At 51.7% G+C, this 56532-nt stretch carries 60 protein-coding genes and 1 riboswitch (2 of these 61 running past the window's edge); of the genes, 29 read left to right on the top strand and 31 right to left on the bottom strand.

The annotated features are described in order from the left end of the window. Positions 1-66, top strand: the end of a protein-coding gene (locus GUC46_RS10450) for a TonB-dependent siderophore receptor (protein WP_130714593.1). 1905 nt of this gene lie to the left of the window's left edge; the window shows 66 of its 1971 coding nt (coding positions 1906-1971); the start codon falls outside the window, past its left edge; its stop codon occupies positions 64-66. Positions 67-107: 41 nt separating this feature from the next. Here GUC46_RS10450 and GUC46_RS10445 read toward each other — a convergent pair whose 3' ends face one another. Continuing rightward, on the bottom strand, positions 108-362 hold the full coding sequence (locus GUC46_RS10445) for a GlsB/YeaQ/YmgE family stress response membrane protein (RefSeq protein WP_003020908.1): 255 nt from the start codon (positions 360-362) through the stop codon (positions 108-110). A 201-nt stretch (positions 363-563) separates the two neighbouring features. Here GUC46_RS10445 and GUC46_RS10440 point away from each other — a divergent pair, with 201 nt between their 5' ends. Further along, positions 564-1298: a flagellar brake protein gene (locus GUC46_RS10440; protein ID WP_003020911.1), complete on the top strand. Its 735-nt coding sequence runs from the start codon at positions 564-566 to the stop codon at positions 1296-1298. An 11-nt stretch (positions 1299-1309) separates the two neighbouring features. Here GUC46_RS10440 and emtA read toward each other — a convergent pair whose 3' ends face one another. Then, positions 1310-1921, bottom strand: a complete 612-nt coding sequence (gene emtA / locus GUC46_RS10435) for a membrane-bound lytic murein transglycosylase EmtA (protein WP_003020914.1) — start codon at positions 1919-1921, stop codon at positions 1310-1312. A gap of 98 nt (positions 1922-2019) precedes the next feature. Between emtA and ldcA the strand changes: the two genes are divergently transcribed. Beyond that, positions 2020-2934 carry a muramoyltetrapeptide carboxypeptidase gene (gene ldcA / locus GUC46_RS10430; RefSeq protein WP_032949456.1) on the top strand — a complete coding sequence of 305 codons (915 nt, stop codon included), beginning with the start codon at positions 2020-2022 and terminating at the stop codon, positions 2932-2934. A gap of 97 nt (positions 2935-3031) precedes the next feature. Then, the gene (locus tag GUC46_RS10425) at positions 3032-4765 is read left to right on the top strand and encodes a potassium/proton antiporter (RefSeq protein WP_049016299.1); all 1734 of its coding nucleotides are present in this window, start codon (positions 3032-3034) and stop codon (positions 4763-4765) included. 51 nt (positions 4766-4816) lie between these two features. On the opposite strand, the gene dadX is transcribed toward GUC46_RS10425, so the two are convergent. Continuing rightward, positions 4817-5887: a catabolic alanine racemase DadX gene (gene dadX / locus GUC46_RS10420; protein WP_003020922.1), complete on the bottom strand. Its 1071-nt coding sequence runs from the start codon at positions 5885-5887 to the stop codon at positions 4817-4819. A gap of 12 nt (positions 5888-5899) precedes the next feature. Next, a complete protein-coding gene (locus GUC46_RS10415; protein ID WP_003841565.1) occupies positions 5900-7198 on the bottom strand; it encodes a D-amino acid dehydrogenase in 1299 nt (432 codons plus the stop codon). A gap of 322 nt (positions 7199-7520) precedes the next feature. Here GUC46_RS10415 and GUC46_RS10410 point away from each other — a divergent pair, with 322 nt between their 5' ends. Further along, a complete protein-coding gene (locus tag GUC46_RS10410) occupies positions 7521-9053 on the top strand; it encodes a SpoVR family protein (protein ID WP_003844058.1) in 1533 nt (510 codons plus the stop codon). A gap of 102 nt (positions 9054-9155) precedes the next feature. Here GUC46_RS10410 and fadR read toward each other — a convergent pair whose 3' ends face one another. Continuing rightward, positions 9156-9875, bottom strand: a complete 720-nt coding sequence (gene fadR / locus GUC46_RS10405; protein WP_003020931.1) for a fatty acid metabolism transcriptional regulator FadR — start codon at positions 9873-9875, stop codon at positions 9156-9158. A 236-nt stretch (positions 9876-10111) separates the two neighbouring features. On the opposite strand from fadR, the gene nhaB reads away from it, so the two are divergent. From nhaB to GUC46_RS10390, 3 genes are all read left to right on the top strand, one after another. Beyond that, the gene (gene nhaB / locus GUC46_RS10400) at positions 10112-11656 is read left to right on the top strand and encodes a Na(+)/H(+) antiporter NhaB (protein ID WP_003020934.1); all 1545 of its coding nucleotides are present in this window, start codon (positions 10112-10114) and stop codon (positions 11654-11656) included. A gap of 141 nt (positions 11657-11797) precedes the next feature. Continuing rightward, positions 11798-12328, top strand: a complete 531-nt coding sequence (dsbB, locus tag GUC46_RS10395; protein WP_003844060.1) for a disulfide bond formation protein DsbB — start codon at positions 11798-11800, stop codon at positions 12326-12328. A gap of 110 nt (positions 12329-12438) precedes the next feature. After that, positions 12439-12780 carry a DUF1971 domain-containing protein gene (locus tag GUC46_RS10390; protein ID WP_003020940.1) on the top strand — a complete coding sequence of 114 codons (342 nt, stop codon included), beginning with the start codon at positions 12439-12441 and terminating at the stop codon, positions 12778-12780. 29 nt (positions 12781-12809) lie between these two features. Here GUC46_RS10390 and GUC46_RS10385 read toward each other — a convergent pair whose 3' ends face one another. The 3 genes from GUC46_RS10385 to GUC46_RS10375 all read right to left on the bottom strand — a co-directional run bounded on the left by GUC46_RS10385 (position 12810) and on the right by GUC46_RS10375 (position 14371). Further along, positions 12810-13256, bottom strand: coding sequence for a YcgN family cysteine cluster protein (locus GUC46_RS10385; RefSeq protein ID WP_003020944.1), 447 nt, complete (start codon positions 13254-13256; stop codon positions 12810-12812). 92 nt (positions 13257-13348) lie between these two features. Next, on the bottom strand, positions 13349-14008 hold the full coding sequence (locus tag GUC46_RS10380; RefSeq protein ID WP_003020947.1) for a fumarylacetoacetate hydrolase family protein: 660 nt from the start codon (positions 14006-14008) through the stop codon (positions 13349-13351). A gap of 69 nt (positions 14009-14077) precedes the next feature. Beyond that, on the bottom strand, positions 14078-14371 hold the full coding sequence (locus GUC46_RS10375) for a YcgL domain-containing protein (protein WP_003020949.1): 294 nt from the start codon (positions 14369-14371) through the stop codon (positions 14078-14080). 126 nt (positions 14372-14497) lie between these two features. Between GUC46_RS10375 and minC the strand changes: the two genes are divergently transcribed. From minC to minE, 3 genes are read left to right on the top strand one after another with little or no spacing between them, the layout of a single operon-like run. Next, positions 14498-15205, top strand: coding sequence for a septum site-determining protein MinC (gene minC, locus GUC46_RS10370; RefSeq protein ID WP_003844062.1), 708 nt, complete (start codon positions 14498-14500; stop codon positions 15203-15205). Positions 15206-15228: 23 nt separating this feature from the next. Then, positions 15229-16041: a septum site-determining protein MinD gene (gene minD / locus GUC46_RS10365; protein ID WP_003020956.1), complete on the top strand. Its 813-nt coding sequence runs from the start codon at positions 15229-15231 to the stop codon at positions 16039-16041. 3 nt (positions 16042-16044) lie between these two features. After that, complete coding sequence (minE, locus tag GUC46_RS10360; RefSeq protein WP_001185666.1) at positions 16045-16311, top strand: cell division topological specificity factor MinE; 267 nt, start codon at positions 16045-16047, stop codon at positions 16309-16311. Between the two features lie 86 nt (positions 16312-16397). Here the strand turns inward: minE and GUC46_RS10355 are convergent, their stop codons facing one another. Then, entirely contained in the window at positions 16398-17315 is a 918-nt protein-coding gene (locus GUC46_RS10355) for a LysR family transcriptional regulator (protein ID WP_130714590.1), read from the bottom strand. 103 nt (positions 17316-17418) lie between these two features. Here GUC46_RS10355 and GUC46_RS10350 point away from each other — a divergent pair, with 103 nt between their 5' ends. Beyond that, positions 17419-18504, top strand: coding sequence for a tartrate dehydrogenase (locus GUC46_RS10350; protein WP_016150382.1), 1086 nt, complete (start codon positions 17419-17421; stop codon positions 18502-18504). 50 nt (positions 18505-18554) lie between these two features. On the opposite strand, the gene rnd is transcribed toward GUC46_RS10350, so the two are convergent. The 5 genes from rnd to GUC46_RS10325 form a co-directional block, all read right to left on the bottom strand. Next, complete coding sequence (gene rnd, locus GUC46_RS10345; protein ID WP_071685644.1) at positions 18555-19670, bottom strand: ribonuclease D; 1116 nt, start codon at positions 19668-19670, stop codon at positions 18555-18557. Between the two features lie 84 nt (positions 19671-19754). Beyond that, complete coding sequence (gene fadD / locus GUC46_RS10340) at positions 19755-21440, bottom strand: long-chain-fatty-acid--CoA ligase FadD (protein WP_003020970.1); 1686 nt, start codon at positions 21438-21440, stop codon at positions 19755-19757. A 204-nt stretch (positions 21441-21644) separates the two neighbouring features. Then, a complete protein-coding gene (locus tag GUC46_RS10335; RefSeq protein WP_003020975.1) occupies positions 21645-22229 on the bottom strand; it encodes a Slp family lipoprotein in 585 nt (194 codons plus the stop codon). 94 nt (positions 22230-22323) lie between these two features. Continuing rightward, positions 22324-23019, bottom strand: a complete 696-nt coding sequence (gene tsaB, locus GUC46_RS10330; RefSeq protein ID WP_049002324.1) for a tRNA (adenosine(37)-N6)-threonylcarbamoyltransferase complex dimerization subunit type 1 TsaB — start codon at positions 23017-23019, stop codon at positions 22324-22326. Positions 23020-23077: 58 nt separating this feature from the next. Continuing rightward, positions 23078-24988: an ATP-dependent DNA helicase gene (locus tag GUC46_RS10325; protein ID WP_096878356.1), complete on the bottom strand. Its 1911-nt coding sequence runs from the start codon at positions 24986-24988 to the stop codon at positions 23078-23080. A 140-nt stretch (positions 24989-25128) separates the two neighbouring features. Here GUC46_RS10325 and GUC46_RS10320 point away from each other — a divergent pair, with 140 nt between their 5' ends. Then, positions 25129-25473 carry a RidA family protein gene (locus GUC46_RS10320; protein ID WP_160180182.1) on the top strand — a complete coding sequence of 115 codons (345 nt, stop codon included), beginning with the start codon at positions 25129-25131 and terminating at the stop codon, positions 25471-25473. A 6-nt stretch (positions 25474-25479) separates the two neighbouring features. Here GUC46_RS10320 and GUC46_RS10315 read toward each other — a convergent pair whose 3' ends face one another. Next, a complete protein-coding gene (locus GUC46_RS10315) occupies positions 25480-25659 on the bottom strand; it encodes a YoaH family protein (RefSeq protein ID WP_003020986.1) in 180 nt (59 codons plus the stop codon). An 83-nt stretch (positions 25660-25742) separates the two neighbouring features. On the opposite strand from GUC46_RS10315, the gene pabB reads away from it, so the two are divergent. The 4 genes from pabB (at position 25743) to GUC46_RS10295 (ending at position 30966) form a co-directional block, all read left to right on the top strand. Further along, a complete protein-coding gene (gene pabB / locus GUC46_RS10310; RefSeq protein WP_046671126.1) occupies positions 25743-27104 on the top strand; it encodes an aminodeoxychorismate synthase component 1 in 1362 nt (453 codons plus the stop codon). Between the two features lie 3 nt (positions 27105-27107). Beyond that, positions 27108-27686 carry a CoA pyrophosphatase gene (locus tag GUC46_RS10305; protein WP_003020991.1) on the top strand — a complete coding sequence of 193 codons (579 nt, stop codon included), beginning with the start codon at positions 27108-27110 and terminating at the stop codon, positions 27684-27686. 183 nt (positions 27687-27869) lie between these two features. Beyond that, positions 27870-29234, top strand: coding sequence for an L-serine ammonia-lyase (gene sdaA / locus GUC46_RS10300; protein ID WP_003020994.1), 1365 nt, complete (start codon positions 27870-27872; stop codon positions 29232-29234). A gap of 130 nt (positions 29235-29364) precedes the next feature. Further along, the gene (locus GUC46_RS10295; RefSeq protein ID WP_060854770.1) at positions 29365-30966 is read left to right on the top strand and encodes an EAL domain-containing protein; all 1602 of its coding nucleotides are present in this window, start codon (positions 29365-29367) and stop codon (positions 30964-30966) included. 6 nt (positions 30967-30972) lie between these two features. On the opposite strand, the gene yoaE is transcribed toward GUC46_RS10295, so the two are convergent. Beyond that, positions 30973-32532, bottom strand: a complete 1560-nt coding sequence (gene yoaE, locus GUC46_RS10290; RefSeq protein WP_003020999.1) for a CNNM family cation transport protein YoaE — start codon at positions 32530-32532, stop codon at positions 30973-30975. Continuing rightward, positions 32520-32678, bottom strand: coding sequence for a hypothetical protein (locus GUC46_RS24240; protein ID WP_370766360.1), 159 nt, complete (start codon positions 32676-32678; stop codon positions 32520-32522). Before GUC46_RS24240 ends, yoaE begins: the two co-directional genes overlap by 13 nt. Positions 32679-32991: 313 nt before the next feature. Here GUC46_RS24240 and manX point away from each other — a divergent pair, with 313 nt between their 5' ends. The 5 genes from manX (at position 32992) to mntP (ending at position 37195) form a co-directional block, all read left to right on the top strand. Then, a complete protein-coding gene (gene manX / locus GUC46_RS10285; RefSeq protein ID WP_003841624.1) occupies positions 32992-33954 on the top strand; it encodes a PTS mannose transporter subunit IIAB in 963 nt (320 codons plus the stop codon). A 58-nt stretch (positions 33955-34012) separates the two neighbouring features. Beyond that, positions 34013-34813 (top strand): PTS mannose/fructose/sorbose transporter subunit IIC, encoded by an 801-nt coding sequence (locus GUC46_RS10280; protein WP_003021004.1) that lies wholly within the window; start codon positions 34013-34015, stop codon positions 34811-34813. 12 nt (positions 34814-34825) lie between these two features. Further along, a complete protein-coding gene (locus tag GUC46_RS10275) occupies positions 34826-35677 on the top strand; it encodes a PTS mannose transporter subunit IID (protein WP_008322630.1) in 852 nt (283 codons plus the stop codon). Positions 35678-35737: 60 nt separating this feature from the next. Beyond that, complete coding sequence (locus GUC46_RS10270) at positions 35738-36196, top strand: DUF986 family protein (protein WP_003021010.1); 459 nt, start codon at positions 35738-35740, stop codon at positions 36194-36196. A 197-nt stretch (positions 36197-36393) separates the two neighbouring features. Further along, a riboswitch (yybP-ykoY riboswitch) is annotated at positions 36394-36498 on the top strand. Between the two features lie 130 nt (positions 36499-36628). Beyond that, complete coding sequence (gene mntP / locus GUC46_RS10265; RefSeq protein WP_003021013.1) at positions 36629-37195, top strand: manganese efflux pump MntP; 567 nt, start codon at positions 36629-36631, stop codon at positions 37193-37195. Here mntP and rlmA read toward each other — a convergent pair. The 6 genes from rlmA to mgrB all read right to left on the bottom strand — a co-directional run bounded on the left by rlmA (position 37192) and on the right by mgrB (position 41534). Next, on the bottom strand, positions 37192-38001 hold the full coding sequence (gene rlmA / locus GUC46_RS10260; RefSeq protein WP_003841628.1) for a 23S rRNA (guanine(745)-N(1))-methyltransferase: 810 nt from the start codon (positions 37999-38001) through the stop codon (positions 37192-37194). The genes mntP and rlmA overlap by 4 nt on opposite strands. Positions 38002-38064: 63 nt before the next feature. Beyond that, positions 38065-39810: a peptidoglycan glycosyltransferase FtsI gene (ftsI, locus tag GUC46_RS10255; RefSeq protein ID WP_003841630.1), complete on the bottom strand. Its 1746-nt coding sequence runs from the start codon at positions 39808-39810 to the stop codon at positions 38065-38067. A gap of 219 nt (positions 39811-40029) precedes the next feature. After that, a complete protein-coding gene (gene cspE, locus GUC46_RS10250; protein WP_001062678.1) occupies positions 40030-40239 on the bottom strand; it encodes a transcription antiterminator/RNA stability regulator CspE in 210 nt (69 codons plus the stop codon). Positions 40240-40251: 12 nt separating this feature from the next. Then, positions 40252-40395: a DUF2627 domain-containing protein gene (locus GUC46_RS10245; protein ID WP_003034983.1), complete on the bottom strand. Its 144-nt coding sequence runs from the start codon at positions 40393-40395 to the stop codon at positions 40252-40254. 636 nt (positions 40396-41031) lie between these two features. Next, on the bottom strand, positions 41032-41316 hold the full coding sequence (locus tag GUC46_RS10240) for a YebO family protein (RefSeq protein ID WP_016150392.1): 285 nt from the start codon (positions 41314-41316) through the stop codon (positions 41032-41034). Between the two features lie 74 nt (positions 41317-41390). After that, complete coding sequence (gene mgrB / locus GUC46_RS10235; protein ID WP_003034977.1) at positions 41391-41534, bottom strand: PhoP/PhoQ regulator MgrB; 144 nt, start codon at positions 41532-41534, stop codon at positions 41391-41393. Positions 41535-41698: 164 nt separating this feature from the next. On the opposite strand from mgrB, the gene GUC46_RS10230 reads away from it, so the two are divergent. Next, positions 41699-41938, top strand: a complete 240-nt coding sequence (locus tag GUC46_RS10230; RefSeq protein WP_003841988.1) for a YobH family protein — start codon at positions 41699-41701, stop codon at positions 41936-41938. Between the two features lie 114 nt (positions 41939-42052). Here the strand turns inward: GUC46_RS10230 and kdgR are convergent, their stop codons facing one another. Beyond that, positions 42053-42844 carry a DNA-binding transcriptional regulator KdgR gene (gene kdgR / locus GUC46_RS10225; protein WP_003833778.1) on the bottom strand — a complete coding sequence of 264 codons (792 nt, stop codon included), beginning with the start codon at positions 42842-42844 and terminating at the stop codon, positions 42053-42055. Positions 42845-43018: 174 nt separating this feature from the next. Here kdgR and GUC46_RS10220 point away from each other — a divergent pair, with 174 nt between their 5' ends. Beyond that, a complete protein-coding gene (locus GUC46_RS10220) occupies positions 43019-44392 on the top strand; it encodes an MFS transporter (RefSeq protein ID WP_160180180.1) in 1374 nt (457 codons plus the stop codon). Positions 44393-44438: 46 nt separating this feature from the next. Here GUC46_RS10220 and htpX read toward each other — a convergent pair whose 3' ends face one another. The 4 genes from htpX to GUC46_RS10200 form a co-directional block, all read right to left on the bottom strand. Next, a complete protein-coding gene (gene htpX, locus GUC46_RS10215) occupies positions 44439-45320 on the bottom strand; it encodes a protease HtpX (RefSeq protein WP_003034964.1) in 882 nt (293 codons plus the stop codon). A gap of 192 nt (positions 45321-45512) precedes the next feature. After that, entirely contained in the window at positions 45513-47561 is a 2049-nt protein-coding gene (gene prc / locus GUC46_RS10210; RefSeq protein WP_160180178.1) for a carboxy terminal-processing peptidase, read from the bottom strand. Positions 47562-47580: 19 nt separating this feature from the next. Continuing rightward, on the bottom strand, positions 47581-48267 hold the full coding sequence (proQ, locus tag GUC46_RS10205; protein ID WP_003034957.1) for an RNA chaperone ProQ: 687 nt from the start codon (positions 48265-48267) through the stop codon (positions 47581-47583). A gap of 96 nt (positions 48268-48363) precedes the next feature. Continuing rightward, complete coding sequence (locus tag GUC46_RS10200) at positions 48364-48861, bottom strand: GAF domain-containing protein (protein ID WP_003034953.1); 498 nt, start codon at positions 48859-48861, stop codon at positions 48364-48366. A 128-nt stretch (positions 48862-48989) separates the two neighbouring features. Between GUC46_RS10200 and yebS the strand changes: the two genes are divergently transcribed. From yebS to GUC46_RS10175, 5 genes are all read left to right on the top strand, one after another. After that, entirely contained in the window at positions 48990-50273 is a 1284-nt protein-coding gene (gene yebS, locus GUC46_RS10195) for a membrane integrity lipid transport subunit YebS (RefSeq protein ID WP_016150395.1), read from the top strand. Then, positions 50242-52875 carry a PqiB family protein gene (locus GUC46_RS10190; RefSeq protein WP_160180176.1) on the top strand — a complete coding sequence of 878 codons (2634 nt, stop codon included), beginning with the start codon at positions 50242-50244 and terminating at the stop codon, positions 52873-52875. The genes yebS and GUC46_RS10190 overlap by 32 nt, the downstream gene beginning before the upstream one ends. 112 nt (positions 52876-52987) lie before the next feature. Continuing rightward, entirely contained in the window at positions 52988-54376 is a 1389-nt protein-coding gene (gene rsmF / locus GUC46_RS10185; RefSeq protein WP_061548593.1) for a 16S rRNA (cytosine(1407)-C(5))-methyltransferase RsmF, read from the top strand. Positions 54377-54476: 100 nt separating this feature from the next. Beyond that, a complete protein-coding gene (locus GUC46_RS10180) occupies positions 54477-54713 on the top strand; it encodes a YebV family protein (protein ID WP_029139506.1) in 237 nt (78 codons plus the stop codon). A gap of 102 nt (positions 54714-54815) precedes the next feature. Next, positions 54816-55007, top strand: coding sequence for a YebW family protein (locus tag GUC46_RS10175; protein ID WP_003034941.1), 192 nt, complete (start codon positions 54816-54818; stop codon positions 55005-55007). Here GUC46_RS10175 and pphA read toward each other — a convergent pair whose 3' ends face one another. The 3 genes from pphA to copD form a co-directional block, all read right to left on the bottom strand. Next, complete coding sequence (gene pphA / locus GUC46_RS10170) at positions 55008-55649, bottom strand: protein-serine/threonine phosphatase (RefSeq protein ID WP_058842357.1); 642 nt, start codon at positions 55647-55649, stop codon at positions 55008-55010. It lies immediately after the preceding gene. Between the two features lie 412 nt (positions 55650-56061). Then, a complete protein-coding gene (locus GUC46_RS10165; RefSeq protein ID WP_003833793.1) occupies positions 56062-56400 on the bottom strand; it encodes a YebY family protein in 339 nt (112 codons plus the stop codon). 20 nt (positions 56401-56420) lie between these two features. Next, a protein-coding gene (copD, locus tag GUC46_RS10160) for a copper homeostasis membrane protein CopD (RefSeq protein WP_049002332.1) crosses the window boundary here: on the bottom strand, positions 56421-56532 show its end. 761 nt of this gene lie beyond the right edge of the window; the window shows 112 of its 873 coding nt (coding positions 762-873); its start codon lies off the right edge, out of view — the gene reads right to left on this strand; its stop codon occupies positions 56421-56423.

Here is a 56532-nt window from a genome sequence, read left to right as displayed (position 1 = left end):
GTTTATAGTGAAGGATTTATTGAAGAAGGCCGTAATTACTGGGCGGGGATTGAGTATCAGTTCTGACTTAGCAATACAGAGAAACGGCCCCCGCGGGGGCCGTTCGATTAATCTCGCCGCACCAGTCGGAAGACACCCAGCACAACAATCGCGCCGACCACGGCCACCAGGAAGCTGTGGAGATTAAACCCGCTGACATCGCCGCCGATACCAAACATCGTTGCCAGCCATCCACCGACCACAGCACCGACAACACCGAGAATACAGGTCAGGATAAATCCACCGCCATCGCGCCCCGGCATAATCAGTTTGGCGATAACCCCCGCAATCAGACCAAAAATAATCCAGGCAATAATTCCCATTTTCAGGCCCTCTTTCCAGTGAACGCACGCGCAAGACATTCTTGCGCCAGCCTTTAAAGTATAGGCAAACCATCGCTATATGCTGTTTTCACGCAGACTTAATTCATTGGCGTTGGTAAAAAATTTCATCCATTTGTATTAAGTTCCGTTGATTGATGCCGATAATCCAACGACAAACCAGGCATCCGGGAGTCATTAGGTGTGAGTAACTACAATGAGCAGTTCCTGAAGCAAAATCCGTTAGCGGTGTTAGGTGTACTTCGGGACTTAAAATCGCAGCAGGTTCCACTGCGTATCTCCTGGTCGGGCGGCCAGTTCATCAGCAAAGTTCTGGCCGTCAGCCCGGACGAGCTGGTCATGGATTTTGGTAGCCAGGAATATGAAAACCAGGCCGTACAGCGGGCCAGTCAGATCTCGATTATCGCCGAAACGCAGGGAGCCAAAGTAGAATTCACCCTGCCACAGTTAAAAAAAGGTGAGTATCAGCAACTGCCAGCGTTTATTTCATCCTTGCCGCCTTCCCTGTGGTTTGTTCAGCGTCGGGAATATTTCCGCATCGGCGCTCCGCTGCATCCTCCCTATCGCTGCACGGCAAAAATGCCGGACAACAGCACGCTGTGCTTTCGCTTATTCGATTTGTCGCTTGGCGGTATGGGCGGGCTGTTAGAAACGGCAAAACCAGAAGGACTGGTAGAAGGTATACGCTTCGCGCAGGTTGAACTGAACATGGAACAATGGGGAGTGTATCACGTTGACGCCCAGCTTATTTCCATTAGCGAACGCAAAGTTATCGACAGTAAAAACGAAACCATTACCACTCCCCGCCTGAGCTTTCGTTTTCTCAACGTCGGCCCGGCGGTGGAGCGGAACTTACAGCGGATTATTTTTTCCCTTGAGCGCGAGGCCCGGGAAAAGTCGAACAAAGTGCGCGATTAACATCACCTGAATTACATTACATCCAGCGCTTGCTGAAGCTTCCAGATATAGCGCGGAGCTTGCGGCGCCGGATGATTGTCCGCAACATGTTCAATAAATTCATCCGGGCTGAGATCGTTGATCTTATTGATGGCTTTCTTCCTGTCGGAAGAGAACGTTCGCAGCAATGCTCCCGCTCCGTTAGCGTACGATACTACCAGCGCATACTGCATCACCTGTGGATCCTCAATCCCTGCCAGCGGCCCGGTCTCCAGAATGCTCAGGTATGCGGCCCCCATGGAGATATTGCGTTCGGGGTTTTTCAACTCGCTGGTCGACGGCTCTCCGCTCCATCCCATGCGACGATAAACATCGCGGCCTGAAGTCGAGGCTTTTAACTGCATCAGACCAATCGCATTAGACTTACTGACCGCATTCGGATTACCGCCTGATTCAATGGCAATAATAGCGGTAATCAATTGTGGACTGACACCCCAGGCCGCACCGGCTTTTTCACTGATCGGCATCCATTGCATTGCGCGTTTAACCGGAACTTCAGCATTCCACGGCGGGTTTTTGTAATCATGTTTTGAACTACAGCCCGCAAGTAATACAACCAAAAAAGCAAACCATCTCAATTTCACGTCATCTATCCTTATAGCCGGAACCTGTCGCTGAGGTGACAACGACATACCTACGCGGCATGATATACATTTGGTTTTAGTTGTAGCAAGGAAATGCCATGTCCCGGTTTCACTTAATTGCCCCGTCGGGCTACTGTATCAATCAGCAGGCTGCGTTACGTGGGCTTGCACGTCTTACTGAGGCCGGTCATCAGGTCGATAATTCAGCGGTCATTGCGCGCCGCTGCCAGCGTTTTGCGGGTACAGAGGCAGAAAGGCTTGCTGATGTGAACTCGCTCGTTAATCTGAAAACCCCCAATACCATTGTGATGGCGGTACGTGGCGGCTATGGCGCGAGCCGTTTACTGGAAGATATTGACTGGCAAGGGCTGGCAGCCCGCCAGCAACAAGATCCGCTGCTGCTGTGCGGGCACAGCGATTTTACGGCGATCCAGTGTGGTCTACTGGCTCAAGGGAATGTGATTAGCTTCAGCGGCCCGATGCTGGCGGCCAACTTCGGTGCCGAGGAGATGAACACATTCACCGAGCACCATTTCTGGCAAGCATTGCGTAATGCCCAATTTACCCTCGAATGGCAGGGTGACGGTCCGCAGTGCGCGACTGAAGGTACACTGTGGGGCGGAAATCTGGCGATGATCATTTCGCTGATGGGTACACCGTGGATGCCGGCCATCAAAAACGGCATTTTGGTGCTGGAAGACATTAACGAGCATCCATTCCGTGTCGAGCGCATGCTGCTGCAACTGTACCACGCGGGAATACTGGCCCAGCAAAACGCCATTATCCTCGGCAGTTTTAGCGGCAGCGCGCCGAATGATTACGACGCTGGTTACAATCTTGATTCAGTTTGTGATTTTCTGCGCACCAGGCTGTCCGTTCCGTTGATCGGCGGCCTCGATTTTGGCCATGAACAACGCACGGTCACCCTGCCGTTGGGAGCCAGAGCGGTGCTGAAAAACGATAAAAACAGCACTCAGCTCACCTTAAGTGGGCATCCGGTACTAAAATCGTAAAAAAAGCAGCTAATGGGGCTAAGTAAAACGCTGTTTCTGTCGTTATTATGGTAGGGTTTATTAATACGAAACAGCGTAATTCAGGAGTAACCGAACGTTGGATGCCGCAGCAATTATTAGCCTTTTTATTTTGGGTTCCGTTCTCGTCACCTGCAGTATCTTACTCAGTTCATTCTCATCACGTCTCGGTATCCCAATTCTGGTGATATTTCTCGCTATCGGTATGTTAGCGGGTGTGGATGGTATTGGCGGCATACCTTTCGATAACTATCCTTTCGCCTACATGGTGAGTAACCTGGCACTGGCGGTTATCCTACTCGACGGTGGCATGCGCACTCAGGCCAGCTCTTTTCGCGTTGCGTTAGGCCCGGCGCTATCGTTGGCGACGGTCGGTGTGCTGATTACTTCCGGACTCACTGGCATGATGGCCGCGTGGCTGTTTCATCTGGATCTTATCGAAGGGCTGCTGATTGGCGCGATTGTTGGTTCAACTGACGCCGCGGCGGTCTTTTCCCTGCTTGGCGGTAAGGGGCTTAACGAACGCGTTGGCTCTACGCTGGAAATTGAATCCGGTAGTAATGACCCGATGGCCGTGTTTTTGACCATCACACTCATCGCCATGATCCAAAATCACGAGACCGGTTTAAGCTGGATGTTCGCGGTGCACATTATCCAGCAGTTTGGCTTAGGAATCGTTATCGGTCTTGGCGGTGGATATATGCTCCAGCAGATGATTAACCGCATTTCTCTGCCTGCCGGACTGTATCCACTCTTGGCGTTAAGCGGTGGGATCCTGATTTTTGCCCTGACCACTGCGCTGGAAGGCAGCGGTATTCTGGCGGTTTATCTGTGTGGTTTCCTGCTGGGGAATCGCCCCATCCGCAACCGATTTGGTATCCTGCAAAACTTCGACGGTCTGGCCTGGCTGGCACAAATCGCCATGTTCCTGGTGCTTGGACTGCTGGTTACGCCGTCCGACCTGCTGCCTATCGCAATCCCTGCGCTGATTTTGTCTGCGTGGATGATATTCATTGCCCGCCCGCTTTCGGTCTTCGCCGGACTGCTGCCGTTTCGTGGCTTTAATCTGCGCGAGCGTATTTTCATCAGTTGGGTGGGTTTGCGCGGCGCGGTGCCGATCATCCTCGCCGTCTTCCCAATGATGGCGGGCCTGGAGAACGCGCGCCTGTTCTTTAACGTCGCCTTCTTCGTGGTACTGATCTCGTTGCTGTTTCAGGGAACGTCACTTTCATGGGCCGCGAAAAAAGCCAAGGTGGTGGTCCCTCCTGTCGGCTGGCCCGTTTCGCGCATTGGTCTCGATATTCACCCAGATAACCCGTGGGAGCAGTTTGTTTATCAGCTCAGCGCAGATAAGTGGTGTGTGGGTGCCGCGCTGCGCGACCTGCATATGCCGGAAGAAACGCGAATAGCCGCCCTGTTTCGTGACAACGTGCTGTTTCACCCCTCCGGCAGCACGCGTCTGCGCGAAGGCGACGTATTGTGTGTTATTGGTCGCGAGCGCGATCTCCCCGCTCTCGGCAAGCTATTCAGCCAGTCACCACCAGTGTCGTTAGACCAGCGCTTCTTCGGTGATTTTATTCTGGAAGCCAGCGCGAAATATGCCGATGTGGCGCTGATTTATGGCCTGGATGATGGCACAGAGTATCGTGATAAGCAGCAAACGCTGGGTGAAATTGTCCAGCATCTGCTTGGTGCCGCGCCGGTCGTCGGTGACCAGGTGGAATTCGCTGGCATGATCTGGACGGTGGCCGAGAAGGAAGATAATGCAGTGCTGAAGGTCGGTGTTCGCGTTGCTGAAGACGAGGATGAGTAAAGAGGATGTTGTTTGCCGGGTGGCGGCAGCGCCCTACCCGGCAAACAAAAGTTACACCGTCACAACCGGTACGCGCAGCGCCAAAGAACACATCAACTCGTAGCCCACCGTTCCTGCTGAGGTAGCTACATCGTCAATTTTAATCTCTTTGCCCCACAGCTCTACCGGTGTCCCGATCCCTGCCTGCGGGCACGGTGTCAGATCTACCGCCAGCATATCCATTGAGACTGTCCCCACCGTCCCGGTACGTACACCGTCCACCAGCACAGGCGTTCCGCTTGGCGCATGGCGCGGATAACCGTCTGCATAGCCGGTCGCCACTATTCCAATGCGCTGCTCGCCGCTGGCGGTGTAACGGCCACCGTAACCCACCCGATCGCCAGCTTTCAGCGTTTGTATGCCGATTATCTCGCTGCTCAGAGTCATCACTGGCTTCAGGCCGGTGTTGGCGATGTCCCGCCATTGTCCCGAAGGCGACGCGCCATACAAAATAATGCCCGGACGAACCCAGTCATAATGCGCTTCAGGGTGCCACAGCGTGGCGGCCGAATTCGACAGTGACCGTCTGCACTCCAGTCCTTCTGTTGCCAGCGCAATACGCGCCATTGCTTCCTGGATACCTTCCGGGTGCTCTGCATCTGCAAAATGCGACATCAGCGTCATTTCGCCGACGTTGGGCATCGCCCGCAGCTGTTGCCAGACCGTTGGAACTCTTTCCGGTAAAAACCCAAGCCGGTTCATACCGCTGTTCACCTTCAGGTAAACATCGAGCGGTGCTTTGAGGCGGGCATTCTGCAATGCTTTTAGCTGCCAGTTACTGTGTACACAGGTGGTCAGTCGATAATTGTCATATACCGTCAGGTCTTCAGCGTGGAAAAAACCCTCCAGCATAAGTATCGGGCCTTTCCATCCGCGCTCGCGCAGGGTTATCGCCTCTTCAAGATTGAGCATGGCAAAACCATCGGTTGTGCCCAGCGCATTCCAGACGCGTTCAATGCCGTGTCCATATGCATTGGCTTTCACCACCGACCAGACGCGAGCGTCCGGCGCTGCCTGGCGGGTAATGGTCAGATTTTGTTTCAACGCCTGCAGGTCAATGCTGGCCAGTATCGGGCGGGTCATCTCACGTCCTTATCAGTTATGTGCGCCATGTAAATGTCGTGGACGAGAGGGGGTAAACCCCGGACTGTAACGCGCCACGCTCAGATCGTCATAAGGTATGGCTGGCGTACGGCCAGAAAGGATATCGCTCAGCAACTGACCGGAACCGCAGGCCATGGTCCAGCCCAGCGTGCCGTGGCCGGTATTGAGCAGCAGATTCTTAAAGCGGGTGCGCCCCACCACCGGCGTACCGTCCGGCGTCATCGGACGCAGTCCGGTCCAGAAGGTTGCCTGCTCCACATGACCACCGCGCGGGAAGAGATCGCGTACGACCATTTCCAGCGTTTCACGACGAGGTTGTAGCAGCTCTGTATTAAAACCGACAATCTCCGCCATGCCGCCAACCCGAATACGATTGTCAAAGCGGGTAATAGCGATTTTGTAAGTTTCATCAAGGATAGTAGAAACCGGCGCACCGTCGTCTTGCGCTACCGGAATAGTCAACGAATAGCCTTTGAGCGGATAGACCGGGATATCAACGATCCCTTTCAGCATCGCCGTGGAATACGAACCAAACGCCATCACATAGGCATCGGCTTTGATAATCTCTTCGCCGCACTGGACGCCATAAATCTGCTCACCATCGCTCAGCAGCTTATCGACCGGGGTGTTAAAGCGAAACTTAACGCCCGCCTGCTCCGCCATCTGCGCCAGACGCTGGGTAAACAACTGGCAGTCGCCGGTTTCATCATTCGGTAAACGCAGACCGCCGGTCAGTTTGTGCGCTACTTCTGCCAGTGCCGGTTCGACTTCCGCCAGACGATTTGCTTCCAGGAGCTGATATGGCACGCCAGCGTCTTCGAGCACGGCGATGTCGCGAGTGGCGTTCTCATACTGTTGAGCGGTACGGAACAGTTGCAGGGTTCCGCCCTGACGTCCTTCATACTCAATACCGGTAGAGGCGCGCAGCGCTTTCAGACAATCACGGCTGTATTCCGCCAGTCGCACCATGCGTCCTTTATTTTCCATGTAGTGGCTGGTGTCGCAGTTGCGCAGCATCTGCCACATCCATTTCAACTGGAACTGGGTTCCGTCAAGACGAACGGCCAGCGGAGCGTGGCGCTGAAACATCCATTTGATTGCTTTAAGCGGTACGCCTGGTGCCGCCCATGGTGCCGCATAACCTGGAGATATTTGCCCCGCGTTCGCCGCACTGGTTTCCAGTGCCGGACCGGGCTCACGATCAATGACGGTGACATCGTGTCCAGCCTGACTTAAGTACCAGGCGCTGGTCACGCCAACGACACCACTTCCCAGTATGACAACTCGCATAGCCACTCCGTTAACAGTAAAAGAACAATCATCTAATTACATCTTGATAACTCAGTTGAAAATATTATTCAACATATGGCTTTTTTATGGTGACTTATCTCACATATAGCGGTGATGGCGGGGAACTCTCTGCTTTGGCATCTCCTGCTGTGCGTTATTTTTATCCAGCATAAAATTTTGCGACCATGCCGTTTTTCAACGCCTCGCTAACGAGAAATCGCAAAGAAAAAATTTCTGCCGCAGCACGTTTTTTAACACCATGATCTATGCTTGAAATGAGGTACTCCAGACAGAGAGTGCCGCCAACAATGAGGGTGCGCGAATGGCTACGATTGATTCCATGAACAAGGACAGCACACGGTTAAGCGATGGACCCGACTGGACGTTTGATCTGCTGGATGTCTATCTGGCAGAGATAGACCGCGTGGCGAAACTCTACAGACTGGATACCTACCCGCACCAAATCGAGGTGATCACCTCCGAACAGATGATGGACGCTTACTCCAGCGTCGGGATGCCGATCAACTATCCTCACTGGTCGTTTGGTAAAAAGTTTATTGAAACCGAGCGCTTGTATAAACATGGTCAGCAGGGACTGGCCTATGAGATTGTTATCAACTCCAATCCGTGTATCGCGTATCTGATGGAGGAGAACACCATCACCATGCAGGCGCTGGTGATGGCGCATGCCTGCTACGGACACAACTCCTTCTTCAAAAACAACTACCTGTTTCGTAGCTGGACGGATGCCAGTTCCATCGTCGATTACCTAATCTTCGCACGAAACTATATAACCCAGTGTGAAGAACGCTACGGGGTGGATGAAGTCGAAAAGCTCCTCGACTCCTGCCATGCGCTGATGAACTACGGCGTTGACCGTTACAAACGCCCGCAAAAAATCTCACTACAGGAAGAGAAAGCCCGGCAGAAAAGTCGTGAAGAGTATCTGCAAAGTCAGGTCAATATGTTGTGGCGCACGCTGCCGAAGAAAGAGGAAGAGAAAAGCGTGGCGGAAGCCCGGCGTTATCCCTCTGAGCCACAGGAAAACCTGCTGTACTTCATGGAGAAGAACGCCCCGCTGCTGGAGTCCTGGCAACGCGAAGTGCTGCGCATTGTACGCAAGGTCAGTCAGTATTTTTATCCGCAGAAACAGACGCAGGTGATGAACGAGGGCTGGGCCACTTTCTGGCATTACACCATCCTGAACCACCTTTATGATGAAGGTAAAGTCACCGAACGGTTTATGCTGGAGTTTCTGCATAGCCATACCAATGTGGTATTTCAGCCACCCTACAACAGCCCGTGGTATAGCGGGATAAACCCTTATGCCCTGGGGTTTGCCATGTTCCAGGATATCAAACGTATTTGTCAGTCGCCGACCGAGGAGGACAAATACTGGTTCCCGGATATAGCGGGTTCCGACTGGCTGGAAACCCTGCATTTCGCGATGCGCGATTTCAAAGATGAGAGTTTTATCAGCCAGTTCCTGTCACCGAAGGTAATGCGCGATTTCCGCCTGTTCACCGTGCTGGATGACGATCGTCACAACTATCTGGAGATTTCTGCGATTCATAACGAGGAAGGATATCGTGAGATCCGCAACAGGTTGTCGTCGCAATACAACCTGAGCAACCTGGAGCCGAATATTCAAATCTGGAATGTCGATTTGCGTGGCGACCGTTCGCTCACCTTGCGCTATATTCCGCATAACCGCGCACCGTTGGATAAAGGACGCAAAGAAGTGCTCAAGCATGTACACCGGCTTTGGGGTTTTGATGTGATGCTGGAGCAGCAGAATGAAGATGGCAGCGTGGAGCTGTTGGAGCGTTGTCCGCCAAGGATGAACGGTCTGTAAATCTTATTGCCGGAGGCGGTGTAAACACCTTATCCGGCCTACGAAGTGCATGCTTTGTAGGCCGGATAAGACGCTTTGGCGTCGCCATCCGGCTTTGAGCGATTAACGGCCCTGAATCGCCAAATCGCCCGGCAGATTCTTCTGCATACGATGCCAAATCTCGCCACTGTCGTGACCGTAGCGGCGCACCGTTTCATACACCTGCTCATGAGCACCCTGCTCGCAGAGTTCTGACAGCTTGTGGTAGAAGCTCAGCGCCAGCGCGCGCGCTTCCGGGTTGGCAAAATAATGGCGGCCAATGCGGGTATATAATCCTTTCATACCGTTGAGGATCAAACCGTAAATCGGATTGCCGGAGGCAAATGCCAGACCGCGGAAAATGTTATAGTCCAGATCGGCAAATGCGTCAGCGTGGTCAGCCACCTGATTTGCCGTCGCCAGAACCTCCTGTGCTTTATCAGGATGCTGGCGAAACGCAGTACGAACAAAGATCGTCGAAATATTGGTACGCACAGACAGCAGATTATCAATCAGCTGCGGAACACTCTCGTGATCGAGGCGCGCCAGCGTTTCAAGAATATTCAGCCCGGAAGTTTCCCAGAAGTTATTTACCTTCGTCGGTTTGCCGTGTTGAATGGTCAACCAGCCATCTCGCGCCAGACGCTGCAATACTTCGCGTAGCGTGGTACGTGTCACCCCAATAAGTTCGGAGAGTTCACGTTCAGCGGGCAAAATAGTGCCAGGTGGGAAGCGGTTATTCCAGATACTTTCAATGATGTACTCTTCCGCGAACCCAGCCGGGCTTTGCGCCTTAATGACCATAGTAAAAATTCCATTACACAGCAAAACATAGTTACACACATCATACCAGATGGGTATCTTAGCTGATAGCTGACGCAATGAAGAAAAAGTGGATCAAGGCTTCATTTTCCAAATAACGCTACAGTACAGCCAACCTTGCCAGTCTTGTGAATAGCTTGCCTGTACTCCCTCCTCCCGCTAAGCTTTGCGGTCAAACATAAAAATATGATTTCATTTTTAAAGGTAGGGAAATCACCATGGAGCTATCATGGGGCCGCGCGATGTGGCGCAATTTTTTAGGTCAATCACCAGACTGGTACAAACTTGCACTGCTTGTCTTCTTAGTCGTTAACCCGATTATTTTTTTCATCAACCCCTTTATCGCCGGCTGGTTGCTGGTGGCCGAGTTCATTTTCACGCTGGCGATGGCGTTAAAATGCTACCCACTGCTGCCTGGCGGGCTGTTGGCTATCGAAGCTGTCATTATTGGTATGACCAGCGCAACGCATGTTCGTGAAGAGGTTGCCGCAAACCTTGAGGTGTTATTGCTGCTGATGTTTATGGTGGCAGGCATCTACTTTATGAAGCAGCTGCTACTGTTTATTTTCACGCGTCTGCTACTCACTATTCGCTCCAAAACACTGCTGTCGCTGGCATTTTGTGTTGCGGCCGCTTTCCTCTCGGCGTTCCTTGATGCGCTGACCGTCGTGGCCGTGGTAATCAGCGTTGCGGTCGGTTTTTATGGCATCTACCATCGCGTTGCCTCTTCCCGCGCGGAAGACAACAACATGCTCGATGACAGCCATATCGATCAGCACAATAAGGTCGTTCTTGAGCAGTTCCGTGGTTTTCTGCGTAGCCTGATGATGCACGCGGGTGTCGGTACGGCGTTAGGCGGCGTGATGACCATGGTGGGCGAGCCACAAAACCTGATTATCGCCAAAGCGGCTGGCTGGCATTTTGGCGACTTCTTCCTACGCATGTCGCCGGTTACCGTCCCGGTACTGATTTGCGGCCTGTTAACCTGTGTACTGGTCGAGAAATTGCGCTGGTTTGGCTATGGCGAAACGCTGCCGGAGACCGTCCGTGATGTCCTGCAACAGTTTGACGATCAGAGCCGCCAGCAACGTACCCGCCAGGACAAAATCAAACTGATTGTCCAGGCTATTATTGGCGTCTGGCTGGTAGTTGCGTTGGCCCTGCATCTGGCAGAAGTCGGATTGATCGGTTTGTCGGTCATCATTCTGGCAACCTCCTTGACGGGAGTCACCGACGAACATGCGATAGGTAAAGCCTTTACCGAGTCGCTGCCCTTCACCGCCCTGCTGACCGTGTTCTTCTCTGTTGTTGCGGTGATTATCGATCAACAGCTCTTTTCGCCGATCATTCAGTTTGTATTGCAATCCTCCGAACATGCCCAACTGACGCTGTTCTACCTCTTCAATGGCCTGCTGTCTTCTATTTCTGATAACGTATTTGTCGGCACCATTTACATTAACGAGGCCAAAGCCGCGCTGGAACAGGGGACCATCAGCCTCAATCAGTATGAGCTGTTAGCGGTGGCGATCAATACCGGGACCAACCTGCCTTCGGTGGCAACTCCGAACGGACAGGCTGCATTCCTGTTCCTGCTGACCTCTGCACTGGCGCCGTTAATTCGCCTCTCGTATGGTCGCATGGTGTGGATGGCTCTGCCTTATACTCTCGTCCTGACGCTCGTCGGTCTGCTTTGCGTCGAGTTCACGCTTGTCCCGGTGACCGAGTGGATGACCCAAACGGGCTGGTTAGCTACACTTTCATAACAATTAACCGGGCAAATCACTGCCCGGTTTGACTTTTTGCATGATAATTATCCGATTACGCAAATTTTCAATTCCCGCTAGTGGCGCATAAAGTGAATTGGTTTAAACTGCGGTCTCTACGCATGTTGCAGGGAAATGATTATGTTGCGATTTTTAAACCAGTGCTCCCGAGGTCGTGGGGCATGGTTATTGTTGGCGTTAACCGCCTTTGCGCTGGAGCTCGTTGCGCTGTGGTTCCAGCACGTCATGCTGCTAAAACCTTGCGTGTTGTGTATTTACGAACGTAGCGCATTATTTGGCGTGATGGGTGCAGGGCTGGTGGGTGCTATTGCACCAAAAACACCGCTGCGCTATGTGGCGATGATAATCTGGATTTACAGTGCCTGGCGCGGACTTCAGTTAGCATATGAACACACCATGATTCAGCTGCACCCGTCCCCGTTTATGACCTGTGATTTTGCCGCACGCTTCCCAAGCTGGCTGCCACTGGACAAATGGCTGCCGCAGGTGTTTTTAGCGTCCGGTGACTGTGCTGAGCGCCAGTGGTCTTTTTTAACCCTGGAAATGCCGCAGTGGCTGTTGGGGATCTTCGCCGCCTACCTGGTAGTCGCCGTGCTGGTGGTGATAGCACAGCCGTTCAAACCGAAAAAACGTGACCTCTTCGGTCGCTAACAGAGACGCTCCTTCGGGAGCGTTTTTTTTGGCTTAAATTCATTGCCTGCTGGCATCTATAAGATGTATATTAAATACATCTTATAGATGCCACACCAAGGAGATGTCTTATGTCCCATTTACGCATCCCGGCAAACTGGAAAGTTAAACGCTCTACTCCCTTCTTTACCAAAGACAATGTCCCCGCAGCACTTCTTTCTCACCATAACACTGCAGCAGGCGTTTTTGGCCAGCTTTGTGTGATGGAAGGTACGGTAACGTATTACGGTTTTGCCAATGAAGACGCAAAAGAGCCTGAAGTAAAAGTGGTAATTAATGCCGGTCAGTTCGCGACCAGCCCGCCGCAGTACTGGCATCGCGTTGAATTAAGCGACGACGCCCAATTCAACATCAATTTCTGGGTTGAAGATGACAACCATGGAGATGAGATGTATCAGGCGAAAAAGTCTTAAGCCCTTACGCCTGCTAATCGATGGGCGGCTTAGTCCGCCCATGAAGGTTTGTTCAAAATATGGTCCTGCCAGTCACGCACTTCCGATTCTTTCACCGCAATATGACGTACTGAAATACGCTCGCCGTGCATTGCCGCTTTGGACCCCGTCAGCAGTGGATGCCACTCCGGCAGCCCTTTACCTTCCGCTAACAGACGATAAGCACAGGTCATCGGCAGCCATTCAAAGGTAGGCAGATTATCGCGCGTCAGTTTGATACAGTCAGGCTCGTACTCGAATCGGCGTTCGTAATTACGGCATTGACAGGTTTTGATATTGAGCTGCTTACACGCGACGTTGGTAAAATAAATTTCGTCGGTGTCTTCATCCATCAGCTTATGCAGGCAGCATTGACCACACCCGTCACATAATGACTCCCACTCGGCATCGGTCATTTCATCCAGGGTTTTACTTTGCCAGAAAGGTATGTCGCTCATCAGGGTATCCGCTATTGCAATAAAGCTGCACCTTATAACCAGTCTGGCACGCTGATGCAAGTTTTGCCGCCCGAAAAGGCGGCAAGAAGAGATTACAGCACGCGTGTCGTCAGCGTTTGACCATGAAAACTGATGGCCAGCTCATCACCGCTGTTTAGCGGCCCAACACCTGCTGGCGTCCCCGTCAACACAACATCGCCCGCTTTGAGGGTAAAGAAACGACTCATATAGGCAATCAAAGGAACGATTTGATGGATCATATCCGCCGTGGAGCCGTGCTGGCGTGTTTCACCGTTGACCGTTAACCCCAGCATCGTATCCTGCGGATCGCCGTTAAACTCGGCCACCGGAATAAAACCCGACAGCGGACAAGAGTTATCAAAACCCTTCGCTTTTTCCCACGGCTGCCCCGCTTTCTTCATTTTGCCCTGAATATCACGCAAGGTCAGATCCAACGCGACGCCATAGCCCGCGATGGCTTTGCGCACATGTTCTTCCGTCGCCTGACGTAGGGTCGCGCCAATCAGTACCGCCAGCTCAACTTCATGATGAACTGAACCCATATCAGATGGGATCACCAGCGGCTGGCGCAAATCGCACAGCGCAGTTTCCGGTTTGATAAACAACACCGGCTCTTCCGGAGGGGTTCCGCCCATCTCTTTAATATGGTTGGCATAGTTACTCCCTACGCAAACCACCTTACTCACCGGATAATCCAGCAGAGCACCATGCCAGTTATGATGTTGATACATTATTTTCCCCTAACGTAGTTATCGATTTCAGGTACTGCATCGATGGGGCGTGCTTCTGCCGGATGCAGTTTAACGTTTAGCGTCTGGTGTATTTTGTTTCGCCGCAGCCAGATGCTGTTTAAGTAAATCTTCTGGCGGTGGTGGTATTTGTAAATAATAGCCCTGCTCGGTGAGTGCCTGTTTTACTTTTTCCAGATCGGCATTAACGAGCTTTTTACGGCCATCAAGCGGCAACATCATTGCCAGCGTCGGCTGACCAAATCCTTTCATCAGTTCTTCAGGAACTCGCGAGAAATCGTCTTTTTTTTCGACATATAAATAGGTCTGGTCACGTTTACTGCTTCGGTAGATCACACAAAACATATCTTTTACTCTGAATTCACGGAATGGTGGCTTGCCTCAATATAATACTGACTATAACATGCCTTATAGTCTTCGGAATATCACCCCGCGCTGGGGATGATAAATAGCAAATTGAGTAAGGCCAGGATGTCAAACACGCCAATCGAGCTTAAAGGCAGTAGCTTCACCTTATCAGTGGTTCACTTACATGAAGCAGAACCCGAGGTTATTCGTCAGGCGTTGGAAGACAAAATCGCGCAGGCACCTGCTTTTTTAAAACATGCTCCCGTCGTGGTTAACGTGAGTGGTCTTGAAAGCCCGGTAAACTGGTCAGCGTTGCAGAAAGTTGTCGCGTCTACTGGATTGCGAATTATCGGCGTTAGCGGATGCAAAGACGCCAGACTCAAGGCTGAAATCGACGAAATGGGTCTTCCTTTACTGACTGAAGGTAAAGAAAAAGCTATTCGTCCTGCGCCCGTTGAGGCCCCGGCTCACGTCGCTCCGCCGCAAAACGTTACTCCCATCACAAAAACACGATTAATAAATGTGCCGGTTCGTTCCGGTCAGCGCATTTATGCACCACAATGTGATCTGATTGTTACAAGCCACGTCAGTGCAGGCGCAGAGCTTATCGCTGATGGCAATATTCATGTTTATGGAATGATGAGAGGCCGTGCGTTGGCAGGCGCTAGCGGTGATCGGGAAGCGCAAATTTTTTGTACCCATCTGACGGCAGAACTGGTGTCTATCGCAGGTGTTTATTGGCTGAGTGATAAAATCCCAGCAGAATTTTATGGCAAAGCGGCACGTCTGCAATTAGCAGAGAACGCTTTGACAGTTCAACCGTTGAATTGATCCCTTTTTAACAAGGAATTTCTATGGCACGCATTATTGTTGTTACTTCGGGTAAAGGGGGCGTTGGCAAAACCACCTCCAGCGCGGCCATCGCTACAGGTTTGGCCCAGAAGGGAAAGAAAACTGTCGTTATTGATTTTGATATCGGCCTGCGTAACCTTGATCTGATTATGGGTTGTGAACGCCGCGTCGTTTATGACTTCGTCAACGTTATTCAGGGCGATGCGTCGTTAAATCAGGCGTTAATCAAAGATAAGCGTACCGAAAATCTCTTTATTCTTCCGGCCTCACAGACTCGCGATAAAGACGCGCTGACGCGTGAAGGGGTCGCGAAAGTTCTGGACGATCTGAAAACGATGGAATTCGACTTCATTGTCTGCGACTCTCCGGCGGGTATTGAAACCGGTGCGCTGATGGCCCTGTATTTTGCCGATGAAGCGATAATCACCACTAACCCGGAAGTTTCCTCTGTACGTGACTCTGACCGTATTCTGGGTATTCTGGCGTCGAAATCTCGTCGTGCGGAAAACGGTGAAGATCCGATTAAAGAGCATTTGTTGCTGACGCGCTACAACCCTGGCCGCGTAAATAAAGGTGACATGCTGAGCATGGAAGACGTACTGGAAATTCTGCGAATCAAGCTGGTTGGCGTGATTCCTGAAGATCAGTCAGTCCTGCGCGCGTCTAACCAGGGTGAGCCGGTTATTCTCGACATCAATGCTGATGCCGGTAAAGCCTATGCTGATACCGTAGACCGTCTGTTGGGAGAAGAACGTCCTTTCCGCTTCATTGAAGAAGAGAAGAAAGGTTTCCTCAAACGCCTGTTCGGAGGATAAGTTATGGCATTACTGGATTTTTTTCTCTCGCGGAAAAAGAGCACAGCGAACATCGCTAAAGAGCGACTGCAGATTATTGTTGCGGAACGCCGTCGTAGTGACGCCGAGCCACATTATTTACCGCAGTTGAGGAAAGATATTCTCGAGGTTATCTGCAAGTATGTACAAATTGATCCTGAAATGGTGACCGTACAGCTTGAGCAAAAAGACGGCGATATTTCTATCCTCGAACTTAACGTGACATTGCCTGAAGCCGAAGAATCTAAATAACGGCTTTACTCAGAGAGTCATCGTTACAAAAAAGGCAGATTATTCTGCCTTTTTTATTTTCTGTTTCTTGCCAACCTGTTGCACTTTTATTCCAAAGTGAACTTTGGATAGTTTTCGGTAAAATAGCGGCGCAAATACTCGACCGTAATACGGATTTTTGCCGACGTCGCCAGCCGGGAAACATACACCGCCCAAATATTTGCTGGTTGATAATACTCGGGCAATATGTGTATCAAGTTTCCGCTGGCAATGTTGTCGCAAACGTCCCACCATGACCGCAGGGCTATTCCCTGCCCATCAAGGCACCACTGATGTACCACTTCGCCATGATTAGACGACAGAGGCCCCGTAACTTTAATCGAATGCGCGCCCTCTTTATTGCGCATTTGCCAGATACCAAACGGATGGTCGCGCTCTTTGATGACCAGACAAGGAAGAGCGGCAAGATCGTTGAGTTGCTTCGGCGTCCCATGCTGCGTCAAAAATTCCGGCGAGGCGCACAAAATACGGTAGTTAGTCGCCAGCTTGCGGGCAATCAGGTTCGGCGCGATATCCTCCCCGATACGAATATCAAGATCGATGCCCTCATTCACCATATCCACCAGACGATCTTCAACATCGAACCTCAGTTCTAACTGCGGGTACTCTTTTGCCAGCGCAGACAGCGCCGGCGCCACCACCCGGCGGCCAAAACCAAAGCTACTAATAATACGTAGCATCCCCTGCGGGATCTGCCTGGCATCTGATAGCTCGTCCATCATCTGATCGACATCCTGCAGGATCCGCTGCGCCCATTCGTAGATCCGCTCCCCCTCTTCCGTGATGGTTACGCGACGCGTTGTTCGATGCAGCAGCACTACATTCAGCGTTTGCTCCAGCAGGGCAACGCGCTTACTGATAAAAGCCGGTGAGACGCCCAGCTCTTCGGCAACGGCGGCAAATCCAGCACGACGGGCAACCAGCATAAAGACGCGTAAATCATTTAGCAGCGGCAGATTATTCATGATCTGTGTTTTATGTTTCACCAGTTAGGGGGATTAACTATTAATCAGTCAATTATAGGATAAGGGGAAAGTCAATTTTGCTGGCGCACAAGTGAGAGCTGCTATGAAGAAAACCTGGCGTATCGCCGCTATCCCCGGAGATGGCATTGGTAAAGAAGTCCTGCCTGAGGGCATTCATGTGTTGCAGGCAGCCGCCGAGCGTTGGGGGTTGTCGCTCAGCTTTGAGCAAATGGAATGGGCCAGCTGCGAATACTACGCCCATCACGGCAAGATGATGCCCGATGACTGGCATGAGCAGTTGCAATCCTTCGATGCTATCTATTTTGGCGCGGTTGGCTGGCCGGACACCGTGCCTGACCACATCTCATTATGGGGTTCGCTGCTTAAGTTTCGCCGCGAATTCGACCAGTACGTCAACCTGCGACCGGTGCGCCTGTTTCCGGGAGTTCCTTGCCCACTGGTTGGTAAGCAGCCTGGCGACATTGATTTCTACGTCGTACGCGAAAACACCGAGGGAGAATACTCTGCCCTCGGCGGACGCGTGAGCGAAGGTACTGAACATGAGATGGTGATCCAGGAGTCGGTCTTCACCCGCCGTGGCGTCGACCGAATTTTGCGTTATGCCTTTGAACTGGCACAAAGTCGACCACGCAAAACGTTGACTTCGGCGACCAAATCCAATGGGCTGGCCATCAGCATGCCCTACTGGGATGAACGCGTCGAAGCGATGGCGTCACACTATCCTGAGATCCGCTGGGATAAACAGCATATTGATATTCTGTGCGCCCGCTTTGTCATGCAGCCTGAGCGATTTGACGTCGTGGTTGCTTCCAACCTGTTTGGTGACATCCTCTCCGATCTCGGTCCAGCCTGTACCGGAACGATTGGCATTGCGCCTTCTGCCAACTTAAATCCGGAACGCACCTTCCCGTCCCTGTTCGAGCCGGTACACGGTTCGGCCCCGGATATCTACGGTCAGAATATCGCCAACCCTATAGCGACTATCTGGGCTGGAGCCATGATGCTCGACTTCCTTGGCAACGGTGATGCCAACTATAAAGCCGCCCACGACGGTATTCTGGCGGCAATTGAGCAGGTCATTGCCAGCGGCCCGAAAACGCCAGATATGAAAGGCTGCGCCACCACCCAACAGGTAGGTGAAGCCATTCGTCAGGCACTGTGTCGCTAACTCAAATCCGATTAAAAACGGGAGCGCCAGCTCCCGTTTTTTTAGGTTTTCTACTGTGGGTATTCCTGCAGCAGCGCGTTGAGTCGTTCTGCCATCAACTCGCCACGCCAACCGGAAATCAGTTCCGGCAGGGACTGCTGCGGCTTTAATTTCCAGTGCCAGTTGAGCAACTGGTTAATCTGACGGCGTGAAGCAAGCAGCTCGACGCTAAGATTATGTTCCGCACTCACTTCAGCAACCAGCGTCTTAATGGCTTTGAACGCCTTGCGATAGCCTGGCATATCCATCAAATTCAGCAGCGGCTGCGGCAGCGACTCTTCCGGTAAGGCCTGTGCCTTTTCTACCAAGGAGATCAGCGTCTTGCCGTGGAAGCGAATTTCGCTCCCGGAAAGTCCCAGACTATCCAGCTCGCCCAGACTGCCCGGCATATAACGAGCGACCGACCATAGGTGTTCTTCACGCACCACAAAGTTCACCGCCAGATCGCGCTCACGTGCTTTACGCAGTCGCCAGTCGGCAAGCAGTTGCAGGCAGGCCAACTGACGGGTACGCAGTTGCCAGGCGTTGGTGATGTCGCGCCATGCGTCTTCAGGCGCCAGAACCTCCTGGCGACGCTGCTGCATTAAGCGACATTCGTCCAGTGCGGCTGGCAGCCAGCCGCTGGCTTCAGTTTCGACCATCAGTTTTGTGGTGATCGGTAATAGATACCAGACATCAGCCGCCGCGTACTCACACTGACGCTCGGTCAGCGGTCTGGCCAGCCAGTCGGTACGCGACTCGCTTTTGTCGAGCGCCACGCCCGTAAACTCTTCCACCATCGCGGCAAAGCCCCACGACAGCGGACGACCGCAAAAAGCAGCCAGAATTTGTGTATCAATCAACGGCTGCGGCAGTTCGCCAAAAGTGTTGAGAAACACTTCCAGATCTTCGCTACCTGCATGTAGGAATTTGGTGATGGCAGTATCACGCAGAATATCGCGCAGCGGCGACCAGTCGGTGATCCCCTGCGGATCAATCAGAGCAACGTGTTTGCCATCAAACAGCTGGATCAGCCCCAACTGCGGATAATAGGTACGCGTGCGAACAAATTCTGTATCCAGGGCTATCGCCGGAAATTCACGGACGGCTTCGCACAGCGTGGCCAACGCGTCGTCCGTGGTGATCATTTGATAATTCAAATCGTGCTCTCTTAGGTTTGCGCCAAAAAAAACGCCGGATTACCCGGCGTTTTCTGCTGGCTGACTTAACGCTCAGCCTTTATTGTCCACTTTGGCGCGCGCTTCGTCACGTAATTCTCGTCGCAAAATTTTACCGACGTTAGATTTCGGCAACTCATCGCGAAACTCCACCAGCTTCGGTACTTTATAGCCCGTCAGGTGACGACGACAGAAAGTGACCAGCGCTTCATCGGTTAACGAGGCGTCTTTCTTCACCACGAAAATTTTTACCGCTTCACCGCTGCTGCCGGACGGAACACCAACCGCAGCCACTTCCTGCACGCCAGGATGTTGCATAACCACGTCTTCAATTTCGTTCGGATAGACGTTAAAGCCGGACACGAGGATCATGTCCTTCTTACGATCGACAATACGCAGGAAGCCTTCATCATCCATCACTGCAATATCGCCGGTGTGCAGCCAGCCGTCTTTGACGATTTCGTCAGTGGCGTCTGGTCGCTGCCAGTAACCCAGCATCACCTGCGGGCCTTTCACGCAGAGCTCCCCCGGTTCTCCCGGCGGCACTTCGTTGTCGTCGTCGTCCACCAGCTTGACCTCGGTGGAAGGCACCGGTAACCCGATACTGCCGCTGTGGTAGTCGATATCGTGAGGGTTGACGCTTACCAACGGCGCGCACTCCGTCAGGCCGTAGCCTTCCAGCAGATACTGACCTGTCAGCTTCACCCAACGTTCAGCTACCGCCTGTTGAACCGGCATTCCGCCGCCTGCCGAGAGGTGGAGTGAAGAGAAATCCAGTTGCTGGAACTCTTTGTTATTCAGCAGCGCGTTAAACAGCGTATTGACGCCGGTCATCGCGGTAAATGGATACTTCGCCAGCTCTTTTACCAGCCCCGGAATATCACGCGGGTTAGTAATCAGCAGGTTTTGACCACCTAGCTCAATAAACAGCAGGCAGTTCATCGTTAGCGCAAAAATGTGATACAGCGGTAGGGCCGTTACCACCAGCTCTTTACCCGGATGCAGCAACGGGCCATAGGTGGCGTTAACCTGCTCCAGGTTAGCCAGCATGTTGCGGTGTGTAAGCATCGCGCCTTTCGCCACGCCGGTTGTCCCGCCAGTATATTGCAGGAACGCCAAATCTTCCGACACGACTTCGGGCTTCACATACTGCATGCGATAACCGTTTTGCAGCGCACTGCGAAACGAGATGGCATCCGGCAGGTGATATTTCGGCACCAGACGCTTGATATACTTGACGACGAAGTTAACCAGCGTCCCTTTGGCGGTGGACAGCTGATCGCCCATACGCGTCAGGATCACGTGTTGCACAGACGTTTTGTCGACTACTTTTTCCAGCGTGTGGGCAAAGTTAGATACGATGACAATCGCCGACGCGCCGCTATCGTTGAGCTGATGTTCCAGCTCGCGAGGCGTGTACAGCGGGTTTACGTTCACGACGATCATGCCGGCACGTAAAATCCCAAACAGTGCGACCGGATATTGCAGCAGATTCGGCATCATCAGCGCGACGCGATCGCCCTTTTTCAGCCCGAGCCCCTGTTGCAAATAAGCGGCAAACGCACGACTACGCTCTTCAAGCTTGCGGAAGGTCATCACCTCCCCCATGTTTACGAACGCGGGCTGATCGGCATACCGTCTTACTGAGTGTTCAAAGAGTTCCACCAGGGATTGATAACGGTCAGGATTGATCTCCGCAGGAACACCAGCGGGATAACGGTTAAGCCAAACCTTTTTCAATACATCACCTCTAAAATGCGTATTCGTCGTCATCACAACCCCAGACAATAAACAAACTGTTAACATAATATTAACTCAGCGTACCAGTTTGTTTATTACACAACGACAAGGTTGCGAAGCACGTCACTATTTATTTTTCTTATATCCACGTTAATGCAGAAACAGCGGACGGGCCGCTGTTTCTTTTACCAATAAAACAAAGAGTTACTCTGTTACTATGGTCTGAACCTGTGCCGGGCCGGGATTGTACCAGCCCCATCCGCCATAGCCACCGTAAGGCCAGCCACGCGCACCGTAGAACCAGGGGTCGATAGGCTGAGGCGGCATGACAATCTGCTGAGTAATATGCCAGCGTTTATAACCGGTTACCTGCATCAGCATGAATTTATACGGCGTATTACCTATTTTTCCGTCCACCGTACCGCTAATCGGGCCGACGACGGTGACCAGTTGCCCGCGAAAGTCCACCGGGTCGAGGAAGCCATTTACATCAGCATAAATCCGCCCGCGAGAGGCTTCACCCAGCACTGGACGCGCACCACTATCGAGCGGAACGGTGGCAATTTCCAGACGGGATTTTCCCTGCTGGTTCTGAATATCCACCACTTTGCCACCAAAACGCGCTTCCTGTCCGACATACAGCTGCGGCGCATTCATCACCCGCACCAGATCCTGCTGCGGCATCGGGCTCGAACCTTTAATCGCATCCGGGATGGTGACGCAGCCGCTAAGCATTAACGCCAAGGCCCCCGCCAACACACCTTTCAATAACTGCTTTTGCACCGCCATATTGCGACTCCCTTTTCTTAGCTTCTGCCCCGGCCTGTTCACAATGCTGTGCACCAACGTCTATGAAAATAAACCGGGGATGTACTACTAAGATTCATTCTTTACCGGGAAGTTTCTTCCACGCCACGGTGTTACGTAAATAAACCGGTTCCGCGTGTTCGACCGCTACGGTCTTACCCGCAGCCAGCATTTGCGCGGCGACAGGCAGCATATCTTCAGCCGCAGGAAGCAGCACGTCACCATCGCTGAGCGTCAGACCGCTGTCTTTACCAAGCTCAGGCCAGGCTGGCCAGCCCGTCCCAACAGTTACCCACTCGCCAGAAAGCTGCAGTAAACGCTCATGTACCTGCTCGGGGGTTAACACCGCTTCGGTTTCTTCACCGTGCCAGTTGCCGTTGTCATCACGCTGGTATTCGGCCCAGTAGACTTCGCCCATTCGCGCATCAATCGCCGCCAGTACACGAGTCGCGCCCGACTTACGCCAGGCGCCCTGCGCCATGGTCGCCAGGGTGGAGACGCCGATCATCGGTAAGTTTGCGCCTAACGCCAGCCCCTGAGCAATGCCAATACCGATACGTACGCCGGTGAAACTGCCGGGACCCCGACCAAACGCCAGGGCGTCGATATCGGTTAACGTGAGATCGCCAGCGGCCAGGATTTCCTGAACCATCGGTAAAATTCGTTGGGTGTGTTCTCGTGGGCAAAGCTCAAAGTGAGCCTTGATAGTACCGTCATTCCACAGGGCAACAGAGCACGCCTCTGTGGCGGTATCGATAGCCAGAATTCGCATGGGTGTTTGTGATCAGATCAATAAATTTGGCGCGCATCTTACCACACTCCGTAACAAATTACTCAGTCGTTGGTATGGCAAGAAAGCGAACCGCGCGAGCTATGTCACGCGTCCGCGGCGCAGGAGGAAGACTCGCCAGGAAGGTGGCGCCGTATGGCCGCATAACCAGACGATTGTCGCAAATCACCAGCACGCCGCGATCGTCAGCATCACGTATCAGACGCCCTACCCCCTGCTTCAGGGTGATTACCGCATCCGGCAACTGGACGTCTTCAAACGGATCGCCGCCGCGCAGTCGACAATCCTCCATTCGGGCTTTTAACAGCGGGTCGTCCGGAGAGGTAAACGGAAGTTTGTCGATTATCACCAGCGACAGCGTATCACCGCGCACGTCCACGCCTTCCCAGAAGCTGCTGGTGGCAACCAGTAGCGCATTACCTGCGCTGACAAACTGCTGTAACAGTTGCCCTTTACTGGTTTCGCCCTGCAACAGAACGGGAAGCGTCATGGTGGCGCGGAATTGTTCCGCCAGATCGCGCATCATCGCGTGCGAAGTGCACAGCATAAAGCAGCGACCGTTGTTCGCTTCAATAATAGGTCGCAGCATGGATGCTAACTGGCGCGCAGCCCCCGGCTGGTTGGTTTGCGGGAGATTACGCGGCACGCACAGCAGCGCCTGGCGCGTGTAATCAAATGGACTCGGCAATAACATCGACTCGGCATCTTCAATCCCCAACCTCGCGGTGAAATGATGAAGGTCATCGTTTACCGACAGCGTCGCAGAAGTAAAAATCCAGCAGCCCGGTTTTTGTTCCATCACTTCTTTGAATTTATCCGCCACAGTGAGCGGCGTCAGCGCGAGAGTGAAATGGCGGGAGGTGCATTCATACCAGTAGCTGAAGCCTGGCTGGTTGATCTCTTTCAGACGCTTCAGGCGCGCACGGTAAAGTGTGGCGCGTTCAAACGCGGCATCCAGCAATGCCGAACGCCCAAGAGACAGCTTCGCCACGTCATAACATAGCTCCAGCGTGTCATCGAGCAGCAAAAACGCGCGCTGTACGCGCTGGTCGGCCAGCAGTTCCCGCAGGTTTCCGCGATAGCCCGGCTCACCAAGTTGCAAGCGGAAGTCCTGAGCGCTTTGTGCAAGGCGATCGGCGCACTTTTGCAACTGCTGAGTGTCTTTCAGCTCGGTGCGATAGGCAATGGTGATGTCTTTCGCCAGGTCTAACAGCTGGCGACTGGAGAGCGATTGACCAAAGTACTGGCTGGCGATATCCGGTAGCTGATGCGCTTCATCGAAGATCATTACATCAGCTTCCGGGATCAATTCGCCAAACCCGCTTTCTTTTACCACCATATCAGCGAGAAACAGATGGTGGTTAACCACGACAACATCTGCATCCATCGCTTTTTTACGCGCTTTCACGACAAAACACTCTTTATATAGCGGGCAGTCGCTGCCCAGACAGTTGTCATTAGTGCTGGTGACCAACGGCCAGGCCTGAGAGTCCTCCGCCACGCTGACGCAGGTGCTGATGTCCCCATCAAGGGTTTGATTTGACCAGGAGCGCAGCAGGATGACGTCGCTTAACGTTTGTACCGGCAAGTCACCACCCGCCAGCGCCTGCTGTTCGAGACGTTCAAGGCACAGATAGTTTGAACGCCCTTTCAGCAGCGCCAGTTTACCGGTGAACTTTAGTGCCTTAGCGACGGTCGGGAGATCGCGGCTGTATAGCTGATCCTGCAACGCCTTCGAGCCCGTGGAGACAATGACCTTCTTTCCGGCACGCAGCGCTGGGGCAAGATAAGCATAGGTTTTACCCGTCCCGGTTCCGGCTTCTACCACCAACGGTTGTGATTTTTCGATGGCATGACTGACGGCGGTGGCCATCTGCCGCTGTGGTTCTCGCGGTTTAAAACCCGGTATTGCTTTAGCCAACTGACCGTCTGCTGCAAAATCGTCCGTCACACTGCCCCCTGTTCATTTGAACAGGGATTATGTCAGGCCAGCAGCTCTTTCGCCAGTTGAAGAGGTGACGTGGGCACAACATTATGGCAGTCTTGGCGCAACCCAAAGCCATTTGAAAACACGTAAATGAGGAATGATTTATGACGATTGTGCGCATTGATGCCGAAGCGCGTTGGTCCGACGTGGTTATCCACAACAACACGCTGTATTACACTGGCGTGCCGGAAAATCTGGATGCAGACGCTTTTGAGCAAACGGCAAATACGCTGGCGCAAATTGATGCGGTGCTGGAAAAACAAGGCAGCAACAAGTCACGTATTCTTGATGCCACCCTGTTTTTGGCAGACAAAAACGATTTTGCCGCCATGAACAAAGCCTGGGACGCGTGGGTTGTTGCGGGTCACGCGCCGGTACGTTGTAGCGTTCAGGCCGGGTTGATGAACCCGAAATACAAAGTTGAGATTAAGATTATCGCTGCAGTTTAAGCGGCGTTATTCGTCCTCATCTTCAAAACGCGCCACGATCCGCTCGCCGGTATGACTGGCGCGTAACTCTTCAGCAACAAGAGCAATGGCTTGTCCGCTGCTCATCCCCTGCGACATCAGCTCCTGAATACGCTCTACCGCTTTTTGCTGCTGCTCATGACTGAGTGAAGGTAAACCTGCAAACATTGTTAACTCCTGCTAAATTGTCTGCGCTAATTATTTCATGCTACCGGGCAGTTAGCCAGTAGAGTAGCAACGAGTCAGGACTGATGAAGACGTTATCTCCCGCAGTAATCACATTACCCTGGCGTCAGGACGCCGCTGAACGCTATTTTTCGACATTAAGCCATCTGCCCTGGGCGATGCTGCTGCATTCGGGTCAAGCCGACCATCCGCATAACCGCTTTGATATTCTGGTGGCGGATCCCGTCACCACGCTTGTTACGCGAGCTACAGAGACCGTAGTGCAGGACGGGCACGCAACCTCGCGCTCGCTTGATGATCCCATGACGGTATTACATTCCGCACTAATCGCACACAAGATTCACCCCGAATATCACCCCGACCTGCCGTTTCAGGGCGGTGCGTTAGGTCTGTTTGGCTACGATCTTGGCCGACGCTTCGAATCTCTGCCCACTATTGCAGAGCGCGATATTACGCTACCGGATATGGCCGTTGGCATTTACGACTGGGCACTGATTGTCGATCACCAGTTGCAGACCGTATCGCTGCTCAGCCATACCGATGTCGAGGCTCGCCTGAAATGGCTCGACGCGCAACAACCGCCAACGCGTGAGCCGTTTACATTAACTTCGGCGTGGCAGTCTAATATGAGCCGTGCTCAGTACGGCGAAAAATTCCGCCAGGTGCAGGATTATCTGCACAGCGGAGACTGTTACCAGGTCAATCTTGCCCAGCGTTTTCAGGCGCATTACCAGGGCGATGAGTGGCAGGCATTTGTCACTCTCAATCACGCCAACCGCGCCCCGTTTAGTGCATTTATTCGTCTTGAGGAAGGTGCAATCCTCAGCCTTTCGCCGGAACGATTTATTCTGCTGGAAAACCAGCACATACAGACGCGTCCGATTAAAGGCACGCTACCGAGGCTTGAAGATACCGATGCCGATCGTGAGCAGGCCCGGCGACTGGCGAATTCGCCGAAGGATCGTGCGGAAAACCTGATGATCGTCGATTTGATGCGTAATGATATTGGCCGCGTTGCCGTACCGGGTTCGGTACAGGTTCCGGAGCTGTTTATCGTCGAACCGTTCCCTGCCGTTCATCATTTGGTCAGCACCATTACCGCACGTCTGCCAGAGTCATTATACGCGACCGATCTGCTACGCGCCGCCTTCCCCGGCGGCTCTATTACCGGCGCGCCGAAAGTGCGGGCGATGGAAATTATCGACGAACTGGAGCCGCAAAGACGCAACGCCTGGTGCGGCAGCATTGGTTATCTGAGCTTTTGCGGCAATATGGATACCAGCATTACCATTCGCACGCTGACAGCCACAAACGGACAAATTTATTGCTCCGCAGGCGGTGGTATTGTTGCAGACAGTCAGGAAGACGCTGAATATCAGGAAACATTTGATAAAGTGAATCGCATTTTGCACCAACTGGAGAATTGACACGTGGAATACAGCAGCCTGACGCTTGATGATTTTTTATCGCGCTTTCAACTCCTGCGCCCGCAGGTCAATCATGCCGCGTTAAACCAGCGCCAGGCCGCCGTACTGATCCCCGTCGTGCGTCGCCCACAGCCGGGGTTGCTGTTAACCCAGCGTTCCGTTCACCTGCGCAAGCACGCCGGACAGGTCGCATTCCCCGGTGGGGCAGTGGATAGCAGTGATGCCTCGTTAATTGCCGCCGCCCTTCGCGAAGCGCAGGAGGAGGTGGCGATCCCACCTTCATGCGTAGAAGTGATTGGCGTTCTGCCGCCTGTCGACAGCGTGACCGGTTTCCAGGTCACCCCTGTGGTAGGCATTATCCCGCCTAATCTGCCGTATCGCGCCAGTGAAGATGAAGTTTCCGCAGTGTTCGAAATGCCGCTGGCCCAGGCCCTGCATTTAGGTCGTTACCACCCGTTGGATATTTACCGTCGTGGCGATTCACATCGCGTATGGCTTTCCTGGTATGAGCAATATTTCGTCTGGGGAATGACTGCCGGAATAATTCGTGAGCTGGCGCTGCAAATTGGCGTCAAGCCCTGACTATACTTATCTTTACGCACACAATAGACAACTTGAAACTCAGGTCACAACATTAGTAAAACCGCGGTTATCTATTAGTTTAATTCATGTGAATAGTTAAGCCGATCGCCGCGTTCCCTCTTACACTATGCGCAGTTATAACATCGTTACTGGAAAGCCCAGTCGCCCTGTAGGAGTATTATCGTGATTAGTCTATTCGACATGTTTAAGGTGGGGATTGGTCCCTCATCTTCCCATACCGTAGGGCCTATGAAGGCGGGTAAACAGTTCGTCGATGACCTGGTCGAAAAAGGATTACTGGACAGCGTTACTCGTGTCGCCGTCGACGTGTATGGTTCACTGTCGCTCACGGGTAAAGGTCACCACACCGATATCGCCATTATTATGGGTCTGGCGGGCAATGAGCCTGCTACCGTGGATATTGATAGCATCCCAGGATTTATCCGCGACGTAGAAACGCGTGGACGCCTGCTGCTTGCGCAGGGTCAGCACGAAGTGGATTTCCCGCAGAATGACGGGATGCGTTTTCACAACGGCAACCTGCCGCTGCATGAAAACGGAATGCAGATCCATGCGTACAATGGCGAAACCGTCATTTATAGCAAAACCTACTACTCAATCGGCGGTGGATTCATCGTTGATGAAGAACATTTTGGTCAGGATGCCTCGGGCGAGGTCAGCGTGCCTTATCCGTTCAAATCCGCTACTGAAATGCTGGAATATTGCAACAGCACCGGCCTGTCTCTCTCTGGCATGGCAATGCAGAACGAACTTGCGCTGCACAGTAAGAAAGAGATTGAAGAGTACTTTGGCCACGTCTGGCAAACCATGCAGGCATGTATCGATCGTGGCATGAACACCGAAGGTGTGCTGCCGGGTCCGCTGCGCGTTCCTCGCCGTGCTTCAGCCCTGCGTCGTATGCTGGTTTCCAGCGATAAGCTGTCCAACGATCCAATGAACGTGATCGACTGGGTGAACATGTTTGCGTTGGCCGTTAACGAAGAAAACGCCGCGGGCGGTCGCGTAGTGACAGCGCCAACCAACGGTGCCTGCGGTATCGTGCCTGCGGTACTGGCCTATTACGATCATTTCATTGAGTCCGTTAGCCCGGATATCTATACCCGCTATTTCCTGGCGGCCGGTGCGATTGGCGCGTTGTACAAAATGAACGCCTCTATCTCTGGTGCAGAAGTAGGTTGTCAGGGTGAAGTGGGCGTAGCCTGCTCCATGGCTGCCGCGGGTCTGGCTGAACTGTTAGGCGCAAGCCCGGAACAGGTGTGTGTTGCTGCTGAAATCGGCATGGAACATAACCTCGGTTTAACCTGCGATCCGGTTGCCGGTCAGGTACAGGTACCGTGCATTGAGCGTAACGCAATTGCCTCAGTGAAGGCGATCAACGCTGCGCGTATGGCAATGCGCCGTACCAGCGCGCCGCGCGTCTCGCTGGATAAGGTCATTGAGACTATGTACGAAACGGGTAAAGACATGAACGCCAAATACCGCGAAACGTCACGCGGTGGCCTGGCGATCAAAGTTCAATGTGACTAATACTTAATTTTCGCCCATCTGCAACGGATGGGCGAATTTGCCCCCTCACCCTCGTCTACTGTAATTTTCCCCACTACACTTGCTCTGTTGCTGTTGGCTTCTGTGACCAACGGCTTATCGGGCGGCCCGCATGCAAACAGCACAACGGATCATTAAAAATTATCGCCGGAATCGCTTAATCGTCTGCACAGTATGTGCACTACTGACGCTCATCCTCACATTAACTGTCCGATTTATTTCGGAGCGTAATTTAAATCACCGAAATATCGTCACCTTTGCCAACCATGCAGTAGAAGAACTGGATGACGTGCTTTTACCCTTGCAGACTGGACGGGACGTATTGCTGCCGTTGATTGGCCTCCCCTGCTCAGTGGCGCGTTTACCCTTAAGCAAACATGCCGCAAGGTTGCAAACGGTGCGTTCTATTAGTCTGATTCAAAGCGGGATCCTCTATTGCTCCAGCATTTTTGGTTATCGTAATGTTCCCATTAGTCAACTGCAGCCCGAATTACCCAGCAGGGAACCGCAACTGCTGCTGTCTACCGACCATTCGTTGATTAAAGGCAGTCCGATTCTGACTCAGTGGTATCCGTCTTCTGCCGATGGTGAAGATGGCGTACTGGAAATCGTCAATATTGACTTATTGTCGTCTATGTTGCTTGAACCCCAGCCGCCGCAGATCACCGATGCCAGCTTAACCGTTGGTAATCGGCATCTACTGTATGATCAAGGTGTTGTCGATACTCTGCCTAAGCTAAATGATGAAAAACGCTACCAGCTTTCATCTCAACATTTTCCGTTTACCATTAGCGTCACCGGCCCTGGTCCCAGTGAGTTGGCGGTAAAACACCTGCCAACACAGCTGCCGCTGGCGGTGATCCTAAGTTTATTAGTGGGTTATCTGGCATGGCTGGCTACCGCCAGCAGAATGAGTTTCTCATGGGAGATTAATCTGGCCCTTGCTGCTCGGGAATTCGAACTATTTTGCCAGCCGCTGCTTAATGCGCAAACCCAGCAATGCATGGGCGTGGAAATCCTTTTACGCTGGAATAACCCGCGCCAGGGTTGGATCTCTCCGGAAGTGTTTATTCCCATCGCTGAGGAGCACAACCTGATTGTACCGCTTACCCGCCATGTCATCGCAGAAACCATTCAGCAACGACACGTTTTCCCGATGAGCAGCCAGTTTCATATTGGGATTAATGTCGCCGCCAGCCATTTTCGTAATGGTACGTTGCTAAAAGATCTTAATCAGTACTGGTTCAGCCAGCACCCAATCCAGCAATTGGTTATCGAACTGACCGAACGCGATGCGTTACTGGATGTGGATTATCGGGTCGTACGCGAATTAAATCGGCTTGGCGTAAAACTGGCGATTGATGATTTCGGTACCGGCAATAGCTCGCTCTCCTGGCTGGAAAAGCTCCGCCCGGATGTGCTGAAGATCGATAAATCATTTACTTCGGCAATAGGAACAGACGCCGTGAACTCAACCGTCACAGACATCATTATCGCTTTGGGGAAAAAATTGAATATAGAACTGGTGGCGGAAGGCGTTGAAACACAGGCGCAAGCTCAGCATTTGCGCCGACACGGCGTACATTTATTGCAAGGTTTTCTGTATGCCAAGCCAATGCCGCTGCGCGATTTTCCAAAATGGCTGGCGGGCAGCACGCCGCCGCCCACCCGGCATAACGGGAGACACAGTATGCCCGTCATGCCGTTTCGCTAAACCCGGTTACTCGTCTTCGTCGTGAGCGGGTTGTTCTTTAACAATGCGAACTAAATCCACACGATAGTCATTCGCTTCGACAATCGTAATGCTCAGCGGTGCGACCTCGATAACATCACCTACACGAGGAATATGGCCGTTAGCCGCAATGACTAAACCTGCCACCGTAGCGATGTCTTCGTCTTCATTCACTAACGTATCCACGTCCAGCGCCTGTTGCAACGCATGCAGATCGGTACCGCCTTTGACCAACCAACCGCCTGCATCAGCTATAATTTCAGGCGTTTCATCGGCATCAGGGAATTCACCGGCGATGGCTTCTAATACATCCAGCGGCGTGACCAGACCCTGTACTACGCCAAACTCGTTTGTGACGATAACGAAGCTACCGCGGGCACGACGCAGAACGCCTAACAGATTGATCGGGTCCAGCGTTTCCGGAACAACAATAGCCGGAGAAGCAGAGGCAATCGCCGCCACATCCACACCGTCTTCCAGCGCCACCAGCAGCTCTTTAGCACGCACGATACCGATGATTTCATCCAGTTCACCACGACATACCGGGAACAGGCTATGAGGTGACGAAAGCAACTGCTCGCGAATTTCCTCCACGCTCAGGTCTGCATCAACCCAGCTAATCTCCCCACGAGGCGTCATAATGCCGCGTAATGAACGCGACGCCAAAGAGAGGACGCCGTTGATCATATAGCGTTCTTCTTCTACAAATGCGCCTTCCGGGACGGGAACCGGTACCGGATTGTCGGATTCCATCTGTGCGCTGGCCTGACGTTTACCGCCCATCAGACGGAGAATCGCATCGGCAGTACGCGCACGCAATGGCAGCGTCGACTGGTGGCGAATAAAGTTACGACGGGCAATCTGGTTAAACAGCTCAATGATGATTGAGAAACCAATCGCCGCATACAGATAGCCTTTCGGAATGTGGAAGCCAAACCCTTCGGCAACCAGACTCAGACCAATCATCAACAGGAAGCTCAGACACAGCACCACCACCGTCGGGTGTTGGTTCACAAATCGGGTCAACGGCTTAGAGGCCAACAGCATCACGGCCATGGCAATCACTACTGCCGCCATCATCACTGGCAGATGGTTGACCATACCGACCGCCGTAATCACAGCATCCAGCGAGAACACTGCATCGAGGATGACAATCTGCGTTACGACAACCCAAAAGCTCGCATACCCTTTCGTCTGCCCGGTATCATGTTCACGGTTTTCCAGCCGCTCATGCAGCTCTGTCGTAGCCTTGAACAAGAGGAAGATACCCCCCAGCAGCATAATCAGATCGCGCCCCGAGAACGCATAGTCCATTACCGTGAACAGCGGCTTTGTCAGCGTCACCATCCACGAAATCACGGACAACAGGCCCAGACGCATAATCAGTGCCAGCGACAAACCGATTAAACGCGCTTTATCTCGCTGTTTCGGCGGCAGCTTATCAGCCAGGATCGCAATGAAGACCAGGTTATCAATACCCAGAACAATTTCAAGAACGACAAGCGTGAGCAAACCCACCCAAATCTGCGGGTCCATTAATAATTCCATGACAAGCTCCTGCTTAAGGAATGACCAAACTGCGCGCTGAGGATCTCAGGCGTTAAAGCGATATGCAGAGAAAATTTGTGGCAAAAAGTGCCAATCTGACAGGCTTGATACGGCCTGAAGGTGAAATGACGTCGGTGACGATCCATATGGTGGGCTACTGCCCTATACTCCTGAGTAATTAAACAGATGCTAAACATAACAGAGAGAAGCGGTTTTTAGCAAAGATTTACCTTCCTTTGCAATAAGTTGTTTCGGAGATATTTTACCCTTCGAAATTTCTTTTAATCGGAAGTTAAATTACGGATCTTCATCACATAAAATATTTTTTTCGATATCTAAAATAATTCACGAAAATCATAGGTTTTTCTTTGTAACCCTTATCTGAATCGATTCGATTGCGGACGACGATTCAAATACATCTTCACGTTGATGTGTTAACGATAATAAAGGAGGTAGCAAGTGACCATTGCTATTGTAATAGGCACACATGGTTGGGCTGCAGAGCAGTTACTTAAGACGGCAGAAATGCTGTTAGGCGAGCAGGAAAACGTCGGCTGGATCGATTTCGTTCCAGGCGAAAATGCCGAAACGCTGATCGAAAAGTACAACGCTCAGTTGGCAAAACTCGATACCAGTAAAGGCGTGCTGTTTCTCGTTGACACATGGGGAGGCAGCCCGTTTAACGCTGCAAGCCGCATTGTCGTCGATAAAGAGCATTACGAAGTTATCGCCGGTGTGAACATTCCCATGCTGGTTGAAACCTTCATGGCGCGTGATGACAACCCGAGCTTTGATGAATTAGTGGCACTGGCCGTTGAAACCGGTAGCGAAGGCGTGAAAGCGCTGAAAGCCAAACCGGTTGAGAAAGCCGCTCCTGCCCCAGTAGCAGCACCCAAAGCAGCAGCTCCCGCCAAACCGATGGGGCCGAACGATTATATGCAGATCGGCCTGGCGCGTATTGATGACCGTTTAATCCATGGTCAGGTGGCAACTCGCTGGACCAAAGAAACCAACGTAACACGCATTATCGTCGTCAGTGATGAAGTTGCCGCCGATACCGTGCGTAAAACGCTGCTGACTCAGGTAGCACCTCCGGGTGTGACGGCGCATGTGGTTGATGTCGCGAAAATGATCCGCGTCTACAACAACCCTAAATATGCAGGTGAGCGTGTGATGCTGTTGTTCACCAACCCAACCGACGTAGAACGTATCGTTGAAGGTGGTGTGAAAATTACCTCCGTAAACATTGGCGGTATGGCTTTCCGTCAGGGTAAAACGCAGGTAAACAACGCAATTTCTGTCGATGACAAAGACATCGAAGCCTTCAAGAAACTCAACGAACGCGGTATTGAGCTTGAGGCACGTAAGGTTTCTACCGATCAGAAACTGAAAATGATGGATTTGATTGCCAAGGTGAAATAATTCCCTGGCATTTACTTAGTTTTCACACTTAAGTCTGTATAGCAATAGGAGAAGTACAATGGAGATTACCACTCTTCAGATTGTGCTGGTGTTCATCGTCGCATGTATCGCGGGTATGGAGTCGGTACTCGATGAATTTCAGTTCCACCGTCCGTTGGTGGCCTGTACGCTGATTGGTGCCGTTCTCGGGGACATGAAAACCGGTATTATCATCGGTGGTACCCTGGAAATGATCGCCCTGGGCTGGATGAACATCGGTGCTGCGGTTGCACCAGATGCGGCACTGGCCTCAATTATCTCTACCGTTCTGGTTATCGCAGGTCACCAAAGCATTGGTGCCGGTATCGCGCTGGCTATCCCACTGGCAGCCGCAGGCCAGGTACTGACCATTATCGTTCGTACTATCACCGTAGCATTCCAGCACGCAGCGGATAAGGCGGCCGAAAACGGTAACCTGACGGCACTCTCCTGGCTGCATGTATCCTCTCTGTTCCTGCAGGCTATGCGTATCGCTATCCCAGCGGTAATCGTAGCGATTTCTGTTGGTACCAGTGAAGTTCAGAGCATGCTTAACGCCATTCCGGAAGTCGTGACCGGCGGTCTGAACATCGCAGGCGGTATGATCGTGGTGGTTGGTTATGCGATGGTCATCAACATGATGCGCGCAGGCTACCTGATGCCATTCTTCTACCTCGGCTTCGTCACCGCGGCATTTACTAACTTCAACCTGGTTGCTCTGGGTGTGATTGGCGCAGTAATGGCGATCCTCTACATTCAGCTGAGCCCGAAATATAACCGCGTAGCCGGTGCACCTGCTGCGGCGGCTGGCAATAACGATCTCGATAACGAACTGGACTAGCAGGTGAGCGAAATGGTTGATATGACTAAAACTACCACCGAGAAAAAACTCACTCCGAGTGACATTCGTGGCGTGTTCATTCGTTCTAACCTGTTTCAGGGTTCATGGAACTTCGAACGTATGCAGGCGCTGGGTTTCTGTTTCTCCATGGTGCCGGCTATCCGCCGCTTGTACCCGGAAAACAACGACGCGCGTAAGCAAGCGATTAAGCGTCACCTGGAATTCTTTAACACCCATCCGTACGTAGCGGCTCCAGTACTGGGCGTTACGCTGGCGATGGAAGAACAGCGTGCAAACGGCGCAGAGATTGACGATGGTGCCATCAACGGTATCAAAGTTGGTCTGATGGGTCCGCTGGCAGGCGTCGGCGACCCGATCTTCTGGGGTACCGTTCGCCCAGTATTCGCCGCGCTCGGCGCAGGTATCGCGATGAGCGGCAGCCTGCTGGGGCCATTGCTGTTCTTCGTTCTGTTTAACCTGGTTCGTCTGGCAACCCGTTATTACGGTGTGGCATATGGCTACCGTAAAGGTGTCGATATCGTTAAAGATATGGGCGGCGGCTTCCTGCAGAAACTGACTGAGGGGGCGTCAATCCTCGGTCTGTTTGTCATGGGGGCATTGGTTAACAAGTGGACGCACGTAAACATTCCACTGGTGGTTTCTACTATCACCGGTCAGGATGGTCAGACTCGTGTTACCACTGTGCAGACTATCCTTGACCAGCTGATGCCGGGTCTGGTTCCTCTGCTGCTGACATTCGCCTGTATGTGGCTGCTGCGTAAGAAAGTGAACCCGCTGTGGATCATCGTTGGCTTCTTCGTCATCGGTATCGCGGGCTACGCTGTCGGACTGCTCGGCCTGTAAAACTGTTGTACATCACCGGGGGCTTGCCCCCGGTTTTTCTATTTAGAGGGTTGAGGATTCATGACTATCACGGACCTGGTGCTGGTTCTATTTATCTTTTCGCTGCTGGCGTATGCCATTTACGATCAGTTCATCATGCCCCGCCGTAATGGCCCTACTCTGCTTACTGTCGCCCTGCTTCCCCGCAGCAGAGTCGACAGCGTTATCTTCCTTGGCCTGGTAGCTATTCTTATCTACAACAACATCACCAGCCACGGCGCGCAATTTACCACATGGTTATTATGTGCACTGGTATTGATGGGTTTGTATCTGTTCTGGATCCGTACGCCAAAAATCATCTTCAAGCAGAAAGGCTTTTTCTTCGCCAACGTCTGGATTGAATATAACCGCATTAAAGAGATGAATTTATCTGAAGACGGTGTATTGGTGATGCAATTAGAACATCGAAGATTGTTGATTCGTGTACGAAATATAGACGATCTTGAGAGAATATATAAACTATTAATTTCAAATCAATAGCTTACAAATATAGCCTGAACTATGTTTTTATATATCCGTGTAAAAACAAACATAGCCAAGGCTATATTTCACTGTCCTCAATGTTATTTATTTTAACGTTTTATTTATAAATAAATCTAAATGAAAATCGTTTTCAACTAGAAGTCAAATATTATTTCTGCGTTTCTTGTTTTATATTCTCAAAATATGTTAAGGTTGCGCCCGTCGTTGGGGAGTAGCCGATTTCCAGACTCCGGAAATGTACGTGTCAACATACTCGTTGAAAAACGTGGCGCGTACGGACTGAACTTACAGGTTCAGTCAGGCGAGACCATAGGCACATCAACTGCAATGCATATTTGAATGGCGCTGTATTTACAATGATTCCAGCCTGTATGCATGGTTACTGGGGGCAGTGATGTGTTTTATGGATACCCCGGTCAGGACGCTGTTATGAATCTCACCGCTACCGTTCTTCTCGCTTTCGGCATGTCGATGGATGCTTTCGCCGCATCAATTGGCAAAGGCGCCACCCTGCATAAACCCAAATTTTCTGAAGCATTGCGCACCGGACTGATATTCGGCGCAGTTGAAACGCTTACGCCACTGATTGGCTGGGGCATGGGGATGCTGGCCAGCAAATTCGTGTTGGAGTGGAACCATTGGATCGCCTTCATTCTGCTGATCTTTTTAGGCGGGCGAATGATAATCGAAGGTTTTCGCGACAACGGCGATGAAGAGGAAGAACCGCAGCGCCGCCACGGTTTCTGGCTGCTGGTTACCACCGCCATTGCCACCAGTCTCGACGCAATGGCCGTCGGGGTGGGTCTGGCTTTCCTGCAGGTCAACATTATTGCCACAGCGCTGGCCATCGGCTGCGCCACATTGATTATGTCCACGCTCGGCATGATGATTGGTCGTTTCATTGGCCCAATGCTGGGCAAACGAGCTGAAATTTTGGGTGGGGTGGTGCTGATTGGTATCGGTGCCCAGATCCTCTGGGCACACTTCCACGGTTAATTCAGACGCTGCCAGACATGAATACTAAAGTCGGTCTGGCAGTCAAACGTCGTTTTCCCCGCTAACGTTTCCCACACTTCCGGCTTTGCCCGCCAGGCGAACGGCGTCATTTGCAGTAACGCAACGGCCTCGCTGCCCTGAAGCTGCATCTGATATCCCAGCGCAATGCTCTGTTGCAGAACAAAACCGTCCAGTTGCTCAGTATGGGGCGCATGTAAACGCACCTCATCATAAATCAGCCCTTTCAGTTCCATTAAATGGCGCGGTCCCGGCGTGGCGGTGATCACCCATCCACCCGGTTTAACCACGCGAGCCAGTTCTTGCGCTTTACAGGGCGCATAGATCCGGATGATGGCATCCATTGATTCGTCTGCGAACGGCAGACGATGGCTGGAGGCAACGCAAAAGATCACCTGCGGATAGCGTCTGGCTGCGGCTTTAATTGCCACTTTGGAGACGTCAAGACCAAAGGTTGTACAGCCCGCCAGCGCGTCGGCAAACGCATGGGTGTAATACCCTTCCCCACAGCCAATATCCAGGATCGCTGCATCTTCTGAATTCGACTTTTCTTTAAGCACATTCACAATCGCATCACGCAACGGTTGATAGTGCCCAGCATCAAGAAATGCCCGTCTGGCTTGCATCATTTCAGCGCTATCACCCGGATCGCGCGACCGCTTATGCTGAACCGGCAGTAAGTTGACATACCCTTCTTTCGCCACGTCAAACTGGTGCCGCCCGGGGCAGACAAAACTGTTATTCGCTTGAGTAAGAGGCTGGTGGCAAAGAGGACAGGAAAACGACATGACAACTCCGGCAGGTGACTTAAGGGCGCAAGTGTAACGCGAATTGCGCCCTGGGAAAATAACTTACAGCGATGGCGAGGATACGTTGCTGCCGTGCATCACCAGCAGATGATCGGAGTCGGCAGGCATGCCATCTGGTTTAACGTTCTCCAGACGCAGGACATCACCCATTATCTGGCTGAAGACAGGCGCAGAGACAGCCCCACCATAATAAGCACCGTTTTGCGGATTATTGATGACGACCACCAGTGCAAATTTCGGGTCGCTCGCTGGCGCAACGCCTGCCGTGTAGGCCACGTATTTATCGACATACTTACCGTCATCACCAATTTTCTTTGCCGTTCCTGTTTTAACCGCCACGCGATAATCTCTGACCGCGGCTTTAGTTCCCCCACCACCAGGTAACGCGACGCTTTCCATCATATGTTCAACCTGGTGAACCAGCGCCTCCGGCATCACTCTGGTACCGATTACCGGCGGGTCAATACGGGTAATCGAAAGGGGTCGATAGATACCAAAACTACCAATGGTTGCATATACGTGCGCCAACTGCAGCGGCGTTACCATTAATCCATAGCCGAATGCAAAGGTCGCGCGATCCAAGTCGCTCCAGTAGCGGCGTTGAGGCATTAAACCGCTACTTTCACCGGTTAATCCCAGTCCGGTTGGATCGCCAAAACCAAAGCTCTTATAGGTATCCAGCAACTTTTGAACAGGCATAGCCAGTGAAAGGTGCGACACGCCGGTATCGCTCGATTTCTGCAAAATTCCGGTCAACGACAGCTCCGGGTAAAATCCGACGTCGCGAATGCGATGTCCATCAAGGTAAAAAGGATGGGTATCAATCACGCTATCCGGTTGTACTATCCCCTGCTGGAGTGCAGTCATGATCACCAGCGGTTTAACGGTTGAACCGGGTTCAAACGTATCGCTTATTGCACGGTTACGAAAATCATCCAGTACCGCGCCGTCACGGTTATTGGGGTTGAAGTCAGGAAAGCTCGCCATAGAGAGTATTTCACCGGTAGCAATGTTGACCAGCACTGCGGCTCCTGATTCCGCTTTATTCCACGTAACGGCATTGTCCAACGCATCTTCAGTGACCGTCTGCAGGCGCTCATCGATGCTGAGCTGTAATTGGTGTGCAGGAACAGGCGTAACTTCGGTGATATTTTCGATTACATGGCCAAATTTGTCTTTACGTACCAGACGGGAGCCAGGTTTACCCATCAACTGGTTATTAAAGCTTTTTTCCAGCCCTTCAATGCCTTGTCCATCAATGTTGGTAAAACCTATGAGATTCGCCGCTACGTGGCCTGCAGGATAGAACCGGCGGGATTCCTCACGCAGGTTAATGCCCGGGAGATTAAGATCATCGACCCACTCAGCCTGCTGAGGGGAAATTTGTCGTGCCAGGTAAATAAAACGTCCGCCAGGATTACTGTTAACGCGTTCCGCCAGCGTACTCAGTGACAGATGCAGAGCCCTTGCCAGAGCCTGCCACCGTTCGTTATAACCCACGCCTCCCTTGCTGATGATGGTCTTAGGATCGGCCCATACCGCGTTAACCGGAACACTTACCGCCAGCGGTCGCCCTTCTCTGTCGGTAATCATCCCGCGCGGCGAGGCAATAGTTACCTCACGTAATGAACGCATGTCTTCCTGTTTCACCAGACTCGTCGGCGTGACAATTTGCAGCCATGCAACCCGACCCAGCAGCAATCCCAGACTCAATAATATTGCCACACAAAGCAGGGCAAAACGTACGGGAGTAAAATTGCGCGCGTCGCCGTCGTTTTTCTTTTTCACCTGATCTCCAGCAAGATAGTTTTTCAGGTGTCTGATTTAACGAGAAATGTCGTAAGAAAGCGGGGAAAACTATGCTACGAACATCACGCCTTTGCAACAAAGCGCTAATGGGAGGGCATTTAGAAATATTTAGACGTATTTTGAATTAAAAAGCCCCGCATAGGCGAGGCTTTATATCTGAGATGGTTGCGCATATGCGCTTCAAATCAGTGGTGTCGATCAGATAGCTGTTACGTTAACAGCAGCCGGACCTTTCTGGCCGTCCTGAATTTCGAACTCAACGTTCTGGCCTTCAGCCAGAGTTTTGAAGCCGTTACCCTGGATAGCGGAGAAGTGTACGAACACGTCTTTGCTGCCATCAGCCGGAGTAATGAAACCAAAACCTTTAGACTCGTTGAACCACTTAACTTGACCTTTAATCTTTGCCATTTGCAAAATTCCTTAGAGTATTTTCTTCGCCCGCAGGCATAACATAGATAAAACTGAGACATTACTGCTTGAGGCACTAATATAAGGTTCGGCAGAGAAGCGGTATTCAACGTCAACGTGTTTACTCAGGACTTCTTTACTGAAAATGCCACACATAAACAGAACTGTACCTCGTTTAACCCAAAACGTGTTATCACATACAACGTTAATAATGGCAAGCCATTTTTAAACGTGTCTCGATCGGTCGCACAAATCCTGTCGTTCATCAAACAGCAACTGCACAGTTATGCGCCACACCGAGTAGTGTTATATTCCCGCCGCTCGCCCCATCCCCCGCCAGGCTTGCACCATAGCCAGGACATTTCTACCATAGCTCAATAGCTTCGGTTGTTCCAGATTAGCTGTTACAGGGTGTGCTGAATATCATTTTTTATGCTTAGTAATGCATAAAATGTCACAAGCGTAAAAATGAGATCTGCCTTCTGCTTTTGCACCAAAATAATGAAAGAATGATGACAATGCACAAAAAAAGTAAGAGAAACGTTTCGCTGTTAATAAAACGATCACTATCACAAAAATGACATAATCATATTTTTATCGTATGGGAAATTATATTTATATCAGACCGGGGATAAGATATTAATTGGCTGGAGCATCTGAAAATACTGAGTTAACACGAGAATCAGAGTGCTAATTACACGACATGTGCAGAAGAAAATAATCTGGCATGTTGGCGACAGGATGAAACATCTGAGAACGTAAGCAACAGATCCTCACCCTGTCATACCGTTTTTACCGCTCAGCTACCAGGCGGATGATGTCATCATCTTCGTCTTTCGCTGTGACCACAGCAGGCTCTGCCGCTTTTTCAGGTTCGTTAGCTTCGCAAAGGCGACGGAGCAATGCGTTCTGTCTTTTTTGCTGATCTAACAATGCTTCAAGCAGCTCAATCTGCTCATTAGTACGCGAACTTGCCCTATTGACGAAAAACCACAGTACAAGCCCGACAACCAGAATCACCACCGATACAGCCAAAGACGCCAAATTCAACGCGCCAGAATTCAAAACTTCGTTCATTTCACCACCTCAATGTAGACAGCGTAGTTTACCACTGCCGCACAAGAAGGTAATCAACTGTGGCAAAAATGCGCTTACCAGGGAATAAATTTATTAATGGCACAAATACCGCTGAAAAATTGTACATCCTGATCGCACATGATGTTGAACACTTGCGCCCACATCAGTATGCATACCAGCACGACAACTATCAGCACTACCCAGCGAATTTTTTTCACTCCAGCTCCACTCTTCGAATCAACATCTTATGCCTATAAATTATCATGCGTTACCTAAACCCAGCGTTAACTGTATCGGCATTCAATCTTTTTAGGAATGATTCACTTGTTTCATCCCATGTACAGGCTAATCTAATAATAACGAGAAAAGATAAGAGGTTGTAATGCGTCTGATAATCCGCGCTATTGTGTTGTTAGCTCTGGTTTGGATCGGTTTATTACTGAGCGGCTACGGAATTTTGATTGGAAGTAAGGAGAATGCAGCGGGCCTGGGCTTGCAATGCCAATATCTGACCGCACGCGGAACCAGCACCGCGCAATACGTCCACACAGACAGCGGTATCATTGGCCTGTCGGATTGCCCCTTGTTAAGAAAAAGCACGGTCATTATTGATAACGGTTAGTATAGCAGCAATACATCCGCTACGTTATTTGCACCAACTAACATTATGACTGTTCATAAAAAACCCCAGATACATAAATACCTGGGGTTTTTACGTTGACGCTATTACATAAGATTAGAACGGATAGTCGTTATAACCCATTTGTTCTGAAATTTTACGCGCAGCCGTATGCAGCATCGCCACATACTCGTGCAAACGTTCTTCTGAGAAACGCAGTGTCGGGAATGAAATACTCAAGCCTGCAATCACTACACCGAAACGGTCAAACACAGGTACACCGATGCAGCGCAGACCTTCTTCCTGTTCTTCGTTATCTTCACCGTAGCCCTGCTCGCGTACTTTATCCAGCAATACCAGCAGCTCATCAGTATTGGTAATAGTACGGTCGGTGCTACGCTTATACTCAATACCATCCAGAATCTGCTTCACTTCATCGCGGTCACGCCATGCCAGCAGAACTTTACCGATAGCCGTGCTGTACAGCGGATTACGGCGACCTACGCGAGAATACATGCGCAGATTGTACATAGAGTCGATTTTATGGATGTAGACGATGCTGTCTTCATCCAGTGCACCAAGGTGCACTGTCTCTTTGGTCAGGCGCGAAAGTTCGCGCATCTGAATATCAGCGCTACGGATAAGATCGACGTTTTGTAACGCGCGAGCACCCAGCTCGAATAGTTTCAGGGTCAGTGAGTATTTCTCCGACTCCCCTTCTTGTGCCACATAACCCAGCGTTTTCATGGTCTGCAAAAAGCGATAAACGGTGCTTTTTGACATCATGACGCGTTGCGACAACTCGGTAATACCAATTTCGCGCTCTTCACCCAGCGCCTGCAGAATGCCAAAAACCTTCAGCACGGAAGATACAGAATCGGGTTGTTTATCCAGATCTGCGATTGCCATTTATCACCCCTTTCGAGTGTTTTATAAAAATCAGAACCGGTTTTTATTATAATTTCACGTATCAGCCCTCGCAATCGCTCTTTGCTTACTTAGTTACAAATCTGCGACCTAACGCCTGAATATCAATGCTAAAATTATTATTCTCATCATAAATTCCAACAGTATTGACTTCCTATGGAAAAAACTCAGACCGATGGTCTGCCATTGCCCCAGCGATATGGCGCAATTTTAACCATTGTTATTGGCATCTCTATGGCAGTACTCGACGGCGCAATAGCAAACGTTGCCCTCCCCACTATCGCCACCGATCTTCAGGCCTCACCCGCCAGCTCAATCTGGATTGTGAACGCCTACCAAATTGCGATCGTTGTTTCGCTGTTATCGCTCTCTTTTTTAGGTGATATGTTTGGCTACCGACGCATTTATAAGTGTGGTCTGGTCGTGTTTCTGTTGGCATCGCTGTTTTGTGCCTTGTCAGACTCGCTGCATATGCTGACGTTAGCGCGCGTGGCTCAGGGGTTTGGCGGCGCGGCGCTGATGAGCGTTAATACGGCATTGATCCGACTCATTTATCCTCAGCGCCAGCTTGGCCGCGGGATGGGTATTAACTCCTTTATCGTGGCTGTATCCTCGGCAGCGGGTCCGACTATTGCGGCGGCAATTCTTTCTATTGCCTCGTGGAAATGGCTATTTCTGATTAACGTTCCATTGGGGATCATCGCCCTGCTGCTGGCTATGCGTTTTTTGCCACCCAATTCATCACGTAGCAATAAACCGCGCTTTGATCTGCCCAGCGCAATAATGAACGCCTTAACATTCGGTTTGTTGATCACGGCACTCAGCGGATTTGCACAGGGACAGTCACTAAAACTGATTGGTGCTGAACTTGTGGGGCTTCTCGTGGTAGGTTTTTTCTTTATCCGCCGCCAGCTCGCATTGCCAGTACCGTTATTACCGGTTGATCTACTACGCATTCCGCTGTTTTCACTCTCTATTTGCACCTCAATCTGTTCATTCAGCGCACAAATGCTGGCGATGGTTTCCCTGCCCTTTTTTATGCAAACGGTTCTCGGACGCAGCGAAGTTGAAACGGGCCTGCTGCTGACGCCGTGGCCTCTGGCAACCATGGTGATGGCCCCACTGGCGGGATATTTGATTGAACGTGTTCATGCAGGTCTGCTTGGCGCGCTGGGCATGGCAGTAATGGCGTGTGGGCTGTTTTCGCTGGTGTTACTGCCCACATCACCTTCCGATTTTAATATCATCTGGCCAATGATTTTGTGTGGTGCGGGTTTTGGCTTGTTCCAGTCACCGAATAATCACACCACCATCACCTCCGCGCCGCGAGATCGTAGCGGAGGCGCGAGCGGTATGCTCGGAACGGCGCGCTTACTGGGTCAAAGTACCGGGGCCGCACTGGTTGCGCTGATGTTAAATCAGTTTGGTGACAGTGGAACGCACATCTCGCTGATAACAGCGGGCATTCTGGCTTCGCTGGCCGCAATCGTAAGTGGCTTACGTATTACACAACCGCGGGTTCAGTCATAAAAAAAGCGCGTCTGTCGACGCGCTTTTTGTTGTTGTCTGCTGCAGATTATTTCAGGTACTCACCGCTGCGCAGCGCTTCAATACGTTTGTCCAACGGGGGGTGAGTCATAAACAGCTCACTCAACGATTTGGATTTACCATTGATGCAGAACGCCATCATACTGGTCGCTTCCTGCGGCTCATAGCTGGTTTTCAGGCGCTGCAGCGCGGCGATCATTTTTTCACGACCCACCAGTTTTGCAGAACCGGCATCCGCATGGAATTCACGATGACGTGAGAACCACATGGTAATGATGCTCGCCAGAATACCAAACACCAGTTCCAGCACAGTCGCCACCGCAAAGTAGATCAACGGGTTACCGTTGCTACCCTCACCCTCATCACGGTTCCCGCCCATAAAGCCAGCGGCAATTTGCGCCAGAATACGTGAGATAAAGATAACGAAGGTGTTTACTACCCCCTGAATGAGCGTCATGGTCACCATATCGCCATTGGCAATGTGGCTGATCTCATGCGCGATAACCGCTTCGGCTTCATCCGGGCTCATGTTTTGCAACAGACCAGTACTTACGGCCACCAGCGAGGCATCCCGGCGGGCACCAGTCGCAAACGCGTTAATATCTGGCGCGTGGTAGATTGCAACCTGTGGCATAGCGATCCCGGCCTGGCGGGCCTGATTCGCAACTGTATTCATCAGCCAGCGTTCTCTTTCATTGCGAGGCTGTTCGATCACTTCCCCGCCAACGGACTTTAACGCCATCCATTTGGACATCAGCAGCGAAATGAAGGAACCACCAAAACCAAACAGCAGTGCCATGATCAACAAGCCTTGAACGCTGCTTGACTGGATCCCTGTCAGGCTCAATACCAGCCCGAAAACGACCATCACAGCCAGGTTCGTCAGCAGGAAGAGCGCGATTCGCATCATAATTTTCTTTTAACCTCAATTTAACAAAACGCACTATGCGATTACCCATATCGTATGGGTCTTATGACTATTTTCAAGCATCCATAGGTGCTAAGTCACCAGAAAGACACAACTTTACATTTTATCGTATCAGGCTGACGTCTTCATGCACTTGTTAAAAAAACAGGCACAATTTCTTGTGCCTGTTCGAGGTTATTGACTGGTTGCGGGCTGTTCCGTTGGCTTCTCTTTCTCAAGATGCGCAAGGTCGAGCGCGATTTTTACCGTTTCATCCAGGTACGGATCCGGCTCCTGGTAATCCTTCGGCAGATCATCCAGTTTCTTCAATGGCGGCTTGCCTTCACGTTTAAACCGATCGTTGATACGCGCCAGACGCATTGCGTCATCTTCGTTATTCTCTTTTTCACGCTGAGCGTAATTCAGAGAAGCGATGTTGCGCTTATCCTTCATCGCATTGAAACGCGCAATGTCCTTCATGATGTATTGGAACTCAGGATCGTTCGCAATACGTGCATTGTGCTCTTTCAGCAATTCAGGTCCGAACGGCGTCAGATTATCTGACTTAGTGTAGGTCGCAGCATCAATGCTGTCCCACGGCAGTGCGTTATCTTCAAACTTCTCGCCGGTTTCAGTTTCTTCATTACCTGTCGGCATGATGATATCCGGCGTAACGCCCTTACGCTGCGTGCTGCCACCGTTTACGCGGTAGAATTTCTGGATCGTGTACTGAACAGAGCCCAGCGCAGGCCATTCCGGTCGTAGCATCTGATCGTAAATACGGTTCAGGGAGCGATACTGCTGGACGGTGCCTTTCCCAAAGGTCGGTTCACCAACGATCAACGCTCGGCCATAATCCTGCATTGCCGCCGCGAAAATCTCTGATGCTGAGGCACTGAAGCGATCGACCAATACCACCAGCGGGCCTTTGTAGTACACAACGCCGTCGGTATCGCTGTCTTCACGCACTTTACCGTTATTATCACGAACCTGAACCACCGGGCCGGAAGGAATGAACAGACCGGAAAGCGAAACCGCTTCAGTCAGTGCACCACCACCGTTGGTACGCAGATCGATGATAATACTGCTGACATTTTGTTTTTCCAGTTTCTGCAGTTGGACTTTGACATCATCAGTCAGACCTACATAGAAGCCAGGAATATCCAGTACGCCAACTTTTTCTTTACCAACGGTTTTCACGGACATTTTCACGGCGCGGTCTTCGAGACGAATACGTTCACGCGTTAGCGTCACGGTGCGCGTCTTGGTACCTTTACCGGCAGGCAGAATTTCAAGGCGTACCTTGCTGCCTTTAGGTCCTTTGATCAGTGCCACGACGTCATCCAGACGCCAGCCAATCACATCGACCATGCCCTTGCCCGTCTGCCCGACGCCGACAATACGATCGCCAACGCTGATCGACTTGCTCTTGGCTGCCGGGCCACCTGCCACCATGGAGTTAATGACGGTGTAGTCATCATCCATTTGCAGAACCGCGCCAATACCTTCCAAAGACAAGCTCATTTCCGTATTGAACTGCTCGGTATTGCGCGGAGAGAGATAGTTAGTATGCGGGTCGATTTCACGGGCGAACGCTGTCATCGCCAGTGAGAACACATCTTCGCTGTTGGTCTGCGCCAGACGGCGAATCGCAAATTTATAGCGGCGCGTCAGCGTTTCGCGAATTTCCGCATCGGTTTTACCCGTCAGCTTCAGGCTGAGTTCGTCAAATTTAACCTTACCGTCCCACAGCGCATTAAGCTCTGCTTCGCTCTTCGGCCACGGCGCTTTGCTTCGGTCGAGGTTAAACGTGTCGTTACCGGTAAAATCCATTGGACGTGCCAGTACGCTTAATGCGTACTGATAACGTTCAAATCGGCGTTTTTGCGCCAGATTATAGAGATCGTAAAAGACATCCAGCTTGCCGGTGCGTAGTTCATCGCCGAGGACCGTTTTCTTTTTTGCATACTGTTCGATATCGCTCGCCAACAGCACATTGTGGCTGTAGTCGAGCAAATTCAAATAGCGGTCAAAAATTTTTGCCGAAAACGCCTGATCCAGATCGAACTGGCGATAGTGTGATCGCGTAAAACGCGACGTCACACGTTCGCTTACCGTCGCATGCTGGGTTTCTTCCTTTAAAACGGGGATTTGATCGGCACGCGTGATGTCTTCCACAGCAAGTGCCTGGCCTGCTAATGCAAGCAGACCAGCTAACGCAGTAAGCCTAAAAAAAGTGTTCATGCCAGGCCTGGCCTCCGTTTCAGAACACCAGGTGTTCTGCGCGTACAATCAAAGACATACCCGAATTCAGCTGTACACGGACGCCATCTTTGGTGATTTCTAATACGGTGGCATCCATCGCATTATTTCCTGCTTTCACCTTCAGAGACTGCCCTACCGTCAGTACTGAAATATCAGATACCGGGGTATGCTGTTCTTCGCGAGGAGCACGCGGTGCTTTTGCTGCTGGTTTTTCAGCGCGAGGTTTACGCTCTGCACCTTCTTTACGACGCGGTGCAGGACGCGGCTTACGCTCGCGACGCGGTGCGCCTTCTTTTTCACCGGCAGCAGCAGCCGCTTCGCGTTTTTTCGCCTGTTGCTCTGCGCGTTGCGCCTGAACACGGGCTTTAGCTTCTTCCAGCTGTTTGCGCGCATGTTCAACATGTTGTTCATCCAGCTCACCACAAGGGTTGCCGTCGAGATCAACACGCGTTGCGCCCAATTTAACGCCGTACAGATAGCGCCAGCTTGAAGTATAGAGACGTAAGGCAGAACGGAGCTGAGTCTTGCTGAGGTTCATTTCGCCCTCAACACGCTCTACCAGATCCTGAAAAATGCCAATTTTCAGTGGGCGCGCTTCGCCTTCCGCACTAAAACACTGCGGGAAGCGTTCGGCCAGAAACGCGATGACTTCTTTACTGCTATTCAACTTAGGTTGATTTTCCATGAAATTTCCTGATTACAACGGACGTAGCCAACAAGCGCAGGCATGAACAGGCGACATTATAATGACGTCATCAGTAATTGCTACGTTATCCGTTGATTATCCTGCGACGTGCGCAAAGAATTTTTTGTAATCCGTCGTTGCAAGCACGGTTTCAAGCTGTGCCACCAGTGTACGCAGACCTTGTTCATCTTCCTCAGTAAAGCGGCCAAACGCCGTGCTATCGATATCCAGCACGCCGATTATCTGATTTTCGACGGTGATAGGCAGGACGATTTCAGCGTTGCTGGCGGCATCACAAGCAATGTGCCCATCAAAAGCATGTACGTCCTCAATACGCTGAACCTGGTTCTGCGCCACTGCTGTACCGCACACACCACGCCCTACCGGGATCCGCACGCAGGCAATTTTGCCCTGGAAGGGACCAAGCACCAGCGTATCGTCCTCAAGCAGGTAAAAACCGGCCCAGTTCACTTCTGCAAGACGCTCGTACAACAATGCGCTGGTATTCGCCAGCGTTGCCAGAAAACTGGTTTCACCTGCCATCAATGCCTGAAAATCACGGTTCAGATCCGTGTATAGCTCTATTTTGTTCATTATGTAATCACTTAGTTGTCTTACTTAAAACTGCAGCCTACTAAAATAAACATTAAATGCGTTAATGCTCAAGATCATTCCCGTCATGAGTTAAGATAACATTACTTCAACAATTTGATTCGCGATACATGGCCTTAACGACACCACGCATCACGCCAACTAAAAAAATAGTCATCAGGTCCATCGGTGAGGCACTACCTCGTGCACATTATCATCGCTGCCCTGAATGTGACCTGATATTTAGCTTGCCTAAAATGCGTTCGCACCAAAGTGCCTTTTGCCCACGCTGCCAGGCAAAAATTCGCGACGGACGCGACTGGTCATTAACGCGACTGGCGGCAATGGCTTTCACCATGTTGCTGCTGATGCCCTTTGCCTGGGGAGAGCCACTCCTGCACATCTATTTATTAGGCGTGCGCATTGATGCCAATGTTATGCAAGGCATCTGGCAAATGACCCGACAAGGTGACCCCCTCACTGCTTCTTTCGTGCTTTTTTGCGTCGCTGGCGCGCCGCTAATTCTCGTGACCTCAATTGCTTATCTGTGGTTTGGCAATATTCTTGGGATGAACCTGCGCCCGGTGCTGCTGATGCTGGAAAGGCTCAAAGAGTGGGTGATGCTCGATATCTATCTTGTGGGCATTGGCGTCGCGTCAATCAAAGTTCAGGACTATGCTTTTTTGCAACCCGGTGTGGGACTGTTTGCTTTTATTGCGCTGGTGATCCTCAGTATTTTGACGCTGTCGCACCTCAACGTAGAGCAGCTTTGGGACCGATTTTACCCGCAAAGACCAGCCCGTCGCCCTGATGAAAAGCTCCGCGTCTGCCTCGGTTGTCACTTTACAGGTTATCCGGACGCTCGGGGTCGCTGCCCTCGTTGCCATATCCCGCTGCGCTGGCGCAGGAATCAAAGTATCCAAAAGTGTTGGGCGGCGCTACTGGCCTCGATTGTCCTGCTTTTGCCTGCTAATCTGCTGCCCATCTCGGTAATTTATGTCAACGGTGGTAGGCAGGAAGACACTATCCTGTCAGGCATAATGTCTTTGGCAAACAGCAACGTCGGCGTGGCGGCGATCGTTTTTATCGCCAGTATTCTGGTGCCATTCACCAAAGTGATTGTGATGTTTACGTTGCTCATCAGCATCCATTTTAACTGCGAGCAAGGATTGCGTACCCGCATAAAACTGCTGCGTATGGTGACCTGGATTGGCCGCTGGTCGATGCTGGATCTCTTTGTTATCGCTTTAACCATGTCGCTGATTAATCGCGATCAGATACTTGCTTTTACTATGGGACCGGCTGCGTTTTATTTCGGCGCGGCGGTAATATTGACTATTCTTGCTGTGGAATGGCTGGACAGCCGCTTACTTTGGGATGCACATGAGTCAGGAAACGCCCGCTTCGCAGACTGAAGCGCAGATTAAAACAAAACGCCGTATCTCTCCGTTCTGGCTGCTGCCGTTCATTGCGCTGATGATCGCAGGATGGCTTATCTGGGGAAGCTATGAAGATCGCGGCAATACCGTAACCATTGACTTCATGTCCGCGGACGGCATTGTACCAGGACGCACGCCCGTTCGTTATCAGGGCGTTGAAGTGGGCACGGTGCAGGATATCAACCTCAGCAAAGATCTGCGTAAAATTGAAGTCCGCGTCAGCATCAAATCGAGCATGAAAGATGCACTGCGCAAAGATACCCAGTTCTGGCTGGTCACGCCGAAAGCGTCGCTGGCCGGAGTTTCGGGTCTGGATGCGTTGGTTGGTGGTAACTATATCGGCATGATGCCCGGAACCGGCGAGGAAGAAGATCATTTCGTTGCCCTCGACACGCAGCCCAAATACCGTCTGGATAATGGCGATTTGATGCTGCATCTGCGGGCGCCTGACCTCGGTTCGCTCAATAGCGGTTCGCTGGTTTATTTCCGTAAGATTCCGGTGGGCCGGGTGTATGACTACACTATCAACCCCAACAATCAGGGCGTAACTATCGACGTGCTGATTGAACGTCGGTTTACCAATCTGGTGAAAAAAGGCAGCCGCTTCTGGAACGTCTCCGGTGTGAATGCGGATGTCAGCCTCAGCGGCGCGAAGATCAAACTGGAGAGTCTGGCCGCGCTGGTCAATGGCGCCATTGCTTTTGATTCGCCTGAAGACTCAAAACCCGCCGCAGCCGACGACACGTTTGGTTTATATCAGGATCTCGCGCACAGCCAGCGCGGGGTGATCGTCAAGCTTGACTTACCCAGCGGGGACGGACTCAAAGCTGGCTCAACATCGCTGATGTATCAAGGATTACAAGTCGGCCAACTCACCAAACTGGATTTAAATCCAGGCGGTAAAGTGACTGGAGAAATGACTGTCGACCCCAGCGTCGTAACGCTGCTGCGCGACAACACGCGGATTGAATTACACAGCCCTAAATTATCGTTAAACGATGCCAATCTCAGCTCACTGCTGACGGGTAAAACGTTTGAACTGGTCCCCGGCGAAGGCGAGCCGCGTAGCCAGTTTGTGGTTATCCCCGCAGAGAAGTCGTTGTTACACGATCCAGGGGTCATGACATTTACGCTCACCGCACCGGAAAGTTACGGTATTGATGCTGGCCAGCCGCTGAATCTCCACGGCGTACAGGTCGGTCAGGTGATTGAGCGCACGCTTTCCAGCAAAGGCGTTTCATTTACCGTTGCCATCGAACCGCAGCATCGTGACCTGGTGCAAGGTGACAGTAAGTTCGTGGTCAACAGTCGCGTGGACGTCAAAGTCGGACTTGATGGCGTGGAGTTCCTTGGCGCCAGCGCCAGCGAGTGGCTCAGCGGCGGCATTCGTATTTTGCCCGGTACGAAGGGGGAAATGAAAAAAAGCTACCCGCTGTATGCCAACCTGGAAAAAGCGATTGAAAACAGCCTGAGCGATCTGCCAACCACCACGGTCAGCCTGAGCGCCGAAACGCTGCCTGATGTGCAAGCCGGCTCGGTGGTTCTATACCGCAAATTCGAGGTCGGTGAAGTGATCAGCGTTCGTCCTCGCGCCGATGCATTTGATATCGATCTGCATATTAAACCGGAATATCGCAACCTGTTGACCAGCAACAGCGTGTTCTGGGCCGAAGGCGGAGCAAAAGTTCAGCTTAACGGCAGCGGATTAACCGTACAGGCATCTCCCCTTTCACGCGCGCTTAAAGGGGCAATTAGCTTCGATAATTTAAGCGGTGCCAGCGCCAGCCAACGCAAAGGCGACAAGCGCATTCTGTATGCTTCGGAAACCGCCGCGCGTGCGGTAGGCGGCCAGATAACGCTGCATGCGTTCGATGCAGGTAAACTCGCTGCTGGCATGCCGATTCGCTACCTGGGAATCGATATCGGCCAGATTCAGACGCTTGAGCTGATCACCGCACGGAACGAAGTGCAGGCAAAAGCGGTTCTGTACCCGGAATACGTGCAGACCTTCGCGCGAAGCGGTACCCGTTTCTCCGTGATCACCCCGCAAATTTCGGCAGCTGGCGTGGAGCATCTGGATACAATCCTGCAGCCGTACATCAACGTTGAACCCGGACGCGGTAATCCGCGACGTGATTTTGAGTTGCAGGAAGCCACCATTACCGACTCTCGCTACCTCGATGGTCTGAGTATTGTGGTGGAAGCACCGGAAGCAGGTTCGCTGAATATCGGAACCCCGGTTTTGTTCAGAGGTATTGAAGTGGGGACCGTCACCGGGCTGACGCTGGGCTCGCTTTCCGATCGTGTGATGGTTGCCATGCGCATTAGCCAGCGCTATCAGCATCTGGTGCGCAACAACTCCGTGTTCTGGCTGGCATCCGGCTACAATCTTGACTTCGGCCTGACCGGCGGTGTCGTGAAGACCGGTACCTTCAATCAGTTCATCCGCGGCGGCATCGCCTTCGCGACTCCACCAGGCACACCGCTGGCTCCTAAAGCGCAGGCAGGTAAACACTTCCTGTTGCTCGAAAGCGAACCGAAAGAGTGGCGTGAATGGGGAACTGCCCTGCCACGATAATCTCTCCCCTTGCTCCGGCGTACTCGCGCCGGAGCACTTATGCTACACTGCGCACCTGTTTTTTTGCCGGTGGTACCAAGTGGCTTATTTTCCCGACGCCTTTCTGACTAAAATGCGTGAAGCAATGCCTTCCACGCTCTCATTCGATGATTTTCTCGCTGCCTGTCAGCGCCCGTTGCGCCGCAGCATTCGCGTCAACACGCTGAAAATCTCCGTTGCCGATTTCCTCACACTGACAGCACCTTACAACTGGTCTCTCACTCCGGTTCCCTGGTGTGCTGAAGGTTTCTGGATCGAACGCGATGAAGATGAGTTAGTGCCGCTCGGTAGCACAGCAGAACATTTAAGCGGCCTGTTTTATATTCAGGAAGCCAGCTCAATGCTGCCAGTCGCTGCGCTGTTTGCCGAAGGCAATACCCCGGAACGCGTAATGGATGTCGCGGCAGCCCCTGGCTCCAAAACCACGCAAATTGCCGCAAAAATGAATAATCGAGGCGCCATTCTGGCGAATGAATTTTCTGCCAGTCGCGTCAAAGTCCTGCATGCCAATATCAGCCGTTGCGGGATAGCCAACGTCGCCCTGACCCATTTTGACGGACGAGTATTTGGCGCTGCGTTGCCGGAATCATTTGATGCCATATTGCTGGACGCCCCGTGTTCCGGGGAAGGCGTAGTGCGTAAAGACCCCGATGCGCTAAAAAACTGGTCGCCAGAAAGTAATCTGGAAATTGCCGCAACTCAGCGCGAACTGCTCGACAGCGCCTTTCACGCTCTGCGCCCCGGCGGCACGTTGGTTTACTCGACCTGTACGCTTAATCGTGACGAAAATGAAAATATCATGCGGTGGTTGATTGAAACCTACCCGGACGCCGTCGAGTTTTTACCACTCGGCGATTTATTTCCACAGGCCGAACGCGCCCTGACGCCGGAAGGATTCCTGCATGTGTTTCCGCAAATTTACGATTGCGAAGGTTTCTTCGTTGCGCGTTTGCGCAAAACAGCCGCCATCCCTCCACTACCTGCGCCGACATATAAAGTCGGTAACTTCCCGTTTAGCCCGCTGAAAGGACGCGAGTCCGCGCTTATCGCGCAAGCCGCGAGCGCTTGTGGACTGCAGTGGGAAGATAATTTACGCCTGTGGCAGCGCGATAAAGAGATTTGGCTGTTCCCAACAGAAATTGAGTCACTGATCGGCAAAGTCCGCTTTTCCCGACTCGGCGTCAAATTAGCCGAAACGCACAATAAAGGCTACCGCTGGCAGCATGAAGCCGTCATCGCGCTCGCCAACCCAAATCACAGCCATGCGTTTGAACTGACGCTTGCCGAAGCTGAAGAGTGGTACCGCGGCCGGGATGTCTACCCACAAGCCACACCGACGAGTGACGACGTACTGGTTACATTCCAGCATCAGCCTATCGGTCTGGCAAAACGTATTGGATCGCGACTGAAGAATAGCTACCCACGCGATCTTGTCCGGGATGGCAAACTCTTTACGGGATAACGCACGTTTTTACTGGCGCTTTTGCTAACGTTGACTACGCTGAAAAATGGACGACCTAACTGGTCGTACCACAATTAGCAAATTAACGGAGAGCACGATGATGAAAACCAGTGTGCGCATTGGCGCTTTTGAAATCGACGACGCCGAGTTACATGGCGAATCGCCGGGGGACCGAACGTTAACCATTCCGTGTAAATCCGACCCGGATTTATGTATGCAACTGGATGCCTGGGATGCCGATACCAGCGTCCCGGCCCTGTTGAACGGAGAACATTCAGTACTATTTCGCGAACACTACGATCGTAAGTCAGATGCCTGGATCATGCGCCTTGCCTGATTCAAAAAGAACCCGTCGCCAGACGGGTTATTTCCTGGTTAATTTCCCTCATCTATCAACATCTTCTACACTACAGCTATGGCTTTACCATTTGAGGATGGAATGTTCACGCTGGTTCTTTTTGTGTGCTACCTGGATGGCGGTTGTGAAGATATCGTGGTTGATGTCTACAAAACTGAGCAGCAGTGCCTGATATCGATGGACGATCAACGTATTCGTAACGGAGGGTGTTTACCCGCGGATGACTACATTGATAGTTTCTGGCACCCGGCCCAGGAATACAGCGATTTTTGATTATTGCAGTTGTACCAGCGTTAACTCGCCGCCAAATACAGCACCGGTATCAATATAATGCAGATTCTCGCGATCCAGCCGATGGAGCAACGGCGTGTGGCCAAACCAAAAGTGATCCGCGCCGCGAATCCCACAACCGTTGTTCATTAGCCTCGAACGATCCCACAGCACACGCTGTAAATCGATCTTTTTTAGCCACAGATAATCATCATCCGGGTAATCGGCATGAGCAATAACGTGTATGCCGTTTTGACAATGCAGCTCCAGAATCCAGGGTAATTGCCAACACTCTTCAAGAGCGAATTTCGCTGCCGGTTGCTCCGCCTGCGCATACCACGAGCCACCATTCATAAACCACATGAATTGATCTCCCGTCACCAGCGCGTCCAGCGCCATCTGCTCATGATTCCCCCTGACCGCGACTATCCAGCGTTTACGCAATAATTTCAGGCAACGCAAACTGTCTGGTCCACGGTCAATAACATCCCCCACTGAAACCAGCAGATCCTGCCAAGGATCAAAACGGTACTGGCGCAGTTTAGCCATCAGTATCGAGAAGCAGCCGTGGATATCCCCAACCACCCAGACGTGACGCCACTGCGTACCGTCGATTCGTTGATAGATATTGTCAGGTCGTCCCATGTCGCCTCCAGAGTACAAGGGTACCTGATTATAATTTTAGCAATGATGGTAAAAAAGCCTGGACGATCGTGGGCAGGAGTATGGTATGGTTTATGGAGAATGCAGCATGCGATAAGCCGTGTTTTGCCCTGGATGGCATCGCATTCGCCACATAAAAAGAGACCGAATACGATTCCTGTATTCGGTCCAGGGAAATGGCTCTTGGGAGAGAGCCGTGCGCTAAAAGTTGGCATTAATGCAGGCTAAGTTACCCTGCCATTTAAGAATAGATGACAGCGCCAGGTTTTCCAGTCCGCGACTAAAGTGGCCGGAAAAAAAGGACGTTTGTTACGCATCTAAACGCAAAAACCGCAAGTTCTCGTGCGAGATCCTTGCGGTTTTTTATTGGAAATCAGAGCGCTACATCTGACAATTAGCAGAGCTTTTCTGCACGCTCCACAAACGGTGCCAGGCTCATTTTTTCGCCCGGTTTCGCCGGGTCATCAATCTGGATAATCTCGATCGGCTTTGCCGTGGTTTTTCCGCTCTCCACCTGCTGTCTGGCAACATCATTCAACGGGTATTGCACCAGCGTACTGGGATTGATGACATACAGCGCGTTACCCGGGCGGCAGGTCAGCATCACCTCTTCCCGATTAAACGCCCACTTATCTTTGCCAACCTCAAAACGGCTGACGGTAATGACCTGCGGCGCAGCCAGCGCGGCTCCGGAGCTTGCCAGGAGTAATAAAGAGATAATGATTTTTTTCATGCGTTTCGCCAGTCCATCAATCAGAAAGGTTCAAGGGTTGCGAACAGGCTGACAATTGCCAGCACAACGGCTCCTATACCCCATTCCAGCTTGGTCATCCAAATAAAATAGAGAGTCATGCCGCGGTTATCC

Origin of the sequence: Citrobacter sp. LUTT5 (genome assembly GCF_009905315.1) — a bacterium.
GTDB classification, from domain to species: domain Bacteria; phylum Pseudomonadota; class Gammaproteobacteria; order Enterobacterales; family Enterobacteriaceae; genus Citrobacter; species Citrobacter freundii.
Note: the sequence above shows the minus strand (reverse complement) of the source record. Positions and strands in the feature narration are given on the sequence as shown.

Bases quoted from the DNA above. Each gene is read 5' to 3' on its own strand.
- GUC46_RS10445 (WP_003020908.1), bottom strand. From the start codon at position 362: ATGGGAATTATTGCCTGGATTATTTTTGGTCTGATTGCGGGGGTTATC.
- ldcA (WP_032949456.1), top strand. From the start codon at position 2,020: ATGTCCCGGTTTCACTTAATTGCCCCGTCGGGCTACTGTATCAATCAG.
- dadX (WP_003020922.1), bottom strand. From the start codon at position 5,887: ATGACCCGCCCGATACTGGCCAGCATTGACCTGCAGGCGTTGAAACAA.
- GUC46_RS10415 (WP_003841565.1), bottom strand. From the start codon at position 7,198: ATGCGAGTTGTCATACTGGGAAGTGGTGTCGTTGGCGTGACCAGCGCC.
- GUC46_RS10410 (WP_003844058.1), top strand. From the start codon at position 7,521: ATGGCTACGATTGATTCCATGAACAAGGACAGCACACGGTTAAGCGAT.
- fadR (WP_003020931.1), bottom strand. From the start codon at position 9,875: ATGGTCATTAAGGCGCAAAGCCCGGCTGGGTTCGCGGAAGAGTACATC.
- nhaB (WP_003020934.1), top strand. From the start codon at position 10,112: ATGGAGCTATCATGGGGCCGCGCGATGTGGCGCAATTTTTTAGGTCAA.
- dsbB (WP_003844060.1), top strand. From the start codon at position 11,798: ATGTTGCGATTTTTAAACCAGTGCTCCCGAGGTCGTGGGGCATGGTTA.
- GUC46_RS10390 (WP_003020940.1), top strand. From the start codon at position 12,439: ATGTCCCATTTACGCATCCCGGCAAACTGGAAAGTTAAACGCTCTACT.
- GUC46_RS10385 (WP_003020944.1), bottom strand. From the start codon at position 13,256: ATGAGCGACATACCTTTCTGGCAAAGTAAAACCCTGGATGAAATGACC.
- GUC46_RS10380 (WP_003020947.1), bottom strand. From the start codon at position 14,008: ATGTATCAACATCATAACTGGCATGGTGCTCTGCTGGATTATCCGGTG.
- GUC46_RS10375 (WP_003020949.1), bottom strand. From the start codon at position 14,371: ATGTTTTGTGTGATCTACCGAAGCAGTAAACGTGACCAGACCTATTTA.
- minC (WP_003844062.1), top strand. From the start codon at position 14,498: ATGTCAAACACGCCAATCGAGCTTAAAGGCAGTAGCTTCACCTTATCA.
- minD (WP_003020956.1), top strand. From the start codon at position 15,229: ATGGCACGCATTATTGTTGTTACTTCGGGTAAAGGGGGCGTTGGCAAA.
- minE (WP_001185666.1), top strand. From the start codon at position 16,045: ATGGCATTACTGGATTTTTTTCTCTCGCGGAAAAAGAGCACAGCGAAC.
- GUC46_RS10355 (WP_130714590.1), bottom strand. From the start codon at position 17,315: ATGAATAATCTGCCGCTGCTAAATGATTTACGCGTCTTTATGCTGGTT.
- GUC46_RS10350 (WP_016150382.1), top strand. From the start codon at position 17,419: ATGAAGAAAACCTGGCGTATCGCCGCTATCCCCGGAGATGGCATTGGT.
- rnd (WP_071685644.1), bottom strand. From the start codon at position 19,670: ATGATCACCACGGACGACGCGTTGGCCACGCTGTGCGAAGCCGTCCGT.
- GUC46_RS10335 (WP_003020975.1), bottom strand. From the start codon at position 22,229: ATGGCGGTGCAAAAGCAGTTATTGAAAGGTGTGTTGGCGGGGGCCTTG.
- tsaB (WP_049002324.1), bottom strand. From the start codon at position 23,019: ATGCGAATTCTGGCTATCGATACCGCCACAGAGGCGTGCTCTGTTGCC.
- GUC46_RS10320 (WP_160180182.1), top strand. From the start codon at position 25,129: ATGACGATTGTGCGCATTGATGCCGAAGCGCGTTGGTCCGACGTGGTT.
- GUC46_RS10315 (WP_003020986.1), bottom strand. From the start codon at position 25,659: ATGTTTGCAGGTTTACCTTCACTCAGTCATGAGCAGCAGCAAAAAGCG.
- pabB (WP_046671126.1), top strand. From the start codon at position 25,743: ATGAAGACGTTATCTCCCGCAGTAATCACATTACCCTGGCGTCAGGAC.
- GUC46_RS10295 (WP_060854770.1), top strand. From the start codon at position 29,365: ATGCAAACAGCACAACGGATCATTAAAAATTATCGCCGGAATCGCTTA.
- yoaE (WP_003020999.1), bottom strand. From the start codon at position 32,532: ATGGAATTATTAATGGACCCGCAGATTTGGGTGGGTTTGCTCACGCTT.
- GUC46_RS24240 (WP_370766360.1), bottom strand. From the start codon at position 32,678: ATGGATCGTCACCGACGTCATTTCACCTTCAGGCCGTATCAAGCCTGT.
- GUC46_RS10280 (WP_003021004.1), top strand. From the start codon at position 34,013: ATGGAGATTACCACTCTTCAGATTGTGCTGGTGTTCATCGTCGCATGT.
- GUC46_RS10275 (WP_008322630.1), top strand. From the start codon at position 34,826: ATGGTTGATATGACTAAAACTACCACCGAGAAAAAACTCACTCCGAGT.
- GUC46_RS10270 (WP_003021010.1), top strand. From the start codon at position 35,738: ATGACTATCACGGACCTGGTGCTGGTTCTATTTATCTTTTCGCTGCTG.
- mntP (WP_003021013.1), top strand. From the start codon at position 36,629: ATGAATCTCACCGCTACCGTTCTTCTCGCTTTCGGCATGTCGATGGAT.
- rlmA (WP_003841628.1), bottom strand. From the start codon at position 38,001: ATGTCGTTTTCCTGTCCTCTTTGCCACCAGCCTCTTACTCAAGCGAAT.
- cspE (WP_001062678.1), bottom strand. From the start codon at position 40,239: ATGGCAAAGATTAAAGGTCAAGTTAAGTGGTTCAACGAGTCTAAAGGT.
- GUC46_RS10245 (WP_003034983.1), bottom strand. From the start codon at position 40,395: ATGTGTGGCATTTTCAGTAAAGAAGTCCTGAGTAAACACGTTGACGTT.
- GUC46_RS10240 (WP_016150392.1), bottom strand. From the start codon at position 41,316: ATGAACGAAGTTTTGAATTCTGGCGCGTTGAATTTGGCGTCTTTGGCT.
- GUC46_RS10230 (WP_003841988.1), top strand. From the start codon at position 41,699: ATGCGTCTGATAATCCGCGCTATTGTGTTGTTAGCTCTGGTTTGGATC.
- kdgR (WP_003833778.1), bottom strand. From the start codon at position 42,844: ATGGCAATCGCAGATCTGGATAAACAACCCGATTCTGTATCTTCCGTG.
- GUC46_RS10220 (WP_160180180.1), top strand. From the start codon at position 43,019: ATGGAAAAAACTCAGACCGATGGTCTGCCATTGCCCCAGCGATATGGC.
- htpX (WP_003034964.1), bottom strand. From the start codon at position 45,320: ATGATGCGAATCGCGCTCTTCCTGCTGACGAACCTGGCTGTGATGGTC.
- prc (WP_160180178.1), bottom strand. From the start codon at position 47,561: ATGAACACTTTTTTTAGGCTTACTGCGTTAGCTGGTCTGCTTGCATTA.
- proQ (WP_003034957.1), bottom strand. From the start codon at position 48,267: ATGGAAAATCAACCTAAGTTGAATAGCAGTAAAGAAGTCATCGCGTTT.
- GUC46_RS10200 (WP_003034953.1), bottom strand. From the start codon at position 48,861: ATGAACAAAATAGAGCTATACACGGATCTGAACCGTGATTTTCAGGCA.
- yebS (WP_016150395.1), top strand. From the start codon at position 48,990: ATGGCCTTAACGACACCACGCATCACGCCAACTAAAAAAATAGTCATC.
- GUC46_RS10190 (WP_160180176.1), top strand. From the start codon at position 50,242: ATGAGTCAGGAAACGCCCGCTTCGCAGACTGAAGCGCAGATTAAAACA.
- rsmF (WP_061548593.1), top strand. From the start codon at position 52,988: ATGCGTGAAGCAATGCCTTCCACGCTCTCATTCGATGATTTTCTCGCT.
- GUC46_RS10180 (WP_029139506.1), top strand. From the start codon at position 54,477: ATGAAAACCAGTGTGCGCATTGGCGCTTTTGAAATCGACGACGCCGAG.
- GUC46_RS10175 (WP_003034941.1), top strand. From the start codon at position 54,816: ATGTTCACGCTGGTTCTTTTTGTGTGCTACCTGGATGGCGGTTGTGAA.
- pphA (WP_058842357.1), bottom strand. From the start codon at position 55,649: ATGGGACGACCTGACAATATCTATCAACGAATCGACGGTACGCAGTGG.
- GUC46_RS10165 (WP_003833793.1), bottom strand. From the start codon at position 56,400: ATGAAAAAAATCATTATCTCTTTATTACTCCTGGCAAGCTCCGGAGCC.